At 60.9% G+C, this 55,059-nt stretch carries 61 protein-coding genes and 1 pseudogene (1 of these 62 only partly in view); 14 read left to right on the top strand and 48 right to left on the bottom strand.

The features are described from left to right. Positions 1-172 precede the first annotated feature (172 nt). A complete protein-coding gene (locus Q0949_RS18780; RefSeq protein ID WP_299376057.1) occupies positions 173-829 on the top strand; it encodes a L,D-transpeptidase in 657 nt (218 codons plus the stop codon). On the opposite strand, the gene Q0949_RS18785 is transcribed toward Q0949_RS18780, so the two are convergent. After that, positions 826-1,110, bottom strand: a complete 285-nt coding sequence (locus tag Q0949_RS18785; protein ID WP_299376062.1) for a hypothetical protein — start codon at positions 1,108-1,110, stop codon at positions 826-828. The two genes, Q0949_RS18780 and Q0949_RS18785, sit on opposite strands and share 4 nt — an antisense overlap. Before the next feature lie 164 nt (positions 1,111-1,274). Between Q0949_RS18785 and merF the strand changes: the two genes are divergently transcribed. The 5 genes from merF to arsJ are packed head-to-tail and all read left to right on the top strand — an operon-like array spanning position 1,275 to position 4,855. Further along, positions 1,275-1,484 (top strand): mercury resistance system transport protein MerF, encoded by a 210-nt coding sequence (gene merF, locus Q0949_RS18790; protein WP_299376065.1) that lies wholly within the window; start codon positions 1,275-1,277, stop codon positions 1,482-1,484. After that, a complete protein-coding gene (locus Q0949_RS18795; RefSeq protein WP_299376067.1) occupies positions 1,460-1,684 on the top strand; it encodes a GDCCVxC domain-containing (seleno)protein in 225 nt (74 codons plus the stop codon). Before merF ends, Q0949_RS18795 begins: the two co-directional genes overlap by 25 nt. 60 nt (positions 1,685-1,744) lie before the next feature. After that, positions 1,745-2,587: a helix-turn-helix domain-containing protein gene (locus tag Q0949_RS18800; RefSeq protein WP_299376070.1), complete on the top strand. Its 843-nt coding sequence runs from the start codon at positions 1,745-1,747 to the stop codon at positions 2,585-2,587. A 1-nt stretch (position 2,588) separates the two neighbouring features. Beyond that, on the top strand, positions 2,589-3,587 hold the full coding sequence (locus tag Q0949_RS18805; RefSeq protein WP_299376073.1) for an ArsJ-associated glyceraldehyde-3-phosphate dehydrogenase: 999 nt from the start codon (positions 2,589-2,591) through the stop codon (positions 3,585-3,587). Further along, on the top strand, positions 3,584-4,855 hold the full coding sequence (gene arsJ, locus Q0949_RS18810; RefSeq protein ID WP_299376076.1) for an organoarsenical effux MFS transporter ArsJ: 1,272 nt from the start codon (positions 3,584-3,586) through the stop codon (positions 4,853-4,855). The genes Q0949_RS18805 and arsJ overlap by 4 nt, the downstream gene beginning before the upstream one ends. Positions 4,856-4,865: 10 nt before the next feature. Here arsJ and Q0949_RS18815 read toward each other — a convergent pair whose 3' ends face one another. The 8 genes from Q0949_RS18815 to phnG all read right to left on the bottom strand — a co-directional run bounded on the left by Q0949_RS18815 (position 4,866) and on the right by phnG (position 11,061). Beyond that, positions 4,866-6,023 (bottom strand): alpha-D-ribose 1-methylphosphonate 5-triphosphate diphosphatase, encoded by a 1,158-nt coding sequence (locus Q0949_RS18815; protein ID WP_299376520.1) that lies wholly within the window; start codon positions 6,021-6,023, stop codon positions 4,866-4,868. 85 nt (positions 6,024-6,108) lie between these two features. Then, positions 6,109-6,654, bottom strand: coding sequence for a phosphonate metabolism protein/1,5-bisphosphokinase (PRPP-forming) PhnN (phnN, locus tag Q0949_RS18820; RefSeq protein WP_299376079.1), 546 nt, complete (start codon positions 6,652-6,654; stop codon positions 6,109-6,111). Next, positions 6,651-7,334, bottom strand: coding sequence for a phosphonate C-P lyase system protein PhnL (phnL, locus tag Q0949_RS18825; protein WP_299376082.1), 684 nt, complete (start codon positions 7,332-7,334; stop codon positions 6,651-6,653). Before phnL ends, phnN begins: the two co-directional genes overlap by 4 nt. A 4-nt stretch (positions 7,335-7,338) precedes the next feature. Continuing rightward, positions 7,339-8,109 carry a phosphonate C-P lyase system protein PhnK gene (phnK, locus tag Q0949_RS18830; RefSeq protein WP_299376085.1) on the bottom strand — a complete coding sequence of 257 codons (771 nt, stop codon included), beginning with the start codon at positions 8,107-8,109 and terminating at the stop codon, positions 7,339-7,341. Beyond that, on the bottom strand, positions 8,106-8,957 hold the full coding sequence (locus Q0949_RS18835; protein ID WP_299376087.1) for an alpha-D-ribose 1-methylphosphonate 5-phosphate C-P-lyase PhnJ: 852 nt from the start codon (positions 8,955-8,957) through the stop codon (positions 8,106-8,108). Before Q0949_RS18835 ends, phnK begins: the two co-directional genes overlap by 4 nt. After that, positions 8,954-10,042, bottom strand: a complete 1,089-nt coding sequence (locus tag Q0949_RS18840) for a carbon-phosphorus lyase complex subunit PhnI (protein ID WP_299376090.1) — start codon at positions 10,040-10,042, stop codon at positions 8,954-8,956. The genes Q0949_RS18835 and Q0949_RS18840 overlap by 4 nt, the downstream gene beginning before the upstream one ends. Beyond that, a complete protein-coding gene (phnH, locus tag Q0949_RS18845) occupies positions 10,043-10,606 on the bottom strand; it encodes a phosphonate C-P lyase system protein PhnH (protein WP_299376093.1) in 564 nt (187 codons plus the stop codon). It abuts the gene before it with no gap. Further along, positions 10,606-11,061, bottom strand: coding sequence for a phosphonate C-P lyase system protein PhnG (phnG, locus tag Q0949_RS18850; protein ID WP_299376096.1), 456 nt, complete (start codon positions 11,059-11,061; stop codon positions 10,606-10,608). Before phnG ends, phnH begins: the two co-directional genes overlap by 1 nt. An 81-nt stretch (positions 11,062-11,142) precedes the next feature. Between phnG and phnF the strand changes: the two genes are divergently transcribed. Then, the gene (phnF, locus tag Q0949_RS18855; protein WP_299376099.1) at positions 11,143-11,862 is read left to right on the top strand and encodes a phosphonate metabolism transcriptional regulator PhnF; all 720 of its coding nucleotides are present in this window, start codon (positions 11,143-11,145) and stop codon (positions 11,860-11,862) included. On the opposite strand, the gene Q0949_RS18860 is transcribed toward phnF, so the two are convergent. The 5 genes from Q0949_RS18860 to phnC form a co-directional block, all read right to left on the bottom strand. Further along, positions 11,859-12,476, bottom strand: coding sequence for a DapH/DapD/GlmU-related protein (locus tag Q0949_RS18860; RefSeq protein ID WP_299376102.1), 618 nt, complete (start codon positions 12,474-12,476; stop codon positions 11,859-11,861). The two genes, phnF and Q0949_RS18860, sit on opposite strands and share 4 nt — an antisense overlap. Next, positions 12,476-13,789: a phosphonate ABC transporter, permease protein PhnE gene (gene phnE, locus Q0949_RS18865; protein ID WP_299376105.1), complete on the bottom strand. Its 1,314-nt coding sequence runs from the start codon at positions 13,787-13,789 to the stop codon at positions 12,476-12,478. The genes Q0949_RS18860 and phnE (Q0949_RS18865) overlap by 1 nt, the downstream gene beginning before the upstream one ends. After that, complete coding sequence (gene phnE / locus Q0949_RS18870) at positions 13,786-14,661, bottom strand: phosphonate ABC transporter, permease protein PhnE (RefSeq protein WP_299376107.1); 876 nt, start codon at positions 14,659-14,661, stop codon at positions 13,786-13,788. Before phnE (Q0949_RS18870) ends, phnE (Q0949_RS18865) begins: the two co-directional genes overlap by 4 nt. Before the next feature lie 64 nt (positions 14,662-14,725). Further along, positions 14,726-15,637 (bottom strand): phosphonate ABC transporter substrate-binding protein, encoded by a 912-nt coding sequence (gene phnD / locus Q0949_RS18875; RefSeq protein WP_299376109.1) that lies wholly within the window; start codon positions 15,635-15,637, stop codon positions 14,726-14,728. Between the two features lie 57 nt (positions 15,638-15,694). Continuing rightward, positions 15,695-16,510, bottom strand: a complete 816-nt coding sequence (gene phnC / locus Q0949_RS18880; protein WP_299376111.1) for a phosphonate ABC transporter ATP-binding protein — start codon at positions 16,508-16,510, stop codon at positions 15,695-15,697. Between the two features lie 177 nt (positions 16,511-16,687). Here phnC and Q0949_RS18885 point away from each other — a divergent pair, with 177 nt between their 5' ends. Continuing rightward, complete coding sequence (locus Q0949_RS18885; RefSeq protein ID WP_299376114.1) at positions 16,688-16,975, top strand: hypothetical protein; 288 nt, start codon at positions 16,688-16,690, stop codon at positions 16,973-16,975. Positions 16,976-16,986: 11 nt separating this feature from the next. On the opposite strand, the gene Q0949_RS18890 is transcribed toward Q0949_RS18885, so the two are convergent. From Q0949_RS18890 to Q0949_RS18940, 11 genes are all read right to left on the bottom strand, one after another. Continuing rightward, a complete protein-coding gene (locus tag Q0949_RS18890) occupies positions 16,987-18,270 on the bottom strand; it encodes a TRAP transporter large permease (protein WP_299376116.1) in 1,284 nt (427 codons plus the stop codon). Next, entirely contained in the window at positions 18,267-18,824 is a 558-nt protein-coding gene (locus Q0949_RS18895; protein WP_366524061.1) for a TRAP transporter small permease, read from the bottom strand. Before Q0949_RS18895 ends, Q0949_RS18890 begins: the two co-directional genes overlap by 4 nt. Positions 18,825-18,841: 17 nt before the next feature. Continuing rightward, entirely contained in the window at positions 18,842-19,867 is a 1,026-nt protein-coding gene (locus tag Q0949_RS18900) for a TRAP transporter substrate-binding protein (protein WP_299376119.1), read from the bottom strand. After that, positions 19,864-20,685 carry a putative hydro-lyase gene (locus Q0949_RS18905; protein WP_299376121.1) on the bottom strand — a complete coding sequence of 274 codons (822 nt, stop codon included), beginning with the start codon at positions 20,683-20,685 and terminating at the stop codon, positions 19,864-19,866. Before Q0949_RS18905 ends, Q0949_RS18900 begins: the two co-directional genes overlap by 4 nt. A 93-nt stretch (positions 20,686-20,778) precedes the next feature. Beyond that, positions 20,779-21,657 carry a LysR family transcriptional regulator gene (locus Q0949_RS18910; protein ID WP_299376524.1) on the bottom strand — a complete coding sequence of 293 codons (879 nt, stop codon included), beginning with the start codon at positions 21,655-21,657 and terminating at the stop codon, positions 20,779-20,781. Between the two features lie 442 nt (positions 21,658-22,099). Then, positions 22,100-23,350, bottom strand: a complete 1,251-nt coding sequence (locus Q0949_RS18915; protein WP_299376124.1) for a Zn-dependent hydrolase — start codon at positions 23,348-23,350, stop codon at positions 22,100-22,102. Continuing rightward, positions 23,347-24,648 carry a TRAP transporter large permease gene (locus Q0949_RS18920; protein WP_299376127.1) on the bottom strand — a complete coding sequence of 434 codons (1,302 nt, stop codon included), beginning with the start codon at positions 24,646-24,648 and terminating at the stop codon, positions 23,347-23,349. The genes Q0949_RS18915 and Q0949_RS18920 overlap by 4 nt, the downstream gene beginning before the upstream one ends. After that, positions 24,645-25,169, bottom strand: a complete 525-nt coding sequence (locus Q0949_RS18925) for a TRAP transporter small permease (RefSeq protein WP_299376130.1) — start codon at positions 25,167-25,169, stop codon at positions 24,645-24,647. The genes Q0949_RS18920 and Q0949_RS18925 overlap by 4 nt, the downstream gene beginning before the upstream one ends. Positions 25,170-25,216: 47 nt before the next feature. Continuing rightward, positions 25,217-26,254: a TRAP transporter substrate-binding protein gene (locus tag Q0949_RS18930; protein ID WP_299376132.1), complete on the bottom strand. Its 1,038-nt coding sequence runs from the start codon at positions 26,252-26,254 to the stop codon at positions 25,217-25,219. Continuing rightward, complete coding sequence (locus Q0949_RS18935; protein WP_299376135.1) at positions 26,251-27,174, bottom strand: polysaccharide deacetylase family protein; 924 nt, start codon at positions 27,172-27,174, stop codon at positions 26,251-26,253. Before Q0949_RS18935 ends, Q0949_RS18930 begins: the two co-directional genes overlap by 4 nt. Next, positions 27,167-27,898: an aspartate/glutamate racemase family protein gene (locus Q0949_RS18940; RefSeq protein WP_299376137.1), complete on the bottom strand. Its 732-nt coding sequence runs from the start codon at positions 27,896-27,898 to the stop codon at positions 27,167-27,169. Before Q0949_RS18940 ends, Q0949_RS18935 begins: the two co-directional genes overlap by 8 nt. A gap of 17 nt (positions 27,899-27,915) precedes the next feature. Here Q0949_RS18940 and Q0949_RS18945 point away from each other — a divergent pair, with 17 nt between their 5' ends. Next, positions 27,916-28,548 (top strand): aspartate/glutamate racemase family protein, encoded by a 633-nt coding sequence (locus Q0949_RS18945; protein WP_299376140.1) that lies wholly within the window; start codon positions 27,916-27,918, stop codon positions 28,546-28,548. Between the two features lies 1 nt (position 28,549). On the opposite strand, the gene hydA is transcribed toward Q0949_RS18945, so the two are convergent. From hydA to Q0949_RS19035, 19 genes and pseudogenes are all read right to left on the bottom strand, one after another. Beyond that, the gene (hydA, locus tag Q0949_RS18950) at positions 28,550-29,947 is read right to left on the bottom strand and encodes a dihydropyrimidinase (protein ID WP_299376143.1); all 1,398 of its coding nucleotides are present in this window, start codon (positions 29,945-29,947) and stop codon (positions 28,550-28,552) included. Continuing rightward, on the bottom strand, positions 29,944-30,687 hold the full coding sequence (locus Q0949_RS18955; RefSeq protein ID WP_299376146.1) for an aspartate/glutamate racemase family protein: 744 nt from the start codon (positions 30,685-30,687) through the stop codon (positions 29,944-29,946). The genes hydA and Q0949_RS18955 overlap by 4 nt, the downstream gene beginning before the upstream one ends. A gap of 1 nt (position 30,688) precedes the next feature. Then, entirely contained in the window at positions 30,689-32,026 is a 1,338-nt protein-coding gene (locus tag Q0949_RS18960; RefSeq protein WP_299376149.1) for an amidase, read from the bottom strand. Beyond that, positions 32,023-32,904, bottom strand: coding sequence for a polysaccharide deacetylase family protein (locus Q0949_RS18965; RefSeq protein ID WP_299376151.1), 882 nt, complete (start codon positions 32,902-32,904; stop codon positions 32,023-32,025). Before Q0949_RS18965 ends, Q0949_RS18960 begins: the two co-directional genes overlap by 4 nt. After that, positions 32,901-33,701 carry an ABC transporter permease gene (locus Q0949_RS18970; RefSeq protein ID WP_299376153.1) on the bottom strand — a complete coding sequence of 267 codons (801 nt, stop codon included), beginning with the start codon at positions 33,699-33,701 and terminating at the stop codon, positions 32,901-32,903. Before Q0949_RS18970 ends, Q0949_RS18965 begins: the two co-directional genes overlap by 4 nt. Beyond that, a complete protein-coding gene (locus Q0949_RS18975) occupies positions 33,698-34,528 on the bottom strand; it encodes an ABC transporter permease (RefSeq protein WP_299376156.1) in 831 nt (276 codons plus the stop codon). The genes Q0949_RS18970 and Q0949_RS18975 overlap by 4 nt, the downstream gene beginning before the upstream one ends. Next, positions 34,525-35,610 carry an ABC transporter ATP-binding protein gene (locus tag Q0949_RS18980; RefSeq protein WP_299376159.1) on the bottom strand — a complete coding sequence of 362 codons (1,086 nt, stop codon included), beginning with the start codon at positions 35,608-35,610 and terminating at the stop codon, positions 34,525-34,527. The genes Q0949_RS18975 and Q0949_RS18980 overlap by 4 nt, the downstream gene beginning before the upstream one ends. A gap of 3 nt (positions 35,611-35,613) precedes the next feature. After that, positions 35,614-36,669 carry an extracellular solute-binding protein gene (locus tag Q0949_RS18985; protein ID WP_299376162.1) on the bottom strand — a complete coding sequence of 352 codons (1,056 nt, stop codon included), beginning with the start codon at positions 36,667-36,669 and terminating at the stop codon, positions 35,614-35,616. 148 nt (positions 36,670-36,817) lie between these two features. Beyond that, the gene (locus Q0949_RS18990) at positions 36,818-37,498 is read right to left on the bottom strand and encodes a GntR family transcriptional regulator (RefSeq protein WP_299376165.1); all 681 of its coding nucleotides are present in this window, start codon (positions 37,496-37,498) and stop codon (positions 36,818-36,820) included. Positions 37,499-37,561: 63 nt separating this feature from the next. Further along, a complete protein-coding gene (locus Q0949_RS18995; RefSeq protein WP_299376168.1) occupies positions 37,562-39,073 on the bottom strand; it encodes an amidohydrolase family protein in 1,512 nt (503 codons plus the stop codon). Then, complete coding sequence (locus Q0949_RS19000; protein ID WP_299376171.1) at positions 39,070-40,611, bottom strand: amidohydrolase family protein; 1,542 nt, start codon at positions 40,609-40,611, stop codon at positions 39,070-39,072. The genes Q0949_RS18995 and Q0949_RS19000 overlap by 4 nt, the downstream gene beginning before the upstream one ends. Continuing rightward, complete coding sequence (locus tag Q0949_RS19005) at positions 40,608-41,393, bottom strand: ABC transporter ATP-binding protein (RefSeq protein WP_299376174.1); 786 nt, start codon at positions 41,391-41,393, stop codon at positions 40,608-40,610. The genes Q0949_RS19000 and Q0949_RS19005 overlap by 4 nt, the downstream gene beginning before the upstream one ends. A gap of 1 nt (position 41,394) precedes the next feature. Then, positions 41,395-42,285, bottom strand: a complete 891-nt coding sequence (locus tag Q0949_RS19010; protein ID WP_299376176.1) for an ABC transporter permease — start codon at positions 42,283-42,285, stop codon at positions 41,395-41,397. A 10-nt stretch (positions 42,286-42,295) separates the two neighbouring features. Next, the gene (locus Q0949_RS19015) at positions 42,296-43,213 is read right to left on the bottom strand and encodes an ABC transporter substrate-binding protein (RefSeq protein WP_299376179.1); all 918 of its coding nucleotides are present in this window, start codon (positions 43,211-43,213) and stop codon (positions 42,296-42,298) included. Between the two features lie 39 nt (positions 43,214-43,252). Continuing rightward, positions 43,253-43,354: pseudogene (locus Q0949_RS20670) on the bottom strand (twin-arginine translocation signal domain-containing protein); the annotation flags it as partial. Between the two features lie 411 nt (positions 43,355-43,765). Beyond that, on the bottom strand, positions 43,766-45,256 hold the full coding sequence (locus tag Q0949_RS19020) for an ABC transporter permease subunit (protein ID WP_299376181.1): 1,491 nt from the start codon (positions 45,254-45,256) through the stop codon (positions 43,766-43,768). A 61-nt stretch (positions 45,257-45,317) separates the two neighbouring features. Further along, positions 45,318-46,085, bottom strand: a complete 768-nt coding sequence (locus tag Q0949_RS19025) for an ABC transporter ATP-binding protein (RefSeq protein WP_299376183.1) — start codon at positions 46,083-46,085, stop codon at positions 45,318-45,320. Continuing rightward, positions 46,085-47,056, bottom strand: a complete 972-nt coding sequence (locus Q0949_RS19030; RefSeq protein ID WP_299376186.1) for an ABC transporter substrate-binding protein — start codon at positions 47,054-47,056, stop codon at positions 46,085-46,087. The genes Q0949_RS19025 and Q0949_RS19030 overlap by 1 nt, the downstream gene beginning before the upstream one ends. A gap of 25 nt (positions 47,057-47,081) precedes the next feature. Beyond that, a complete protein-coding gene (locus Q0949_RS19035; protein WP_299376189.1) occupies positions 47,082-47,819 on the bottom strand; it encodes a 5-formyltetrahydrofolate cyclo-ligase in 738 nt (245 codons plus the stop codon). 95 nt (positions 47,820-47,914) lie between these two features. Between Q0949_RS19035 and Q0949_RS19040 the strand changes: the two genes are divergently transcribed. From Q0949_RS19040 to Q0949_RS19055, 4 genes are all read left to right on the top strand, one after another. Then, a complete protein-coding gene (locus Q0949_RS19040) occupies positions 47,915-48,763 on the top strand; it encodes a MurR/RpiR family transcriptional regulator (RefSeq protein WP_299376192.1) in 849 nt (282 codons plus the stop codon). A gap of 171 nt (positions 48,764-48,934) precedes the next feature. Next, positions 48,935-49,945, top strand: coding sequence for a tRNA dihydrouridine(20/20a) synthase DusA (gene dusA / locus Q0949_RS19045; RefSeq protein WP_299376195.1), 1,011 nt, complete (start codon positions 48,935-48,937; stop codon positions 49,943-49,945). A 30-nt stretch (positions 49,946-49,975) separates the two neighbouring features. Then, positions 49,976-50,797, top strand: coding sequence for a sulfite exporter TauE/SafE family protein (locus tag Q0949_RS19050; protein ID WP_299376198.1), 822 nt, complete (start codon positions 49,976-49,978; stop codon positions 50,795-50,797). Next, positions 50,794-51,534 carry a hypothetical protein gene (locus Q0949_RS19055; protein ID WP_299376201.1) on the top strand — a complete coding sequence of 247 codons (741 nt, stop codon included), beginning with the start codon at positions 50,794-50,796 and terminating at the stop codon, positions 51,532-51,534. The genes Q0949_RS19050 and Q0949_RS19055 overlap by 4 nt, the downstream gene beginning before the upstream one ends. Here the strand turns inward: Q0949_RS19055 and Q0949_RS19060 are convergent. The 3 genes from Q0949_RS19060 to ccmI are packed head-to-tail and all read right to left on the bottom strand — an operon-like array spanning position 51,524 to position 53,459. Then, positions 51,524-51,769, bottom strand: coding sequence for a DUF1289 domain-containing protein (locus Q0949_RS19060; RefSeq protein WP_299376203.1), 246 nt, complete (start codon positions 51,767-51,769; stop codon positions 51,524-51,526). The two genes, Q0949_RS19055 and Q0949_RS19060, sit on opposite strands and share 11 nt — an antisense overlap. Next, positions 51,766-52,242: a Holliday junction resolvase RuvX gene (gene ruvX / locus Q0949_RS19065; protein WP_299376205.1), complete on the bottom strand. Its 477-nt coding sequence runs from the start codon at positions 52,240-52,242 to the stop codon at positions 51,766-51,768. Before ruvX ends, Q0949_RS19060 begins: the two co-directional genes overlap by 4 nt. Next, on the bottom strand, positions 52,239-53,459 hold the full coding sequence (ccmI, locus tag Q0949_RS19070) for a c-type cytochrome biogenesis protein CcmI (protein WP_299376207.1): 1,221 nt from the start codon (positions 53,457-53,459) through the stop codon (positions 52,239-52,241). Before ccmI ends, ruvX begins: the two co-directional genes overlap by 4 nt. 217 nt (positions 53,460-53,676) lie before the next feature. Here ccmI and Q0949_RS19075 point away from each other — a divergent pair, with 217 nt between their 5' ends. Next, the gene (locus Q0949_RS19075) at positions 53,677-54,921 is read left to right on the top strand and encodes a sarcosine oxidase subunit beta family protein (protein WP_299376209.1); all 1,245 of its coding nucleotides are present in this window, start codon (positions 53,677-53,679) and stop codon (positions 54,919-54,921) included. Between the two features lie 17 nt (positions 54,922-54,938). Here Q0949_RS19075 and Q0949_RS19080 read toward each other — a convergent pair whose 3' ends face one another. Continuing rightward, a protein-coding gene (locus Q0949_RS19080; RefSeq protein ID WP_299376212.1) for a hypothetical protein crosses the window boundary here: on the bottom strand, positions 54,939-55,059 show its 3' portion. Its footprint extends 53 nt past the window's final position; the window shows 121 of its 174 coding nt (coding positions 54-174); its start codon lies beyond the right edge, outside the window; it ends in the stop codon at positions 54,939-54,941.

Raw genomic sequence — 55,059 nt, forward strand, 5'->3', positions numbered from 1 at the left:
CGCCGACGCCGCCACAATCGCAGCCCTCGTCGCATTCCCGGGCATCGTCCTGTGGCTACCATCACTCGCAGGGTGAACCGCTAGAGCATCAACCCCACGCAGATGTGTGTGGAACCCGAGGCGCATTTGCGGTTTAATCCAACGTTAAAGACAAAATAGGGACAAGTGACCGATGTTGACACGACGCCATTTCATCACAACCAGCGCCGCATTGTTTTCAAGCGCGCCCTTGGCGGGGCCGGTCTGGGCCGAGGCAAGTGCGTCGCAGTGGGCCAAATGGGATGCCCGCGTGACGCCTGCAAATTATGATCCGGCCACGTCCAATCCGTGGGGCTTTCACCCGCGTTACCTGCCTCAGCGTGTGCAGGCCAATGACGGCCTGACCCCGGGCGACATCCACGTGGACGCCATCGCCCGCTATCTGTACCACATTCAGGCCGACGGCACCGCGATGCGCTATGGTGTGTCCATCGCGCGCGGGAACCTCTACGAACACGGAACATACACGATCCGTCGAAAGGCCAAGTGGCCCAAATGGACGCCGACCAAGGACATGATCGAACGCGACCCGGCACAGTTTGAACAATATGCAGATGGGGTGCCGGGCGGGCCAACCAACCCGCTGGGATCACGCGCGCTCTATCTTTTTGTGGGCAATCGCGACACCTACCTGCGCATCCATGGCACCCCGCACCCCAAATCGATTGGCGGGCGGGCAAGCTCGGGCTGCGTGCGCATGGTGATGGCACATATCATTGGGCTCTATGATCAGGTGGAACCGGGGGCACAGGCGATCCTGTACCCCGCCGAGGTCACCGCCAGCAGTTAAGAGCTGGCGGGTGCCGTCGCCGTCTCGGTTTGCGCCTTGGTGCAGATCGGGGAGCCGGAGGCCGTGCGTAGTGGCAGCAGTGTGGATTCAACGGGGCCGTTGTGCAGATACCAAAAACAGCCGTCTTCGGGCAGAACCTTGACTTGGCGCAGGTTCTGATTGGGACCGGCAAGGTCCACGACACTTTGTGGCAGTTCGGCGATATAGCCGACCCCGGTGGTTTCGTCGCAGGCGGCGACAAAGACAAGCGTTGCGATCAAGGCGCTGGAACGGATCATCATGGGGCATCCCCTCTTTTTGTGGTCTGCGCTCTGCTGGCGCGTGTTGGCCCATGTGTCGCATTCCTTGGCGAGCGGTGCAATGCGGGTACGTATTTTGTGAGCAGGCGTGCCGCGAAGGCATCTCATCCCCCGGTCGGAGACGGAGACGTCCAGGAAGGTTCAAGATGAAGAGCAAGCTGTCGGTTTTGGGGCTGGGGGGAACGATCTTTGCAGCCCTATGCTGTTTCACACCGATTTTACCCGTGGTTCTGACAGCGCTCGGCCTGACGGGCGTGCTGGGCGTGGTGTATACGGATGCTGTTCTTCTCCCGCTTCTTGCGGGTTTTCTCATTCTCACGGGGTATGCGCTATGGCCGATGAAGTCGCAAAAGTGACGCTGGACTCAACGCTGACCTGTCCAGACTGTGGTCATGTCGAAACGGAAACGATGCCGACGGACGCGTGCCAATGGTTTTACGAATGCAAATCCTGCCACAGCGTTCTGAAGCCGCTTGAGGGCGACTGCTGTGTGTATTGCTCCTATGCGACGGTACCATGCCCACCCATTCAGCAGGGGTCATCCTGCTGCATCTGACGCCGGGTTGTCATAAAATCTTCACTTCAGCCAGCATGATAATTCACATATCCATGAAATATGGAAATTGTGATTCCCAACCAACTGTCCACGCTGGGCCATCCGCAACGGCTTGCGCTGTTTCGGCTGCTGATGCGGCGATATCCCGACCGCGTGCCAGCAACGGAGTTGGCAGATGCGCTCGGGCTAAAGCCCAGCACATTGTCGGCCTATATCAACACACTCATGCAGGCCGGGCTGGTCACACAGGAACGCAGTGGCACGTCTCTGCGCTATGCGGTCGACATGGACGCGGCGCGGGACATGATCGGCTATCTGCTGCACGATTGTTGCCGGGGGCGTCCCGAAATTTGCCTGCCCGACCTTGCGCCAGGCGAGCCCGGGCTTGGCACATTGCCGGACCGAAACTACAGTGTCCTGTTTCTGTGTACAGGCAATTCCGCCCGTTCGATCTTTGCTGAAACCATCCTGCGTGACATGGCCCCGGACCGGTTCGATGTCCATTCCGCAGGCACCCAGGCCCGGTCGGATCTGAACCCGTTTGCGGTTGAAGTGCTGACACAGAAGGGCCACGACACATCCGCGCTGCGCGCCAAGGCGGTTGCAGAATTTCAGGGTGCAGACGCGCCGCAATTCGACTTTGTCTTTACCGTCTGCAATGCCGCCGCGAACGAGGAATGCCCCCCGTGGTCGGGCCAGCCGATCAGCGCCCATTGGGGACTGCCCGACCCTGTGAAGGTCACCAGAACGGACGCGGAAAAGAGCCTCGCCTTTCATCAAACATATGGCGCGCTGCGCAACCGGTTGGCCGGTTTCGCGGCACTGCCCATTGCCTCACTGGACCGGTTGTCGCTGCAAAAGGCGGTCGATGACCTGGGCCAAGTCGATCACAAAGGATCCTGACATGACTGTCTACGCCTTGAACGGCCTTGGCCGTATTGGCAAACTTGCCTTGAAACCGCTTTTGGAACGTGGCGCCCAGATCGCGTGGATCAACGACGCCGTGGGCGATCCGGAGATGCACGCACATCTGATGGAATTCGACACGGTGCACGGACGCTGGCATGCCGACTTTGCCCATGACGCAGAGAGCGTCACCATCGACGGCACGCGCCTGCCATTTGTCGGGACGCGCGAGATTGCGGATCTGCCGCTGGATGGGGTGGATGTGGTCATTGACTGCACGGGCGTTTTCAAGTCCGAGGACGCGCTCGCCCCCTATTTCGACGCAGGCGTCAAAAAGGTCGTGGTGTCGGCCCCGGTCAAGGACGGGAACGCGGCCAATATCGTCTACGGGATCAATCACGACATCTACGACGCGGCCCGCCACCGGATCGTCACCGCGGCCAGTTGCACCACCAATTGCCTGGCACCCGTGGTCAAGGTGATCCACGAGAATCTCGGCATCAAGCACGGGTCGATCACCACGATCCACGACGTTACCAACACGCAGACCATTGTAGACCGGCCCGCCAAGGATCTGCGCCGCGCGCGGTCGGCCCTCAATTCCCTGATCCCGACCACCACGGGCAGCGCCACGGCGATCACGCTGATCTACCCCGAGCTCAAGGGGCGCCTGAACGGGCACGCGGTGCGGGTGCCCTTGCTCAATGCCTCACTCACCGATTGCGTGTTCGAAGTTGCACGCGAAACCACCGCCCAAGAGGTCAACGCGCTGTTTCAGGCTGCCTCTGAAGACGCGCTTGCCGGCATTCTGGGGTACGAGGAACGTCCGCTGGTCTCCACCGATTACACCAACGACACACGGTCGAGCATCGTGGATGCCCCATCGACCATGGTCATCAATGGCACGCAAGTCAAAATCTATGCGTGGTACGACAATGAAATGGGCTATGCGCACCGCCTTGTCGATGTGGCCTGCATGGTCGGGGACAGCCTGTGACCGGCCCGGCCGCGCGGCCCGAGGGTCTTGCGGCCTATGTCGCGGTGACGGCCGCCTACTGGGCTTTCATGCTGACCGACGGGGCGCTGCGGATGCTGGTGCTCTTGCACTTTCACACGCTCGGGTTCTCGCCAGTGCAGTTGGCATATCTCTTTGTTCTTTATGAAATCGCGGGCGTGGTGACCAACCTGTCGGCGGGCTGGATCGCGGCACGGTTCGGGCTGACCTCCACGCTCTATGCGGGGCTGGGCCTTCAGGTGCTGGCCCTTCTGGCACTTGCGCAACTGGACCCCGAATGGGCCGTGGGGGTGTCCGTCGCCTTTGTCATGATGGTGCAGGGGGCCAGTGGTGTGGCCAAGGATCTGGCCAAGATGTCCTCAAAATCTGCCGTCAAGTTGCTGGCCCCGTCGGGCAACGCGGGCCTCTTCCGCTGGGTTGCGGTCCTGACGGGGTCGAAGAACATGGTCAAAGGCTTGGGCTTCCTGCTTGGGGCCGCCTTGCTCGCGATTTTCGGCTTTATATGGTCGGTACTGGTCATGGCGACACTGTTGGCGGCCATCCTGATTGCAGTGGTGATTGCCATGCCGCCCGGCCTGCCGCCGGGCCGCAAGGGCGCGCGGTTGTCCGAAGTGTTCTCCAAATCCGCCAATGTGAATTGGCTGTCTCTGGCGCGTGTGTTCCTGTTCGGTGCGCGCGATGTCTGGTTCGTGGTGGGCATCCCGATCTATTTCTACGCCGTGCTGTCCGATGGGACAGTCGCGGGCAACCGTGCCGCGTTTTTCCTGATTGGGACATTCATGGCAGGGTGGATCATCCTTTATGGACTGGTGCAGGCGAACGCTCCCCGCATCCTGCGGGCGCAGTCCCGGACAGAGTCGGACTTGATCACCTCGGCGCGCCTCTGGGCCTGGGCGCTGGCTTGCGTGCCCGCGTTCCTGACCTGTGCAGCGCTGCTGGCTGGAGGGCCGCAGCCGTGGCTGACGGCGGTGATCGTGGGTGGATTGCTGGCCTTTGGCGCTGTGTTTGCCGTGAACTCCGCGCTGCACTCCTATCTGATCCTCGCGTTCACGCGGGCTGAACGGGTCACGATGGATGTAGGGTTCTACTATATGGCAAATGCCGCCGGGCGGTTGGCGGGCACGGTCCTGTCCGGGCTGACCTATCAGATCGGGGGGCTGCCCGTGATGCTGGCGACGGCCACGGCGATGGTCGCAGGTTCGGCTATCGTTGTTGCGTTTCTCAGACCTGATGCGCCCGAAACCGCGTGACCGCGTTGCCTCAGCCGATCTTCTGACCCTGGCTCCAGGTGCCACGCAAGAGGGCGTTACCCAGCATCCGGCGCACCCGCAGCACGTCGCCCCGCATCCCCACCGCCAGCGTGCCGCGATCGGTCAGACGTGCAGCGCGGGCGGGATTGGACGTCACCGTCGCAATGGCGCGGGGCAGGTCGTCCCAGATCTCGGCCAGACGCACCGCCGACAGCAACAGCGCCGAAGGCACATAGTCCGACGACACGATGTCCAGCAGATCGGCGCGGGCGAGGTCCTCGGCGGCGACATTGCCGGAATGTGATCCGCCCCGGATCAGGTTGGGCGCCCCCATCATCACGGCGATACCGTGGTCGCAGCAGGCCTCCGCCGCCTCGACCGTGGTTGGGAATTCGGCAAAGCCCACGCCGTTCTGCGCGGATGTCGCCACGTGGGCGCGCGTGGTGTCATCATGGCTGGCCAGCACCGCACCAAGGCGCGCGGCTTCGGCAACCGCGCCTGCCTCGTGCTTTTGCCCAAAGCGCGCTTGCAGCCCCAGCAGGTTATCCACATGTGCGGCGAATTCCGCATCGTTCATGCCGCGCTTCTTGGCCACATAGGTCTTGAGCACATCCAGATCGCGAAACTGGCGCTGACCGGGGGTGTGGTCCATCAGGCTGACGATGCCCACGCGGTCATCCGCCCCGAAGGTCGCCAGTTCCTCCAACAGGGTCTCGGAACAGATCTCGGCCCGCAAGTGCAGGAAATGGCTGATCTTGAACACGCCGGCGGCGCGGGCCGCCAGCAACTCGTCCGCCAGTTGCCGGGCATAGTCGATATACCGCCCCTTGCCGCTGTGGATGGAGCCGACGCGCATCGCGTCGAACACCGTCGTGATCCCGGTGGACGCCAATTCCGCGTCATGGGCAATCAGCGCGGGCAGGTGCGGCCAGTCGACCGAGGGGCGCGGTTCGATATGACGCTCCACGTTGTCGGTGTGCAGTTCGATCAGGCCGGGGATCACCAGATCCTGTCGGCAATCCACCGCGCCTGTGGGCACGTGATCGCCTTCGGTGATTGCGGTGATCGTGCCAGCCTCGATCGTGACGGATCCCGTCAGGACACGGTCGGGCAGCACCAGTTGCGCATTGGCCAGGCACAGATCGCGAGGCGTATCGGCGTCCGCCATCGCGGTGTCGGTGGGCAGGGGGAAATGCGAATTCATCTGATGCTCTCGATCTGGCCTTGGGGCGGGCGGAGTGTGTCGGGCATGGTCACACCCCCACGGGTTGAAGCAGGGCGATGGCGCGCGCCACCGTATCATGAAGCGGGCCGTCATTGGACAGGTTGATCACATCTAGCCCGGCAGGCAGCGGTTTCTCGGCCTGCGCAAGGCGGCGGGCGATGTCCGCCTCGCTTTCCCTGCCGCGCAGCGCGAGGCGTCGGGCCAACGTCTCGGGTGCTGCGGTGATGTTGAGCACGGTCACCTTTGGAAACAGGCGACCGACCTCAGCCAACGCCGCGCGCGATAGATTGGCCAGGCAATCCGTGCCCTTGTTCAACTGGTATTTGACCGTAACCGGAATGCCATAGTGCAACCCGTGCGCCTGCCAGTACAGCGCAAAGGCGCCATTGGCGGCCATGACCTCGAATTCCGGCACCGTGACCGGGTCAAAGACCTCTCCGCCCAGACCGAGCGACCGGGTGATGACACGGCGCACCAGATGCGTGCATGGCAGCGCATCATGCAGGCCCGCCATCACGCTGTCCTTGCCAACGCCCGAAGGTCCGACAACTGCGATGAAGGTGCCCTTGGTCATGCGGCCAACCCAGGGGTAAAGCGCGTCACGTCGATCTCCCGGTCACAGACCCGCGCCCGAGCGGCCTCGTCGTGGAAAATGCCGATGATGGCGGCACCGCGCGCCTTGGCCGTTTCGATCAGGCCCAGCACAACCTCGCGGTTGGCGGCATCCAGACTGGCTGTCGGCTCATCCAGCAACAACGCGGGATAGGTGTGGGCAAAGCCGCGGGCGATGTTCACCCGCTGCTGTTCGCCGCCCGAAAAGGTGGTGGGCGACAGCGACCAAAGCCGGTGCGGGATGTTGAGCTGTTGCAACAGCGTTCTGGCGCGCGCCTCGGCCGCCTCTGCGGGCGTGCCCACGGCGCGCAGCGGTTCGGCCACCACGTCAAGCGTCGGCACACGCGGCACCACGCGCAGGAACTGACTGACATAGCCAAGAACCTCGCGGCGCAACCGGATGATCTCGCGTGGCTCTGCCTGCACGATGTCCAGATCGCCGATGCGGATCTGGCCGGCCTGCGCCAGATAGTTGCCGTAGATCATGCGCATCAGCGTGGATTTCCCCGCCCCCGACGCGCCCGTGAGGGCCACACATTCGCCGGGTGCCACGGTCAGGTCCACATCCCGCAGCACTTCGATCACCGCACTGCCCTGGTTGTGCAGGGTAAAGGTCTTGGACACGTCTGTAAGTTGGATCATCGGCTCATACCTGCAAAACGGAGCTGACAAGCAGCTGACTATAGGCGTGCTGGGGGTCATCCAGCACCTGATCGGTCAGGCCGGATTCCACAACATGCCCGGACTTCATCACCATCAAACGATCCGCCAGCAGGCGCACCACGGCGAGGTCATGGGTGACGATGATCGCCGACAGCCCCATGTCGCGCACGAGGCCGCGCAACAGGTCAAGCAGGCGCGCCTGCACCGACACGTCAAGCCCCCCGGTCGGCTCGTCCATGAACACCAAACGCGGGCCGGTCACGAGATTGCGGGCGATTTGCAGCCGCTGTTGCATACCGCCCGAAAAGGTCGTGGGGCGGTCATCGATGCGGGATTCGTCAATCTCGACACGCGCCAGCCAATCGGTCGCCTTGTGGCGGATGTCACCATAGTAGCGCGCGCCAACGGCCATCAGCCGTTCGCCCACATTACCGCCAGCGCTCACGCCCATCCGCAATCCGTCGCGTGCGTGCTGGTGGACAAAGGCCCAGTCCGTGCGGCCCAGCATCCGGCGCTCCGGCTCGGACATGCGCACGGTATCGCGTGGCCCGTCCGCGCGCGTATCGAACACGACCTGTCCGCCATCAGGCGGCTGATGCCCGGCCAGACAGTTGAGCAGGGTGGATTTGCCTGACCCGCTTTCCCCCACGATCCCCATGACTTCACCCGGATAGAGGTCAAAGCTGACATCGGCGCAGCCGATATGCGCGCCGTATCGTTTGGTCACGCCCTGAACGGACAACAAAGGTGTCATGCCGCATCCTTTCCACGGTGGCCTTGGGCCTGCCGCGCTTCGCAATGGTCGGTGTCGGAACAGACAAACATGCGCCCGCCTGCGTCGTCGATGATCACCTCGTCGAGGTAGCTGTCATTCGCGCCGCACATCCCGCAGGGATGATCGGCCTTGGATGCTTCGAACGGGTGATCCTCGAAATCGAGGCTGACGACCTGCGTGTAAGGCGGTAGCGCATAGATCCGCTGTTCCCGGCCCGCGCCGAACAGTTGGATGGCGGCCATGTGGCCCAGTTTCGGATTGTCGAATTTGGGGATTGGCGACGGATCCATCACATAGCGCGCCTCGACCTTGACCGGATAGGCATAGGACGTGGCGATGTGCCCGTGGCGCGCGATATCCTCATAGAGCTTGACGTGCATAAGGCCGTATTCCTCCAGCTCGTGCATCTTGCGTGTCTCGCTTTCGCGCGGCTCAAGAAACCGCAGCGGCTCCGGGATCGGCACCTGATAGACAAGGATCTGGCCTTCGGTCAGAGCGGCCTCGGGGATGCGGTGGCGCGTCTGGATCACGGTCGCCTCTGCCGTTGCCGTGGTCGTGGCGACCTGAGCCGTCCGCTCGAAGAAGCTGCGGATCGACACGGCATTTGTCGTGTCGTCTGCGCCCTGATCGATCACCTTGAACGTGTCTTCGGGCGTCAGGACCGCGGCCGACACCTGCACCCCGCCCGTGCCCCAGCCGTAGGGCATCGGCATCTCGCGGCTGGCGAACGGCACCTGATAGCCGGGGATCGCCAAACCCTTGAGGATCGCGCGGCGGATCATCCGCTTGGTCTGTTCGTCCAGATAGGCAAAGTTGTAGTCGGTCATTCCGCAGCCTCCTGCACCTGATCCGCACCGGCCTCGCGACGCAGCTTGCGCACCAATTCCAGCTCGGACTGGAAATCGACATAGTGGGGCAGCTTGATATGTTCGAGAAACCCCGTCGCCTGAATATTGTCCGCGTGGTAGAGAACAAATTCCGCGTCCTGCGCCGGCGCGCCGACGAAATCCTCACCCAGCTCTTCCCAGCGCAGCGCCCGGTCCACCAGCGCCATCGAAATTGCTTTGCGCTCGGTCTGGCCAAAGACCAGGCCGTAGCCACGGGTGAACTGCGGCGGTTCGGTCTTGGACCCTTTGAACTGGTTCACCGTCTCGCATTCGGTCAGCGTCACCTCGCCGATGTCGATGGCAAAGCCCAGTTCGGGGATCTCCATCTCGACGGGGACCGTGCCAATGCGCAGCTCGCCCACAAAGGCGTGGTTACGGGCGTACCCGCGCTGGGTAGAATAGGCGAGCCCGAGGGCAAACCCTTCGTCCGAGCGGGTCAGCGCTTGCAAACGCAGCGCGCGGTCGGCGGGCATCTCAAGCGGTTCGCGGGTCAGATCAGGGGGTGGTGTGTCGTCGTGCACCGCCTCTTCGATCAGGCCCTCGCGGTTCAGGAACTCGGTCACATGCGGCACATCGCCGGGTTCGGCAACGCGGGATGGTGCGGCGGGCGTCTCCCCCTCGGCGGCGAGTTTGAAATCCAGCAGGCGGTGCGTGTAGTCGAAAGTCGGGCCCAGTACTTGCCCACCGGGCAGATCCTTGAACGTCGCTGAGATGCGCCGGTCGCAGGCCATTGCCCCGGTATCCACCGGTTCCGAAGCGCCAAAGCGGGGCAGGGTGGTGCGATAGGCGCGGATCAGGAAAATCGCCTCGATCAGGTCGCCGCGCGCCTGCTTGATGGCGAGGGCGGCAAGGTCGGGATCATATAGCGAACCTTCGGCCATCACCCGGTTCACGGCAAGGCTCAGTTGCTCGCGGATTTGCGCAATGCTCAGTTCGGCGACATCCCGGTCACCGCGTCGTTCCTCGGCCAGCCACGCGTGGGCATTCTCGATCGCCCGCTCGCCGCCTTTGACTGCAACATACATTCAGGTCACCTGTGTGGTTCGGGGCAGGGCGGCCAGACGGCTGCCACTGGCAAAGATGAAATCGAGGCCCAGCGGGAACAGCGCCGAATTAGCCTGAAACGCCGCAACCTCGGGGAGTGACAGGGCGGCGGTATCCTTGATCCCCGGCCCGGTCAGTGTGGCCCCCTCGGCCTGAAGTTCGGTACATTCGACGATCAGGGTCGCGGACCGGTCAGGGTAATCGGACCGCCCCACAGGGTAAGCCGCGAGCGGCCCCAATGCCTCCCAGGTACCCACCGCGAACATGCACTGCGCCGGGCCAGTGATCGGCGCACCGGTGTGAAAGGCCAGCCAGGACCGCACCGCATCACAATCGGCATCCCCCGCCAGATGCACCGGCGTGTCGGTGTCGCACAGCGTCAACAATACCGCACCTGCGGCAGGGGACAGCGGCGCGGGCGGTGTTGCGCCATGGATGTCGTGCACCGTGCCGGGACGGGCCATCGCCTCCATTACGCTGCGAAAGGCGTGCGCGGATTGAATCGCGGGGTCGGCAAAGCCTCCGGACAAAATATCTGCCTGCATCAGTCTTCTCCCCGGACCATGGTGAAAAAGTCGACCTTGGTGGCCGCGGCCTTGCCCGCACGTGTGGCCTTGGCGGCGGTCATCTCCGCGTCCAGCGGATCCAGCACAGAAGCACGGAGCACAGGTCCCGCATCGGTCTGCATCATTGCATCAACGAGCGCCGCTGCCTCGGCACAACCCTTGCGCCGCCCCTGCACATAGGCGTGCCCGACCTCGCCGGTGGACAGGGTCAGCGCACAGCGCGTGACTGTCATTTCGCCCAGGTTGAAGGGCGCGCCCGTGCCGCCCGCGCGGCCCCGCACCATGGTTGTGCCGATCTCGGGCGCGCGCAGCCACGTAAACGCCGGGCGCGCCTGCGCGGCATCCAGCAGCGCCGCGGCACGGCCTTCGGGCGCGCGGGCCAGCAGGCTCATCCACGTCTTTCGGGCCAAATCATCGTGGGTCGTGTCTTTCATCTCGACAACTGTTCCAGTTCCTATACAACTATACATATCTTACCACATCCGCCCCGACAGAACAGAAGAGATTTGTGAAACTTGCGTGACAGCACCGCCAAAACCCCGATCTGGAAGGCCATCGCCCACGCCCTGCGCGGCGATCTGGCCGAGGGGCGCTATGTGCCCGGCGACAAGCTGCCGACCGAGGCGGCACTGGCCGAACGGTTCGGTGTGAACCGCCATACGGTGCGGCATGGCATCGCCGCGCTGGTGGAGGAGGGGTTGATCCGCACCCGGCGCGGGGCCGGGGCCTTTGTCGCGGGTACGCCGACGGATTATCCAATTGGCGCGCGGGTGCGGTTCCACGAAAACCTTGTCGCTGCAGGGCGCAGACCCGAGAAACGCGCGCTGCACATCGCCGAACGCGCCGCCACCGAAGGCGAGGCGGCGGCCTTGCAGCTGCCACCCGGCGGGCAGGTCTGTGCCTATCACGGCCTGTCGCTCGCCGATGGCCAGCCTATCGCGATCTTCGAAAGCCTGTTTCCTCTGTCGCGCCTGCCGGGCATCACGCGCGCACTGAAAGACACCAGCAGCGTCACGCAGGCCCTGACAGACGCGGGCGTGTCCGACTATACCCGCGCCTCGACCCGGCTGACCGCGACCCGAGCGACGGCGACGCAGGCGCTGCACCTGCACGTGGCCGAGGGTGATCCGCTGTTGCGTTCCACGGGGGTGAACGTGGATCCGGATCGCGCACCGGTTGAATACGGCCGCACATGGTTCGCAGGCGACCGGGTAACCCTGACGCTGGACAGCTAGGTTTCGTATTTTTCGAGGAATGCCCCAGCACTCAGCTTGCGGAAATCCTGGAGCCGGTCGCGCAGCGTCGCGTGGGGCCAGTCCCACCAGGCCAGCGCGATCAACCGGTCCGCGATCTCGGGCGGCTGGCGCAGATGCAGGGGCCGGGCGGGCGTACCTGCAACGATGGTGTAAGGTGCCACGTCCTTGGTCACCACGGCCCCGGCAGCGACGACCGCACCATGGCCCAGCGTGACGTCAGGCTTGATCATCGCGCCCGCGCCGATCCACGTGTCATGGCCAATATGCGCCAGCCGCGACATCCGATGCGCAAAGAAATCCGCGTCGCGAGTCGCATCATCCCAATAGTCATCTGACCGATAGAGGAAATGGTGACAGGCGGCCGTGTCCAGCGGATGATCCGTCGCCCCGATGCGCGAAAAGGCGGCGATGTTCGAAAACTTGCCGATCCGCGCATTGGCGATGTCCGCATAGCGGTCGCAATAACTGTAGTCGCCAAAGGCCGTGTTGGCGACCCGGCTGCCCTTGCCGATCTCGACATAGGCACCAAACGTGCTGTTGCTGATCTCGCAATCCGGGTGGATGACGGGCGCATCTGCTGACAGGCGCGGCATCAGTCCTTGCGCCCGATCAGTTTCCCGCGCAGCCACCCTGAGAACCAGTCCATGAACATCACCATCGCGATGATCAGCACGATGTAATAGGCGACCTCCTCCCAGTCCTTTTGGGTCTGGATGGCCTGCGTCAGCATCAGCCCGATGCCGCCACCGGTAATCGCCCCGATGATCGTCGCGGACCGGGTGTTCGATTCGAGAAAATAGAGGATCTGTGCCAGCAGGACCGGCACCACCTGCGGGATCACGCCAAAGCGGTAGCGTTGCAGCGGCTTGGCCCCGGTTGAGGCGACGCCTTCGATCTGTTTCTGGTCCACGTTCTCCAGTGCTTCGGAAAAGATCTTGCCAAAGGTGCCGGTGTCCGTGATCAGGATGGCCAGCGTGCCGGTCAACGGACCGGGGCCAAAAGCACGGGCCAGAACCACCGTCCAGATCAGCGCATCCACCCCGCGGACAAAGTCAAAGAGCCGCCGGGTCGCGGCGCGCAGCAGCATGATGGGCGAAAACCGTCGGGCCGCCAGAAAGGCCAGCGGCAGCGCCAGCATCGCGGCACCCATTGTGCCCAGAAACGCCATCAGGATGGTCTCGCCGATGGCCCAGGCCACGTCCTTGTGCCGCCACATGGCATTGTTCCACCAATCCGACAGCGCGCCGGTGATGTTGGCGCGCGCAGGGTCGATGCGCGCGCCGAACAGGATCTGTCCGACGCCTTGCCCGTGATAGGGGCTGTCCAGCGTGAACCAGAACAGCTCCCAACCGGGGAAATAGTTGAATACTTCGGTGCGCGCCCCGGTCAGCGTGACGCGCCCCTCGGGCGTGGTGATGCCCACCCGGCGGTCCGATGCCGAGATCCAGTCCGGCAGATCCTCGGGCAGGTTGGTGACAACGCGGCGGCCCTCGGCGCGCGCCTCGATGGGCGGAAAGCCGGGGATGTCGATTTCGGTCCGGTTGTCGGGCAGATAGCGGACGAGGTGACCAGAACCGAGGTCGATGGTCAGGACATCATCGCCGCTGACCCAGTCGGGGCGGGTGCCGTCCGGATACCGTCCCTTGCGCTCGCCCTCGACGGCATAGGTGATCTCGCCCGACCGGTTGTCGCGCGTGACATGGACCTTGTGCGACCAGCTGTCCGAGGCGAGGGTGACGGCATTTTCCAGATTGGCCCGCTGTGCGAGCCCCGGCAGGTCAAAGGCAAAGAAGATATAGGCGAGGTAGACGGCGATGACCGCCGGGATAGCAAAGCCCACCAGCCGCTTGCGCGCGAATTGCCGGTCGGCCGTATGCTTGGCCATGCTCAGATCGGTGGCGGTCATTGGCCCTGTCCTTCGGTCAAACGGTTGCGGTAGCGGCTGGACACCTGGTCAAAGAACACGATCGTGCCGAACAGCAGGATGAAGATCGCGCCCGCCTCGTCAAAGCGGCCGGGGCCCCATGCCATCGCATTGCGCAGCTCGTATCCCAGCCCCCCCGCACCGACAAAGCCCAGGATGGCCGAGGCGCGGATGTTGATCTCGAACCGCAAGAGCGCATAGCTGATGTAGTTGGGCGCCACTTGCGGCAGCACGCCCAGCAACATGCGCTGCGACCACGTGGCCCCGGTAGAGGCCAACCCCTCGACGGGCTTTAGGTCGGCGTTTTCGGCCACTTCCGAGAACATCTTGCCCAAGGCACCGGCCGTGTGGATTGCGATAGCGATCATCGCAGGCACCGGGCCACCGCCCAGTACAAAGATAAGGACAAGCGCGATCACGATCTCCGGCACCGCGCGCATGATGTCCGATATCCGCCGAAAAAGCGGGATCAGCCGCGGCCATCTGGCCAGCCCCCGCGTGCCCAGCAGTGACAGCGCCAGCCCCCCGATCGCCCCGATCAGGGTGGACACGGCAGCAATGTTGACCGTCTCGATCAGGGCCGGGAAATATTTGGCCATCAGCGCGGGCAGATCGGCGCGCTTTTCCCATGCCTCGGACAGCACATCTGCGGGATAGTCCCCGATCTGGTGCAGCCCGTCCCAGAACCCGCCCGCGTTGCGGTCGTCCGCGACGTTGAACCCGGACACCATCAGCACGACAAAGATCAACAGGGTCAGCCCGCCATAGAGCCTGCGCCGCTGCACCTGCGCGACATAGCTCGACTGGATGCTGTCCACGCCCTGCGGTGACTGGGTGAGTGTTATGTCTGCCATCGTGCCCCCGGACAAAAAATACCGGCAGCCCCGAAGGGGCTACCGGACGCTTCATTGAAATGGCTTAGCCACCGATCTTGGCTTTGCGGGCCTCGACGATGGAAATGTATGTGTCATGCGTCACAGGCTGGAAGCCCAGCGTGTCACCCGCCGCCACACCATAGGCGCAGTCGGCATCACGTTCGTGCAGCCCATCGACCAGTGCGGTCATCGTGGCGCGCACATCCGCAGGCAGCGCCTTGCGCAGCACAACCGGGCCTTCGGGGATGACGTTGGATTTCCAGATCTGGACCATGTCGTTCATGTCCACCAGACCCGCATCCACGGCCTTGCGCAGCGCGCCGGAGTTATAGCCGTCTTCCCAGTTGCCCTGACCGTCAGCCCATGTCACGCCGGCGTCGATGTCGCCGTTGTTCACTGCTACGATGGTCTGTTCGTGGCCGCCGGTGAACTTGACCTCACCGAAGTATTCGCCGCTCTCCATGGTGATGCCGTCCTTGTATTGCGGGATCTCGATGGAGGGGATCAGATAGCCGGAGGTAGAGTTCGGATCACCAAAGCCGAACACCTTGCCTTCCATGTCGTCCAGCGATGTCACGCCGCTGTCCTTGCGGGCAAACCCGATGGAGTGATAGCCGATGGAGCCGTCCACGTTGACCTTGATCAGCACAGGCTCGACCGCTTCGGGGTCTTGCAGGTAGGTCGCGGCATAGGACGAGGCACCCAGCCACGCCATGTCGATATTACCACCCAGCAGGCCCTGGATCACGCCGTTATAATCGGCAGGGGCGAACAGCTTGGTTTCGACGCCCAGGGCTTCGGTGGTGTAGTCGGCAAGGCACTGGTAGGAATTCATCCGGTCCTGCGCGTTTTCGCCGCCCAGGATGCCGATGCGGAATTCGGTGATCTCTTCTGCGAATGCGGCACCGCTCAGGGCTGTTGTGGCGGCAAGCGCCAGTGCGAGGGTCTTTTTCATCTGTATCTCCGTTGGGTTGATGAAGGTGGCCCGCGAAAGGCGCGGGTGGTCGCTGAGTCAGACGTAGGCTTCCGCTTCGCGGACCCCTGGTCTGTTCAGTGTTTCGATCTCGGTCGAGGTGGCAGCCTCGGAAAAATCGGCGCCAGCCCCGTAGATGTCGCGCGCCACACCGGTGGTCAGCTGCGCCGGCGTGCCGTCAAAAACGATGCGCCCGTCGCGCATCCCGATCACCCGGTCGCAATAGCGCCGCGCGGTGTCGAGCGTATGAAGGTTGGCGATGACCATGCGCCCGTCTTCTTCGTGGATGGTGCGCAGCGACCGCATCACCACCTGCGCGTTCATCGGGTCAAGGCTCGCGATGGGCTCATCGGCGAGAATGATCTTGGGGTCCTGCATCAGGGCACGCGCAATAGCCACGCGCTGCTGCTGCCCGCCAGACAGGGCTTCGGCCCGTTTGGGCGCCTGTTCGGCAATGCCCAGCCGGTCGAGGATCTCGATGGCGCGGTGGATGTCGGCCTGCGGATATAGGTTGAACAGGGTGGCCATCGTCGACCGCTTGTTCAACGTGCCATGCAGCACGTTCGAGACAACATCCATGCGCGGCACCAGGTTGAATTGCTGAAAGATCATCGCGCATTGCGATTGCCAGTCCCGCTTGGCCGCACCGCGCAGGGCGGTGACGTCCTGCCCGTCAAAGATGATGGACCCGTCGCTGGCATCGCTGAGACGGTTGAGCATGCGCAACAACGTCGATTTGCCCGCGCCGGACCGGCCGATGATCCCGATCATGGTCGGTTGCGCGACAGAAATATTGGCGGCATCAACCGCGATCTTGTCTCCGAACCGTTTGGTCAGCTTGGTGATGTTCAGCATGTCGCCCCCGTGTTTGGAACGGCGAATACGCAGGCCACGCGACAGCTCCGTGACGGTTTTGATTCAGATTTCTAACAGCTTCGCAAAGGAATTGTGACGCCCGCGGCGGGAGCTGTTTTGTCCACAGGACGTCATAAAACTGTTACACTTTGCCAGCGCAGCCGTTAGCCTTGGCGCATGACCCGTTTCATCATATTTGCCCTGTGCCTTGTCCTGCCTGCTCCGTTGCTGGCACAGACCGCGGACGTCACCTGCGACGACCAACATCGGATGACCCGGACCCTGACGCAGGTTCTCGGTGCCGAACGGCAGGGCATGGGGTTGCGCGACCCCGAAACCATGCTTGAGATCTGGGTGACCCAAAGCACCGGCGACTGGGTGATCGTGCAAAGCTATGCCAATGGCACTGCGTGTATCATCGCGATGGGTGAACACTGGGACGCAGTCGCGTCGGGTCCGGCCTGATTCACGGCGTACTACCTTAATGCGTTTGGCAGCCAGAGCGCGATGTCGGGCAGCGCGATCAGGGCAAAGGCCATGGCCAGCATCACCAGAACATAAGGCAGTGCGCCCAGCATCACTTCGTTCAACGAACCTGATTTGCGCGCCCCTTGCACGACATACAGGTTCAGACCGACTGGCGGCGTGATCAGCGCCATCTCGATCAGGACGATCATCAGGATCCCGAACCAGATCACGTCATATCCCTGCGCCAGAACCATCGGCACGATGATCGGGATGGTGACCACCATCAGCGACAGGGTTTCAATGAAAAAGCCGAGGATGATGTACAGCACCACCACAACCATGATGAACCCGACCGGTCCAAGGCCCAGGCCCTGCATGAACGCGGTCAACTCGCGGCCCAGACCAGCCGAGGAGAGGGTAAAGTTGAGAAATGACGCGCCGATGATGATCAGCATGATCATGGATGTGACCTTGATCGTGCCCAACAGGCTGTCGCGCATCATCGTCCAACTGACGCCTCCGAACACCAGCGCGATGACAAGGGCACCGGCGACACCGACGGCGGCGGCTTCGGTCGGGGTGGCCCACCCGCGATAGATCGATCCCACGATCAGACCAAAGAGGATCAGGATTGGCACCAGATCCACCAGCGCCCGCGCCATCTGGACAAAGGGAAACACTCGGCGGGTCCCCCCGAGGTCCGGGCGAATGGTGCAAATGATCGCCGTCACGATCAGAAACGCGAGCGCCAGCCCCAGCCCCGGTACCAGCCCGGCCAGAAACAGCTGCGGGATAGAGGACTGCGTGAGAAAGCCGTAGACGATCAGGTTAATGGATGGCGGGATCATGATGCCCAACGTGCCGCCCGCGGCGATGGCACCCGAAAACAGCTTGGGATCATAGCCCAGTTTTTCGGCCTGCGGCATGGCGACCGTCGCAACCGTGGCCGCCGTTGCCACTGACGATCCGGAGGTGGCCGAGAACATTGTGGCCGTTGCAACATTGGCGTGCACCAGTCCACCGGGCATCCAGCTGACCCACCGGTCAAGTGCTGCATAGGTGCGCGTCGCCACGCCAGAGCGCACGAGGATTTCGCCCAGCAACACGAAAAACGGGATCGCGATCAGCGTAGCCGAAGAGGACGAGGACCAGACCATATTCCCCAGCGCCCGGCTGAGCGGGAAGTTGGAAAAGAACTGGTCGACCCCGAACCCCAGCAGGAACAGGACAACCCCGACCGGGATGGAAAGGGCAAGGAGCGCCAGAAGGCCCGCGGAAACAAAAGTGATCATGTCAGGCTGTCCTGCTCTGCAAATGCGCCGACAAACGGCTCTGTTTCGGCCGCGCGGCCGCGCACCAGCAGGCCAAGCGCCGCAAGCGTGACAAGGCAGCTCACTACCGCGAACCACACCCACCCAGCAAACCACGGCACCTGTACCCACGCCAGCGGGGTCGCCAGCGGCGTGTTGGCGCGGCTGCCGTTTTCGACCGCACGCGCGACCACCGGCCAACACTTGATGGCGATTGTCACGACAACCCCGGACATGACGATCATCGAGAACACGTCAAAAAGGGCCCGCGCCATGGACCCGGTGCGGGACCGGATCAGGTCGATCCGGATATGGCCCAGCTCAAGCAGCGCATAGGACATGCCCCAGGAACTGGCGAGCGCCATCGCATAGCCCGCCAGCTCTTCGGAGCCGCCAAATGACGCATGGACCTGACGCAGTGCAATATCCGCGACCACAAAGGCCGCCATGCCCAGCAACCCCAGACCGACCGCCAGCGCGATGACCCGGTTCAGCCTGCGAAGCGTATTGATCAACGCCAGTTCCATGATGTTCATGTCCCCTGTTTGTCTCGTTACTCGATAGTCACGCCGACGACCTGGCCGACCGACGCGTTCCAGCGCTGGGCCCAGTCTCCGCCGGCGCGCGCCGCCCAGTCGGGCAACACTTCACCGATGAGGATATCGCGCGCCTTGTCGAAATCAGCGTCCGCAATCTCGACCAGCGTCATATCGCGCGCCTCCCCGGCGGGGCAGGCGCCATTGCCGGTCAGGCAGGCGATGTCGTTGACCAACGCATCCTGCGCACTGGCCCATGCAGGTTCCTCGAACCCCTGCGAAATCTGGGTCCTGATCACAGCCTGCGTGTCGGCGCTCAACCCGTCCCACTTGTCTGCATTCATGGCCGTGACCACGTGGTCCCAACCGCCCAGAGGGATCGGCAGCAGATGTGTGGACACTTCCCACCATCCGGCGGAATACCCCGACCCGGCACCGGTCACGGCACAGTCGACAACTCCGTTCTGCAACGCGCCGGGCACTTCGGAGAACGACACGTTCACACCTTCGGCCCCGAGCGCCTCGAGAAACAGTGCCGTCATCCGGCCAGAGGCGCGCACCTTGAGGCCCGCAAGATCGGAAAAGCTGCCGATCTCGGCGTTACAGAACACGACCTGCGGGGGATAGGGCGCAATGGCCAGCACCTCGGCATTGAACCGCGCGCGGTAGATGTCAGACACCATCGGGCGTGCGGCATCGACCATGGCGCGTGCCTCGTCCGCGGTCAGTGCCAGCAGCGGCACGTCCAGCCCTTCCAGTTCGGGCGCGTCGCCCACGGCATAGTCGGCAACGGTCATTGCCACGTCATAGACGCCCTGACCCAGCAGCGGGTAGATCTCGGACAGGCCCAGACCCATCTGGTTGTGCGTCGTCAATTCGACATTGAAATCCCCGGCAGCGGGCAGTGTTTCGGTCCAGAACGGCGCTTCATAGCTCTTGTGCAGCGGCAGGCTGGACCAGCTGCCGACAACCGACAGGTCCTCGGCCAATGCAGGTGCAGCAAGCGCCGTGGTTGCGGCCAGCAGGGTAAATGTGCGTTTCATGTTTTCACTCCTAGTTGGTTTGCGTTCTTGTAAATCGTGGTCTCCGCGTCCTCGGGGATGTCCGTGATCAGCATGTGACCGGGCGCATGGGTGATGCAGAGCGGCAGCCGTGCCGCGCGCAAGACGTTCTGGGGTGTCACCCCGCAGGCCCAGAACACTGGTACCTCACCGGGCCGTATATCGACCGGATCACCGTAATCCGGCTGGCCCAGGTCCGCGATCCCGATGGCGGCCGGATCCCCCACCGCGATCGGCGCGCCATGGGCCTGCGGATACCGCGCACTGATGGTGCGGGCCGCGTCGATCTGATCTGCATGCAACGGGCGCATGGTCACGACCATCTGGCCCGAAAACGGCCCTGCCGGCGTCAGATCAATATTGGTGCGGAACATGGGCACGTTGCGCTGCATCTCGATATGGCGCACCGATATACCCGCCCGCATCAGCGCGTTTTCAAAGGTGAACGAACAACCCAGCGCCACGGTCACCAGATCCTGTGTCCACAACGCGGAGATATCCGTGACCTCCTCGGCAAAGGCACCATCCCGAAACACCCGGTAGCGGGGCACATCGGTGCGGATATCGATATCCTGTCCCAAAGTGGGCAACATCGGGTCGCCTGTATCTCCCACACCCACGAGCGGGCAGGGCTTGGGATTTCGCTGGCAGAACCGCAGGAAATCCAGCGCATCAGCTTGGGGCAGAATGGCGAGATTGCACTGCAACATGCCGGGTGCCTGCCCGGCCGTGTGCCCCTGATGCGCCCCCGACCTGATGCGCGCGCGGATCTGGCCTGCGGTGCTGTGATGCGATGACATGGCTGCCTCTTGTTCGTGTCACGTTACTGTCACACGAGACGCAGCATTCACTCAAATTATCATTTTTTATCTTAACTGAGAGATTTCTTGAAACTAGTTCGGATGGGCGTCATGCCATTGGTGCGCCACGTCCCGAGCAATTTCCGCACTGTTTTCAACAAGAAGGCTGCGCGGCTCTGCCAGGTAAGAGGCCGTGAATTCCAGCGGTGGTGGGACAAAGCCGGGATCGAACTCTTCCACCTCGCCCGCCTCGAGGTGCGGCACGGCCAGAACGCGCGGGTAGGGACCAACCGCGATTCCCGATGCGATCATCTTCAGGCTGGCAGACAGGGACGCGGACGAAAACACGCGCGATTTGGGCCCCACCCGCTGGGCCAGTTCCGATGTCAGTTCGCGATAGGGGCGGGTCTGGCTGGAATAGGAAATGATCGGGATATCCGACAGATCCACCGCGCCCAGCTGTCTCGATTTGTACCAGTGCAGGTCGAACCGCGGCAGATCCACATTACTGACGGAATAGTCCGACACCGGCCCCATCAGAAAGGCAAGGTCGAGCCGCCGTTCCAGAATGGCCGTCCGCAAATTCAGCGATATGTCCACGGTCAGGTCCACATTGACCTGCGGAAACCGCGCGCTGAAGGCCTGAATGAAGGACGGCAGCCACGCCTGCGCAATCGTCTCCGACGCACCGACACGGAACAGCCCCTCAGTCTCCGCCGGGTTGGCCACACGGTATTTGATCTCTTCTTCAACGAACAGCATCTGCTCTGCATAGCCCAGCAGCTGCTGTCCCTTCTTGGTCAGGACCAGCGCGCCGGGGCCACGTTCAAAAAGCCGCGCCTGCAAGGTGTCCTCAAGGTTGGAAATCCGCGTCGACACCGCCGGTTGCGACAGGTGCAGCCGATCCGACGCCTTGCGAAATCCGCCCAGCCGGGCGACCCAAAGGAATGTGCGAAGTTGTTCAAAGGTCATGGACATCCAAAACATCTATCGGACTAGGCTGCATATGATCAATGGGGCCACGGCCAGAGGGGCTGGACCCTGACCGGCCGGGTGCAGTATGTGTCCCCACATCCGCAAATCCCATGGATCTCGCAATGCACCACGCCCTCTCCACCAAGGCCGCGACCCTGTCCGTCGCACCTATGATGGATTGGACGAGTTTTATCTTTAATTCAATCAGTTGATGTGCGTCGTGTGCGCTGTATGTGCAACATGATTTCACCTTATGGCGTGCTCTGTCCGACGTTTGCCGATTATGTGGTTTTGTTCATATCAAGCGACGGGTGGCCTGAAACGATCTGGGAACTTTCAGGGCTTTGAGATGTGAGGTGATCACTCATCTTGCGATGTGATTTTTAGCCATTCGGGAAGTGACGGTTGACATACCGCACTTCGGGCATTTCGCGAAATATCAATTGCTGACCATCAAAACCCATTTCGTCAGCACATCTGTGGCCCGCGAAAAGTCATCAAACTCCATGGCCTCGTCGGGGTTGTGGCTGCCATTTCGGTTACGGATGAAAATCATTCCGGAGGGAACCCCAAGGCTTGCGAAGGTTGCGCAGTCGTGGCCTCCGCCTGAAGGTATTTCCATATGCGCAATGCCACACGCGTGCGCCGCAGCGATCAGCCCCTGTTGTATGTCGCGCGACATCGGGGACGCCGCAGCTTGCGTGCTGGTGCCCAGATCGATATCGACCCGGCGCCGCGCGGCGATATCCGACGCCTGGCTGTGCAGGAACGCTGCAAAACGGCTAAGGAGGGCCTCGTCCTGGCTGCGCACATCAAGTGTGAACGTCACAAGGCCGGGAACCTTTGTGATGCCGTGCTGAAGAGGGTCAGTGGAGAATTCGCCGATGGTCAGAACCATGTCCTCTCCGGCAACTTCGGCGGCCTGCCACCATTCCTCAAGCGACGCCACCAGTTCAACACCGGCAAGCACGGCATCGCGGCGTCTGCAACGGGGCACACCGCCTGCATGGGTGGTTTCGCCTGTGATCCGGGCAAAGCGATGGCGGATGTTGCCACGGATACCTGTAACGATACCGATCGGAATATCTGCGTCGACCAGGACCGGTCCCTGCTCTATGTGCACCTCAACAAAAGCCTTGATCTTTTGTGGACCAAGCTGTGGTTTGCCGTCTCGGATGGCCTGAGGCTCAAATCCCGCCTCTTCCATATGATCTGCAAGAGTGCGCCCCGTATCTGATCGACGTAGTTGATCAGGCGCTTCCGGTGGTAGCAGACCAAAGGCCGCACGGCTGCCGAGATAGTGGGTGGGGAACCAGATCATCTCTTCCGCGCGGATCACCATCAGTATGACATCGCAGCGCAACGGTGGCCCCTCAGCAAGTCGTTCCAGCATAACAAGTCCTGCCAACACGCCTGCTGCGCCGTCGAAATTACCCCCATGCGGCACACTATCCAGATGCGAGCCGGTCATCAAAACCGGTGCATTTTGGTCTTTGCCCGGCAGCGTGACGTAGAGATTGCCGACCGCATCGGTGTGATGGATCAGGCCGATCGCCTCTGCCTCTCGCCGGATCATCGCGTGTGCTGCGGTTTCGATAGTGCCAAAACTGGCGCGGGTCACGCCGGGCGCATCCGCGCTGATTTCGGCCAGTTCTGCGAACAGGCGTTCGGCACGGGCGAGGGCGCTCAAAACAGCGCCTCCGGGATCACCAGGACGATCTGAGGCCAGAGGATAATCAATCCGACCATCATCAGCATAGCGGCGACAAAGGGCAGGATGCCCCGGTAAACATCGGCGAGTTCTCCACGTCCACGGACCCCCTGTACCACATAAAGGTTCATGCCTACAGGCGGTGTGATCAGGGCCAGTTCCATCATGATGACCAGAAAAATGCCGAACCACACCGGATCGATGCCCAGATGCAGGATCACCGGCATGACGATTGGAATAGTCCCCACCATCATCGACAGGGTTTCCAGAAAGCAGCCCATGACCAGATAGAACAGAACCAGGATCAGGATCATCTCGGTCGCATTCAGGCCAAGGGCCGTGACAGCGCGGCTCATCGCCTGGGGGACGCCCAAAAGACCCACGATGAAGTTCAGGAAAAAGGCGGCCGTGATGATGAAAAGCAATATGGCCGAGGTTTTGATCGTGGCAATAAAGGCCGCATGCAGCATGGAAAAGCTAAGCGCGCGATTGGCGGCGGCGAGGAAGAACGCCAGCACCACACCCAGTGCTGCAGCCTCGGTGGGGGTCGCCCAGCCGCCATAGATTGCCCCCATGACGACGACGAATATGCCAAGAGGTGGCAGCAGAAAACGCAAACGGCTCAGGCGTTCGCTCAGGGGCGGTGTTTCGCTCACACGTTCTGCAAGCGACGGGTTCCACAGGGCCGCGGCGGCAATGATGACCATGAACAGCACCGTCAGCAGAACGCCAGGCAGGATGCCGGCTGCAAACAATTGTCCGATCGACGTATTGGTCAGCGCGCCATAGATGATCAGGTTCACTGAGGGCGGGATCAGAATGCCAAGGGTCGCTCCGGCTGCGATGGTCCCCAGCACCAGCGGTTCATGGTAGTCTCGGCGTTTGAACTCATCCAGCGCGACGGTGCCGATGGTGGCGGCTGTCGCGACCGAAGACCCTGAAACAGCCGAAAACATTGCGCAGGCACCGATATTTGTGTGCAGCAGTCCGCCGGGCAGGCGGCTCAGCCAATCGTTGAGGCTGGCATACATGTTTCGCGTGATACCAGCGCGCAGCAGTAGTTCTCCAAGCAGTATAAAAAGCGGAATGGTGGTCAGCAGAAAATCATTCATAACCGCCCAAAGGTTGGTGCCGAAGGATAGCAAGACGGGTGGGCCGAAATAGACCAATGCGCCCAGGACGCCGGTCGCCAACATAGCGATTCCTACATGCAGGCCGATGAACATCAGACCTAACATGATTACAAATCCGATGGTGGCCCCTGTCAGGTCAATCATCGCCGTGCCTCTTCGATTTCTTCTGCCACCGATGGCGGCGCCAGAAGCCGATCAGCTGCCTCCAGCCCGTGGCGCAGGGCCAAGACGCCGCGTACAGCCGTCCAGAGTGCAGACAGTCCAAAAAGACAAAGGCCCGCCATCCAGAGCGATTGCGGGATCCATAAAGGAACCTGAAGCGGGCTGGACGAGACGGACCCGAAGGTCAGACTGTCATTCAGTGTTCGCCACCCCATATAGCCCATAAAGGCCGCCCCCAGCCCCAGGGCCACGTAAGACAGCAGGTTGAGCCCCGCCTGGACAGGCCGGGGCAAGCGCAACAAAAGCACATCGATCCGTGTATGGGCGCGTTCGACCGCAGCGAGGGCCATGCCGAAGGTCCCCGTGACCGCAACGACATAGCCGCCGATTTCATCCACGCCCTGTAGCGAGTGATTGAACAGCTTGCGCGCAAAAATCTCGAACACAATGAGAAAGGACAACCCGAGACAGGCATATCCCCCCAATATTCCAATGAGCCGCATGTCAGGTCCTTTATGTGGGTGCGCCCGGGAAGGCGCACCCTGTTTCGTTATTCCAGTTCAATACCGCGCGCGGCACCCACGGTCGCGTTCCAGATTTTCGAGCAATCCGCAAAGCCCGAATTGCAGCTCTCGGCCCAGCCCGGCAGGACCTTTTCCATCGTGGCAGCCGTCACCCTGGCCTGATCGTCGGGCGAGGGTGTGACCAGTTTCATGTCGAAGGCGGTATAGTTCTCACAGCCCTCTCCGCCGGTGTTGCAGGCGATGGCCCAGCCGTTGTTTTCCTTGGCCAGTGCCCAGAATGCGTCTTCAAACGCAGCGAATTCGGCTTCCAGCTTGGCTTTTTCCTCTTCGGAAAAGCTGTTCCACTTGTCCAGATTGATGAAATGCGCGTTTACTGACCACGAGATGCCCAAGGGCAGAAAGTGGGTTGTGACCTCGGGCCAGTTTCCGGTGTTGCCGGACGTTGGTGACGTGATTGCGCAATCGACGACGCCGCGTTGCAGGGCCGGATAGACCTCTTTGAAACTCATGGTGACGGGTGTCGCGCCCAGGGCCTCTATCAATGTAGACATGGAGGAGGTGTAAGAGCGCACCTTGAGCCCTTCGAAGTCGTCAAGGCTGGCGATTTCGGCGTTGCAATAGAACACCTGTGGACCGTAAGGCCAGACGGCCAGCGGCTTGGCATTGAACTTCTCGGCGACGCGCTTTTCGAGTTCGGGCATGAAAGCCTCGATAGCGTCTTCGAGCTGTTCCATTGAGGTGGAGACGCCAATCAGGTCAATACCTTCCAGAAACGCGTCATCGCGCGCGGCGGCACCCACTGTGCTTTGCACGATGTCAAAGGCACCTGTGCGGACCATGCGCAGCGTATCCTGCATATCCACGCCCACGACGTCGAGCGGGTTGAAGTTGATGGCAAGATCGATGCCAGTCTTTTCTGCGAGGCCCGCATAGAATTCCTGTTCCAGCGCCGTGTGGAATTTGTGGGTTGAGACCAGTCCGGTCGCCCGGATCGAGGTTTCTGCAAACGTTGGGGCTGCCGCCAACGTGAGTGCGGCGGCCATCATAGTGGTCTTCAAATTCATATCTCTTCTCCATGTTGTGTTGCGTGTTGGCCGCGGGGATGAACCGCAGCAAAGTGGCGGGCGATATCGATGCGTCTTGCCCGCCAAATCTGCCCTTCAAGCGAGGCCAGATATTCGAGGATTTCGGTGACCGCGCGGAATCGTGCTGGCCGCCCGCTGATGCGCAGGTGAAAGCCGATCGACAGGGTCGCGGACCTGCCTTGCTGCGCCTCTTGCAGCAATTGCTGGACCGCGTCGCGGACGTACTCAATCATCTCAACCGCGCGCGTGAAGCCATTGGGATGAAAGAATTTCATATCGTTGGTGTCGAGGTTGTAGGGCAGAACTATCAGGCCCGATCCATCATGATAGGGAAGATCATCGTCGAAGGCATTGGAGGTGTAGGTGTAGCCCTGTTCGCTCAAAAGTTGCCGCGTCCATGCGCTTTCCGAGCCCCGGCAGAAGAAGCCGGTCGGTCGCTGGCCGGTGGCCGTCTCGATCGTGTCGGTTGCACGCATGAGGTCGGCGCGTTCGGCGTCAATGTCCGGGTAGTCGGCATGTGGCCGCCAGATCCAGCCATGGCAGGCTGCCTCGTGCCCGGCGTCTGCTATCTCACGGGCAAGCTGCGGGCTGCGTGCCACCGCGCGGCCGCACATATAAAATGTGGTCGGAGTTTGCGTGCTCTCAAGCGCGTCAAGAAATCGCCAAAGCCCGACCCGGCTTCCATAGGCAAAGATCTGTTCCTGGCCCTGATCACGGTGTCCGTCAGGCACGACGCTCAGAACCTCGCCGACGCGTTCAGACGTGCTATCGCCATCTCCAGCCTGATGTTCCGCACCCTCTTCGAAGTTCACGACGACCGACACCGCGACACGCGCGCCGTTAGGCCAGATGATCTGAGGCGGGGACCCGGCATAGCCGATGAGATCGCGGTCAGACATCAAAAAGGCGCCCCCATCCCTGGATGCGCCTGGGGTCGTCGCCTGCAACTTGCATCGATTTCCAAAGCGCGGTCGAAACACTGTCGAGCACGGGGATGCCCGTTTCTGCCTCGATGATGGGGGCAAGCCGCGCCCCGCGGAAGTTGGTGCAATAGATCGTGATGGCGTCGGGTTTGTCGGCGGCCACGGCGCGGCACAGATCGAGAATTTCGGCCTCTGAATAGGTCGCAAACGAGAAGTTTCCCTGATCGCCAAGGTGTCGTTCTGCGGCCACTTCAAACCCTGCAGAGCGGTAATTGGCCAGAATGCGGTCTTGAATTTCGGGCAGGTAGGGTGTCACAAATGCGATCCGCTTTGCGGCGAATTTCGCGAGCAATTCGTTCATCGCAAGGATTGATGAGCAGGCTTTTACGCCGGTGCGCGTTTCGATCTCGGTAATCAGCTTGTGATCGGTGTCAAACCCAAGCCAGCCCGAAGATGTGCCATTCCAGCAGATCGATTGCACCCTGGCATCCGCCAGAAGTTCAGCGGCGGCCAGCATCGGCTCGTTCCTGAATTGCCCAAGCGCGTCATCCTCCATGGAAATTTTCAGCACCTGAAACCGCGCAAAGTGGGCTGATGCGTCAGGCAGGCCTGACAGCATCGCGGCGGTCAGCGGTTCAAGGACAGTGTTAGAGGAGGGCGTCAGCATGCCCAATCGCGTGCTGGCTAATTCGGCGGTCATGGATGATACCTTTGCTTATGAAACCTGTTCTCGTGATCAATCCAAACAGTTCGGAGAAAACGACTGAAGAAATGGCTGCCATCACGCGGCGGCATTTGCCTTCTGTGCGGGGATGGACCAACGCGGATGCGCCCGCGATGATCACCGAGCCTTCGGCACTGGCCGCTGCAGCCGATCAGGTTTGCCGGGCTGTCTTGCCCGAAGCGCGCGCCGTGATTGTCGCGGCCTTCGGCGATCCGGGCGCGCAGCGTCTGGCGGCGCGTCTGCCATGTCCCGTCATAGGAATCGGAGCCGCTGCTGCACGTGCTGCCGCCAAGGACGGCACGCCATTTGCAGTGGCCACAACAACCGCGCAACTTGGCCCGCCTATTGACGCGCTGATGCAGGCCCATGGGGCGGCGGGCACATATCTGGGGAGTTTTATGACCCCTGGTGCGCCAGAGGCGTTGCTGGCAGATCCGGCCGCTCTGGACGCGGCTTTGTTGCAGGCGTGTTTGAATGCCCGTGATGCCGGGGCAGAGCGGATCATCATCGGGGGCGGACCGCTGGCCGAGGCCGCAATCCGGCTGGAGCCGCAGGTTGATGTGCCGCTTGTCCAGCCTCTGGTCGCCGCAAGCAAAGAGGTCGCCACCTTGCTTGATCCCGCTTGATTTACAGCAAAACATCAGGGGCCTCCCGTTCCAGATGCGTGCCGCTGGGACTGCCGATAGGTGCCCCGTCCAACATGACGGTGTTGCCGCGCAGGATCGTGCGCACGGGCCAGCCCGTCACCTCGAACCCTTCCCAGGGCGTGTAGTCGGAGCCGTGATGGAGGTCGGCCTGCCGGATAGGTTTGCGCAATGCAGGATCCCACAGGGCGATATCGGCATCCGCGCCGACCATAATCGCGCCTTTGCGGGGATAAAGCCCGTAAAGCCGCGCGTGGTTCGTGGCCGTGATCGCGGCGAACCGTTCCAACGATATGCGTCCTTTGACGACGCCTTCTGAAAACAGGATCGGCAGGCGCGTTTCCACACCGGGAATGCCATTGGGAATGTTGCGGAACGTCTTGCGTGCGCCTGGCGCGTCTTTGCCGGCAGGATCATTGAAGCGGAACGGGCAGTGATCGGATGAAAACAGGTCAAACGTGCCCTGTTCAATCCCGGCCCAGATTTTGGGCCATTCTTCGACTGTGCGGGGCGGCGGGGAGCAGACGTATTTCGCCCCATCAAACCCGTCGCGATCAAGATCGGATGCGGTCAGAGTGATGTATTGTGGGCAGGTCTCGGCAAAGACGGTCAGGCCGCGTTGACGGGCGCGCATGATCTCTTCTGTTGCCTCGCCGTTGGAGACGTGAACGATGGTCAGGGGCACGCCCGCAATTTCGGCCAGCGAGATCGCGCGATGGGTCGCTTCGCGCTCGACCGGAACAGGACGCGTGGTCGCGTGGTGAAAAGGGCCGGTCTCTCCTGCGCGCTCGGCCCTGTCACGCAGGAATTCTATTGCGTCTTCGTTTTCGGCATGAACCATGACCATCGCGCCCTGTTCTTTGGCCACGGCCATGACTTCAAGGATTTGCCGGTCGGACAAGGCCAGGCCTGCATAGGTCATGAACACCTTGAAACTGGTGTATCCCGCTTGAATGAGCGCTGGCAGGTCCTGCCCGAGTGTCACCGGATCGGTTTCCCTGACGATAAGGTGAAAGGACACGTCCGTCATGCAGTTGCCATCCGCCCTGGCGCGATAAGCGGCCACAGCCTCGCGCAGAGTTTGGCCTTCTTCGGGCAGACAGAAAGGCAGGATGGTCGTATTGCCGCCGCAGGCAGCACTGCGGGTGCCGGATGTGAAATCATCGGCCATTTCGATTCCGGGGCCTGAGGGTTGGGAGATATGCACGTGGCTGTCAATCCCGCCAGGCAGGGCGATGAGACCTCCGGCCTCGATGGTTTCTGTGCCTTTCAAGCTGCTGCCAAGTGTCGCGATCTTGCCATCGGTGATCCCGATGTCGCAGTGTGTCGTGCCGCTTGCGCTGACGACACGCGCGCCGGTGATAACAGTGTCATGGCTCATGCGATTTCTCCTGCGATAACGGCACTCAAATCAGCCCCAAGCCCGGTAGAGGTCTTAGCAGCGGGGCGAGCTGTGCGATTTCGATAACTGGGTGAGAGGCGCGACAATGCCATTGCCTGAACTGTCGCTGCGGCAATCGGATCGACCAGAATTCCGGGTGTCTCATCTGCGATCTGCGGGGCAAGCCCTGCCAAAGGTGCGCCCCCAAGGATCACCACAGCAGCGCCGTCCGTTGCTGTCGCTTCCCTGGCGAGCCCAATCAGGTCGCTCCGCAGCACCTCGGCCACATTATTCACCGTTTCCGGCGGTGCCTTGGGGCATCGCACACCGGTAAACCGTGCGCCCAACCCCGTCTGCCGGATACTGGCGTCGTACCAACCCGCCATATGTGGCGAGAAGGTTACGACCGAAAACCGCTCCCCCAGCATAGCCGCGGACATCACCGCGGCCTCGGCCATGCCGACAATCGGCAGATCAAACAGCTCGCGCGCGGCGGCAAGACCAGGATCACCAAAAGCTGCGATGATTACGGCGTCCACATCGTTGCGGTGTGCGGCAATCGTCTCGAGCACATTGGCACCCGCAATCTGCGCCTCGGCAAGAGACGCAATGTAGGGAAAGCCGGACGTGGCGGTCAGGGGCACGATCTCGACCTCTGGCCCAGCAGTCTGGCGTGCTACATCCATCATGATCTGCGTCATGCTTTCGGTCATGTTTGGATTTATCAGCAGAAGGCGCACGTCACGTGATCTCCTTTAGGATCGGTTCCAACTGCTGCGCCAGGGCAATGAGCGCTGCGTCTCGGCCTGCTTGTGAGATCAGTTGCAGCCCCAGCGGCCGGCCTTGAGAGTCCGACCCGCAGGGAAGGGATAAAGCAGGCACGCCAGCGTGGTTGATTTGCGGCGTAAAAGCAGCGTGGTCGCGAGTTTGGGCGGGTCGACCGCCAATCTCGGTCGGCGCGTCCATTTCTGCAGGCCATGCCGCACAGGGCGTTGTCGGCGTTGCGATCACTCCGTATCGATCCAGATCAGCGCGCAGGGTCTGGCGCATCTGGTGCGAGGCCTGATGCGCCGCCGCGACCTCAACTCCACTCAGCGAAAGACCTGTTTCGATTTGCCCGGCAACAGCTGGATCAAACAAGTCGGGCGTTTTGCGCCAGACATCGCCATACATCTGCGCCAGACCCGCATATTGCAGAGGTTGGATATCGTGCCCCTTGATGTCATTGGGCCAGATGATCTGAGCTTGCGCGACCTGAACGCCAGCAGATTTCATCGCTGTGATCACAGCTTCGAAGTTCGCTTTGACATCGGGGTCCATTGGCTGACCGGTGCCAAAATCCTCCGAGACGGCGATTTCAAGCGGCGTGGGCGACACGGGTTCCAGCCTGCCAAGCACGCGCATTGCGAGCGATACATCCTCTATCCGGCGGGCGATCGGGCAGATGACCGAGATACCCCATACCGGTTCGTCAAAACCGGGGCCATAGGGGATCAGGTCTTGCGTGGGCTTCAATCCGCACAGGCCCGTATGGGCAGGGGGCCGGCGCGATGATCCGCCCGCATCGGTGCCAAGCGCCAAGGGCACAATCCCGGCAGCCACCGCAGCGACGGACCCGCCCGAAGACCCACCCGCCGTCAGGCTCGGGTTCACAGGATTGCGCGTGATCCCATAAAGGGGCGAAACGGTTGCCCCTTTGCAGGCGAATTCGGAGCATGTCGCAATCCCGATAATCACAGCACCCGCCATGCGCAGACGCTTGACTGCTTCGGCATCTTCAGGGGCGATATGATCGGTGAAGAGCTTTGAGCCTTGAGTACTATGCAGCCCTTTCACCCAGATGTTGTCCTTTATCAGGACCGGCACACCCGCCAGCGGCAGGGTCTCTCCAGCCTGTAACCGCGCGGCGACGCGCGATGCCTCCGCCTGAGCTTGCGGGTTCATCTGACAGATGGCGTTAATTGCCGGGTTTCGTGCCTCGGCTCGGGCCAGTGCTTCGTCCGTCAGTTCGGACGGGGTCGCTTTGACCTCCTGAACGGCACTGACGAGAGCAGAGATAGGGCCATCCAGCAGGCTCATTCCGCATCTCCATGATGCTTCGCCCAACAGGCGGCGATGTCGCGGCGGGGGGCGATCCAGACGTCCTTGTGAGCGGTGATGTGGGTCAGAACAGCCTCCAGCGCGCCAATGCGGGCAGGGCGTCCGATGATACGGGTGTGCAATCCGATGGACATCATGCGCGCGGCTTTTCCGCCTTCGGCATAAAGCCGGTCGAACCCTGCGATCACGTAGTCGGAAAAGTCCCGCGCCTGCACGAAGCCACCGCCGGGAGAGAAGCGCATGTCATTGGTGTCAAAGGCATAGGGCAGTACGACGTGAGTGCCATCCATGTAAGGAATGTCATCGTCATAGGCGTTACTGTCATAGCTAAACCCGCCATGTTCCTTCAGCAGGTCGCGGGTTTGTGGCGAGGTGGCCGACCGGGTGTGCCAGCCAACGGGCGCGACCCTGGCGATCCGTGCGATAGATGCATGGGTGCGGGCAATAATCTCGCGCTCATGCGCCTCAGCCATGCCTGCATGGGTCTCCCAACGCCAACCGTGGCAAGACACCTCGTGGCCACGCGCCACAGCGTCCCGGATTAACCACGGGGTTGCCTCTGCGGCGCGTCCGCAGGTGGAAAAGGATGCCTTTGCGTTATGCGCGGCCAGGGCGTCCACGATCCGCTGATACCCTTGTCGGGGGCCATAGCCAAAGTGGCTTTCCATACAGGGGTCCGGCGCGCCTTTGACCTCTTCGACGGCCTCATAGCGGCTTTCGTTGCGCTCATCCCCCGCTGCAATCGACAGCTCTGCGCCTTCCTCGATATTGACGACGAAGGAGACGGCCAGCCGCGCTCCGTTTGGCCAGCAAGGGACGGGCTCAGCGCCCCAGTATCCGCGCAGGTCCCGGCTCATCCCCGGATCATCCTGTTCAGCCCGACGGTGCGTGACCCGATCACCAGAACGATACAGGCGAGCAGGATCAGCCCCGAAGAGATGGCGGCCAGTGAGGGGTCGGGCTGTTCCTCGAGGTACTGCAACATCTTGATAGGCAGGGTTTTGTTGCGTGCATCTGTGAGGAAAATCGAAATCGGATAATTGTCCATCGACGCCAGAAAGGCGAATAAACCTCCCGTCAGATAGGCCGGAGCAAGGTTGGGCACGAGTACTTGAAAAATGGCCCGCGGGTAGCTCAGGCCAAGGGTCCGCGCTGCATCGACAAGGCTGAAATCAAACGCGGCCATCGAGGCCAGCAGCGTGCGCATCACAAAAGGCAATGTGATCACGATATGACCCAGAAGGAGCGAGACGTAAGCGTCGCGCAGCCCTATTTCGCGGAAGAACTGAAGTAAGGCGACACCCACCACCAGCCCTGGCATCATGAGCGGTGACACCGTAAAGGTCGCAATGGCCTCGCGTCCGCGGAAAGAGCCTCGGGTAACAGCGATGGCCGCCAGCGTACCAAGGATCAGTGAAATGGCCGTCGAGACCACCGCAAGGTTCAGAGACAGGGTGACGGCCTCCCACAGGCCGGATCGGCGCTCAAGTGATTGATACCAGCGCAGCGACCATTCGGGTGGGGGCAGGGTGTAGACTGCCGAGGATGTAAAGGACGCGGCCAATGTGATGACGATAGGCAGCATCAGGAAGATCACACAGCCAAGCGCGACGACCCAACTGAGGGCCAGTGCAAGGCGGTCCGTTCCGGTCATTGCCGCGCCCCCAAACGGTTTGCCGCCCAGCTTGAGGTCAGAACCACTGAGATCGCGATCAACAGCAGGATGGAGGAAATCGTAGCCCCCAATGCTTCGTTGCGCAGATACAGGAACGACCGCGCCGTCAGCATGGACAGTGTTTGCTGACGTTCACCCACGATAAGCGACGGGATCACGTACATCGAAATCGCGAGGCTGAAGGTAAAGGCGCAGCCAGCGACCACGCCCGGCAGGCTAAGCGGAAGAGTGACGTTCATAAAGCGGAACACAGGTGTTGCCCCAAGCGAGGCTGCGGCCTCGGGGAGGCGGCTGTCCATCTGACGGAGCACGGCGTAGATTGGGAGCACCATAAAGGGCAGAAAGACATTTGCCGCGCCAATGATCAGCGCGGTTTCCGTGAACAGCATCCGAATAGGCGCGTCGGTAATGCCCAGCGACATCAGCGTGTCGTTCAGCACGCCGCGCGTGCGAAACAGGATCGTCCAGGCAAAGGCCTTTACAACCACGCCCACGGACATCGGCAGAACCATAGCGACCAGAAAGACGGACAGCCAAAAGCCCTTTGCGCGGGCCATGACGATGGCGGTAGGGTAGGCGATGATCAGCGCCAGCCCCGTGGTCAGCAGCGCCACGCGCACCGTCCGCCACAGGACCGACAGATTGTAGCTGTCGCTGAAAAAAGCAACGTATTCCGCGAACGAGAACTGGCCGTCGATCTGGACTGATTTCAGCAGCAGCATGAACAGCGGCAGCGCGTAGATAACGGCCAGAAAGCTCAGACCGGGTAAAGCCAGAAGGCCGATACGTTCTGCGCGTCCGGTCATGTGCCCGTCTCGTAGACAAGCGAATCTGCAACGTCCCAGCCAAATGTCACCGTATCGCCGGGTGCATAATCCGAGTTCATTCCGGGCACTTCGCAAAGCAGGCGGTCGCCGGCTTCGGCGCGTCCATGCAGTTGCGTTTTGGAGCCCAGCACCATGGCGTCCGCCAAAGTGACACGGAGTGTGTTTTCAGCGGCGCGGGTTTTAACCAACTCTGGCCGCACACCGATTGTGACTTTGGTGCCGGGGACGAATGTGCCGGGGGCGTGGACGGTCCCGTATGCGCTGCGAATGGTTGACCGGTTTTCGGTACTTTCGATCACCTCTCCGTTCAGGCGCGTCGACAGGCCAACGAAATCCATGACAAAGGCGCTGGCCGGGCGCGCATAAAGCTCTGATGGTGTTGCAAATTGTTCAATCTGGCCCGCGTTCATGACCGCAATACGGTCGGAGACGCCCATCGCCTCATCTTGATCATGGGTCACAAAAATCGCTGTCATGTTGCGGTCGCGCAGCAAGGTTTTCAATTCGACCTGCATGGTCTCACGCAGTTTGCGGTCCAGCGCGGAAAAGGGTTCGTCCAATAGCAAAAGAACAGGATCGACGATCAGAGCCCTTGCGACGGCAACGCGTTGTTGTTGCCCCCCCGACAACGCTGCAACCTTGCGTTCGGCAAAGTCGCTCATACGCACCAAGGCAAGGGCCTCGGCCACCTTGGGGCCGCAATCGGTCTTTGCGTGCCCACGTGCCCGCAGACCAAAGGCGACGTTTTCGGCGACCGTCAGATGCGGGAACAACGCGTAGCTTTGAAAGACAACTGAGATATTGCGTTTATGGGCTGGTGCGGATGTGATCGCGCGCCCGTCGAGCAGAACCTCACCGCTGTCGGCTGTGGTCAGCCCCGCAATGATGCGCAGCAGGGTTGTCTTGCCACAACCGGACGGCCCGAGAAGAGACACCAGCTCTCCTCGCCCCACGCGAAAATCCATACCAGACATGACAGACGTGCCCTTGAACGCCTTGCCAACGGCATTGACGTCCAGGTATTTGCTGTCGCCCATGTCCCGCGGTGCGGGGGGTGCCATTGGTCAGATCGCCATCAACTTGTCGAAACGTTCGATCCATGCACGACGGTTGGCGGCGACGAATGCCCAGTCGGGGGCGTAAATGGGCACGCCATCTGGAATAATGGCACCCGCGCTCACGGTGGTGTTCGCAGGAACAGAGGTGGCGAAGTCGGCAATGGCGGCTTGCATATCTGGTCCAAGCATTTCGTTAACGTAGGCTTCGGCCAGTTCCGCGTTTGGGCCGCCTTTTACAAGGCAGATGCCGGATGGCATGGCAAAGATGCCCTCGGACGGAGCGGCCAGATCCACAGGAACGCCCGTCGCTTTGCGTGGCAGCGTGTAGGACGAGAAATTGCCCGCGAGCATGGTGATTTCGCCTTGTTCAAGCAGGTTGAACGCCTGGCTCATCGTTGTGTAGACGGACAGCAGGTTGGGTTTCAGTTCCTCCAGCTTCTCAAAAGCCGCGTCGATTTCATATTGCGCTTCCGAGAATGGCTTTCCAGAGCCGAGCATCGCTGACATGAACAAGGTCCACATACCTTCGGTGTTTTGCAAAGAGGGTATAATCAACTGGCCCTTGGCCTCTGGTGCCCAGAGGTCTTCCCATGATGCGACACCTCCGGATTTGAAGTCGGTGTTATAGGCAACGCCCGCCCAGGGTTGGACGTAGTTGCACCACATGCCATCCATATGCACCGCATCAGGGCGCAGATCCGACATGTTTGGCACAGGGCCTGATGTGATCGGCGTCAACAGATCGGCCTCGACCGCCTGGATCATGACCGGATCGTCCATCTGGACAACCGACAGATAAGGCGCGTCCTTGTTCGAGGACATTTTCTCGAGGTTGACCGAAGACTTGGTCCCCTCAAAAAGGATATCCGCACCGATGGCGTCTTTCATGTGTGGCACGACGATCTGCTCCATCCATGCGGTGTGCGATCCTGCGCAACCGATCACCAGTTCTGTGGTTTGAGCGTGCAGAATACCTGGTGCGGCGAGTGTTCCAAGTGCCGTATATGCCGATCCTTTCAACATGGATCGACGTGTCATTCCTGCTTGTGTCAACCGTCGCATTTTCAGCCCCCTGTGCTTTTTTCTGTCGTCACAAAAAAATGGCATGCCATTTTCCGGGTGTCTCAAATTTTACGTTAGGGAGGCGGTAGTTTTACTACAGTGATAGAATTTTGGGCTAAATTTCACAAAAGTGCTGGCGAGAAGACTCTCAGGAAACTGACTGAGACGTCAGAACCTCTGTAATCGTTTCTCCGGTGTGACGCAGGTGCGTTTCCCACACCTCAGAGGCTTGCTGCGCATTGCCATTCCGGAAGGCCTGCATCAGGTCTTCATGCTCGGTAACCGCCTGCTCAAGCCGTTCCGGTTTCATGATCGCCAGGAACCGACCCCGTCGTGCCCGGATCATGAGTCTTTGGTGGGTCGCGATCAGAACAGGATTTGCACAGCTCTTTATGATGAAGTCGTGAATGACGGTGTTCATATCGAAATAGTCGTTCGTTCGTCCGGCCCTGTGGTGGTCCAGCATTGTTCCGTGCAAATCTTCCAGTTGGCGCAGCACATCAGCCGTCATTGTCTCGGTGACCCGGCGGGCCGCGAGGGCCTCCAGACTGGCGATGACATCAAAAAGCAAGAGAGCTTCTTCGGGCCTGTATTCAGAGACGAGTGCGCCCCGGTGCAGATTGATCTCGATCAGGCCGTCGGCCTCAAGCAGCTTGAGTGCTTCGCGGATAGGGGTGCGCGATACCATGAGTTCCGCAGACAGACGCCGTTCCACAATGCGATCCAGGGGCGCCAATTCGCCCTTGACGATACGGTCGCGCAAAATCGCTGCAACGTGTTCGGCACCCGTTGTCGCATGCTCGGATTTCGTATCGGGTCCTTTGGACATGAGCTCGCACCAACAGCATAAAGCCCGCCACATGCAGGCAAGCCAAGTCTGCGTCAATCCCCTTCATCGGGCTAAATGATCTATCCTGCGTTCCACGGGCAGGTCATATTGTCCGGCTCGCAGGTACATTTCACGGTAATAGGGCAGGAATTTTTCGACCCGTTTGTCCGCCAGATTCATCGCGTTTTGCTTGCCGGCGAAAACGGCCGAGGCTTCGGCCAGGATCGCGTCTTCGTCCACGGTTTGCAATCGTCCGTTCCGGGTGACCACACGTCCGGCCACCATTGTGAGCCTTACAGATTGCCCCAACTCGCAATGCACCAATTGCCTTGGCAAGTTATTGAGCGGCACGAACGGGAGTGCTTTCAGGTCGATCAGGATCAGATCCGCTGGCGCGCCAATCGCCATAGTGCCAAGTCCCGGCTCACGCATAGCTGTTCCACCGCCCTGGGTTGCGGCATTCAAAACTTCGACTGCCTGGGGCCAGCGCTCGTAATCCCAATCGCTAAGCGTGTGAAGCGATGCAGCTGTCTTCATCACGGACCACATATTGATCGCGTCATCCGCAATGGCTTCGTCGACACCAAGGCAGACAGGAATCTTGCGATCCTGTATGGCGCGCCAGCGCATCACGCCACTGCCAAGGCGCAGATTAGAATTTGGGTTATGCGCAACTGAAGCACCGGATGCGGCCAGCAGGTCAAGATCCGGATCATCTACCCAAATCGCATGTATGACATTCATCCGGTCGCTCAAAAGCCCCAGATCGTGGGTGTAGCGTACCAGCGAGCGACCGCTCAGGCAGACTTCTCCGAACACCCGCTGAAGCCGCGTTTCTAGCATATGGGCATAGAACGGCAGGTCATTGCGGATACTCAGATCGTCCAACTGCGCGAAATAGTCAGGCGAAACGCGCTGTGGCGCAGAGCATGAGACCGCGGCCTTGATGCGTCCGTCTGAGGTGTCATGCCAGGTGTCGATCAGATGCGCGTAGCTTTCAAGAAGTGCGCTGGCGGGCGCGCCGGTCGGGACAGAGAGTTCGTGCCGCAAATCATCGGGCAGGATGTCGCGCAGAAAAGGGAGCTTCTCCAATTCGCTCAGCTCTGGTTGGTCCAAGGCAAGCCGTGCGCGCATTCCGCTATCGGTGTATGCCTGTGCAACAGCGTCGATGATCTCGGGTTCTGGGGCTGGCACAAAAAAGCAATCGTCCTGCACACTGGTGGTGCCAGAACGGAGCATTTCGATACATCCCAGCATCGTGCGCAAGTAAGCCTCACGCGGGGTCGGGCGCAGCACTTCCAGTTCGGGGCACTCATACAACATGAACACTTCCAGCGGCAGCGACGGCAACCGCCCTTTCATATGGTTCACCGCCGAATGAAAATGGCCGTTGATCAGGCCGGGCATCAAAAGATTCACATGGCCTTCGATGATCTCTTCGTCCGGTTCCGGGGTGAGGTCAGGGCCGATCTGCGCGACCTTTCCCCCTTTGACGCGCAGGTCGCAGGCTGGCGACATGCCTTCCGATCTCTCAAGATCAAAAAGCCGAACGTTCCGGAACATCATGCCCGTCATGTGGAGGAAGAGCTCTTGTAGAATGGCGTCCGTGTTGCAGTGTTCTGCAGATACCCCTGGTAGAAATCCTCGACGACAGGCATGACCTGCTCGCGCAACCAATGGCGTTCCTGTTCGTCATTGTCGCGTGGCGAAGACAGGGCTTCTGCAATTTGTGCCATGACGGCCTCGCGGTCGATCATGGTGAACCGGCCATCCTCGTAAACGACGCGTCCTTCGATCATGACGGCTTTCACGTCCTTGGTCTTGGCCCGGTGAATCAATGCATCCAGCGGGGCGATGTCCGGGTCCTGGAACGGGAAGGTAGCGGTGCCGTAATCCAGAATGACCGCGTCCATCCTGCGACCCGGATCCAATCGCCCGATCGTCGCGCCAAAGGCGGTGGTCATGGCGCCATGCTCACTGGCCATGCGCAACACCTGGGCGGGCGATGGCACATCCGCACGGTCCATGCCAGGCACGCGGTGCACGGTCAAAGCCATGCGCATTTCCTGTAACATGTCGCGATCATCGTTGATGCCAGCCTCGTCCATGCCCATGCCCACTGTCATGCCGCGTTTTTGCAACTCCATCAAAGGCAGTACGCCTGAGCGGAGGCGGAAATTGGACGAACAGTTGTGACAGATACAGGTGCCTGTGCCTGAACAAATTTCGATGTCTTCCTCGGTCATCCAGACCCCGTGGCCAAGCGTCATGTGTGGGCCTAAAAGCCCCAGCTTTTCCAGATGCCTGACGGCCGTTGTTCCGGTGCGCTGGAAGGCATATTCTTTTTGATAAGCGGTTTCGAGCAAGTGCATATGCATTGGCACGCCAGCCGATTTGGATTTATCCTGCAAGGCAAGCAAACCATCGTCTGTCATCCAGTGCAGATTGGCAGGGGCCAGCTGTATACGCGCCCGCTGGGTAGTCTGCTGCGCGGTCAGCGCGTCAAACAGCTGCAAATACTCGTCAAATGGCATGGTCAGCTTTTTGAAATGCGCTGCCATGACCTTGGCGACATCAGAGAGCAGACGTTTGCAGAACTCCTCGTCCGCCTCATAGACAAACCGGTTTTGCTCGCGCACGGCATAACAGTAGGACACCCGCATGCCGATATCGTCATAGGCCCTGAGCACACCAATCGCCGACGCCGTGACCTGTTCCAGATTGCCCACGGCCCAGCCCTGAATATGCTGCACGGTGGTTACACCCGAGGCGATCATCTCGAAGGCCGAGAACAGCGTATCCAGATAGGGGTCGATCTTGCGCATCGCCAGCCGTGCGGCGAACCAGATTTCCAGCGGCTCATCCGGCGCGCCCAGTTGCAGTGGGGTCAGCCCGATATGGTGATGGCTGTTGACCAGCCCGGGCATGATCAGGTGATTTGGGTGGTCAGTCACAGGCGCATCGGGGTAGGCGGCCTTGATCTTGGTGGATGGACCCACGGCAAGCACCTCGCCATCCTCGTGGGCAAGACCGGCACCCTCAATCATCTCAGCCGTGTCATCCTTGGATACGCCCGTGACAATCCAGCGCGCGGTGATGATTTCGACGCTCATGTCAGTTCCTGCTCTTTAAAGGATTTTTCGACTTCTTCGCCCAAAAGTGCTTCGCATTGGCGGGCGAGTTCGATCATTTCGGGGCTGCGCATGTCGCGTGGACGCGGCGCGGTGATGGGGATCTCGGCTTTGATCTGGCCGGGGCGGGCGGTGAAGACAACGACTCGGTCCGCAAGTGCGAGCGCCTCGTCGATAGAGTGCGTCACGAGCAGGACCGAGGCTTTTGAACTCTCCCAGATGTTGAGCAGATGGCCTTGCATGCGTGCGCGCGTCTGGACGTCGAGCGCGGCGAAGGGTTCATCCATCAACAGAACTTTGGGCTCCATCGCCAGCGCGCGCGCCAAAGCGGCACGCTGGCGCATCCCGCCAGACAGTTCATGGGGGCGACGCTCGCCTGCGCCCACAAGACCAACAAGGCGCAGCAGACGCTCTGCCGCCTCTTCCTGTTTTTTCGGGCTTTGACCAGCGATTTTCAGACCGAACGTGATGTTGTCCTGCACGGTCGACCATGGGTACAGCGAGGCCTCCTGAAAGATCAGGCTACGTTCAGGCGAGGGTTCGGTCACCTCAAGCCCGTCGAAGGTTACGCTGCCTTCTGTTGCGTCTTCCAACCCTGCCACGATGTAAAGAAGCGAGCTTTTCCCGCAGCCCGAAGGGCCGAGCAGGACAACGAATTCGCCCAATGCCACGTCCAGCGTCAGATTGCGCACGGCCGGGACAGGGTCTGCCCCATCCGGGTTCCATGTTTTTGATACATTGGTGATTTTCAGGCCCAGGGTCATCTTAAAGCCCTCCTACATTTGAGGGTCCAACCCACCACAGCACCTTGCGCTGGACGTAGCGCAGCGTCTGGTCAAAGGCAAAGCCAGTCAGCCCGATGAGCGTCATGGTAAAGAACACGAGGCTGGCATTGAACGTGTTGCGTGCCATCATGGTGACTTGCCCGAGGCCAGAGCCAACACCCACTGCTTCTGCAATCAGCACAACCATCCACGCGGCAAAAAGGTTCATGCGCAGCGTCACGAACAATTCAGGCAGAATGGCGGGCAGGATCACATGGCGGTAAATCTGGCGTTTGTTGCAGCCCATGATCCGCGCAAGCTGAATGTAGTGAACAGGAACATTGTCGATCTGCGACAGTGTTGCCAGTGTCATGATGAAGAAGATGGCAATGAAGACAAGAAAGATTGCAGGTGGATTTCCGATGCCAAATATGAACACGGCAACCGGCAACCACGCGACAGGAGAAATCGGGGCGAGCATCGTGACCAGTGGAAGCACCAGGTTGCCAAAAATCCGGAAATACCGAATGCCGATCCCAATGGCGAGCGACAGCAGGAAACCCAGCGCCAGCCCCACCGTCACCCTGAGGGATGACCATGCGATCACACCAAGGACAGAGAAAATTGAGCCGCCCGTAGCCAGGGCTCCGGCCCGTGTACCGCCCGGATCAAAGAACCGAAACTGATCCGGCAGGTTTGCCAGGAAAATATGCGGGGGCGGAAGCAGAAGCGGATTGGCCCACCCCCGCCACCAGGCAAACTCCCAAAACCCGACGAAAATCGACAGAGATGCCATGACCCAGAGCACAGGTTCCATGCGCCGCAGCAGACGCATGCCAAAACTTTCCTGCCTGTTTGCCACCAGTGGCGTTTCAAGAGTTTCGTCGGTCATTGGTGCCGCCTTACGCTGTTTTCAGCTTCAGGCTGTCATAGAGGTCTGCATTTTCGGCGATCACCTCTTCCAGTAACGTCCAGTTCACCGCCGTATCGGGCAGCGTGTCCTTGACGTAGCCCATTTTCTGCATCGACACGGAACGCTCGACAAAGAAGTCCGAGTTGTTGCGTTGGTCGATCATGACGGGCTGCCGCGACTGGGCCAGTGTCAGGGCTTCCAGCGATGTCTTGTAGTAAGTGCCCTGCGTTTCAGCCAGTGCTGCGGCAGTGTTTTGCTCGGATTGCAACTGCGCGGTCATCATTGCCTTGATCACGGCTTTGACAGCTTCTGGGTTTTCTTCCAGAAGCGGCGTGCGAGCTGCAAGCACACAATCGGAATAGCCCGCACCGTAAAGGTCGAGGCCATCGGTCAGGATGCTTGCTCCGGCACGTTCTTGCAGACACTGCGTTGCGTAGGGTTCGATATGGCTGACCGCATCAATTGCGCCGTTGATGAAGGCCGCAGCCAGTTCCGGCGATGTGTTGAAATATTTAATTTCAGCGTCGGCAAATGCCATGCCCGCAGAGGTCATGTAGTCATAGGGCAGCACCTCCAGCGTATCCGCCTGGAATGTCCCGATGGTTTTGCCTTTCAGATCCGCAGGCGATGATATGCCCTCGGATCCGATCAGAATGCACCCTTCGACACCTGCACCGGCGACAATCTGCACAGGCGCGCCTGCATCGACCAGAGTGATAAAGTTGGAATAGGGAATGACCGAAACATCGACCATACCAGCGCCAAACAACGTCACCACATCCGTGGTTGTCGGCGTCACGACGAAATCAAGCTCGACGCCATCCGCTTCGGCCAGTTTGCGTTCCTTAGCCAGAAAAATACCAAGGTTACAAAGGCCGCCACCATGGGTTGCCTTGATCGTTGTCATCCCTTGCGCAGCGGCAAGCCGAGGGGCCATCAGCCCCGCAGGCAATGCAAGGCTTGCAGCCGCAGCCGCACCGCCTTTCAAAAAACCACGACGGCTGGCTTCCTGGATTTTATGATAGGTATTTCCGCATCTTTCACACATTTTATGTCCTCTCTGTCAGGACACAAGCGTAGGAGTTCGGGTCATTTGATAATGTGCACGACCCAGTCACTTCGCTTGTGACAGTTTCGGCACGCCAACCGTTAAAGCAGTCAGGCGGATATTGGGGAGGAGGTTCGCCCCACCGCTTTGCGCTGACTTGACGCTGACTCATCAAAACCTGGTACACCAAGCCTCAACAGGTCAAACAGAAGAGTTTGACGGTGGGGCGTCTAATAATTGGGCGGAATACGATCAGCCCGATTGCGTTTTAGGCGATGCTAAACTCAAGCATTGCTGTTTGGTTCGATCTTGCCCGTTGGCCGTGTGATTTTGTTTTGTTTCTGTTTCTCCAGATGAAACGCAACGTATGAATGGCAATTTAGCTCATTTGGCAGGCCATCATCGTTTACGCTATTCTGCGGTTTGCATGCCCAACCGGTGCAGGGTTTTCCGTTCGATCACAACAACGAGTTGATACAGAATGACCGACAAGAGAACTGAAACAGAGGCAACGGTCCAGATCATGCCAAAGTCCAGGTAGCCGCGGGATTGGTTCAGCAAGTTGCCGAGCCCTCGCCCCGTGGCCAGCCATTCTGCGATCATGACCCCAAGCAAGGCGCGCGGGACAGTCAGGCGCGTCGCTGCGAACAGATAGGGCAGGGAGGCCGGGATCGTCACCAGCCGCATTTCCTGCCAAACAGATGCACCATAGGCGCGCGGCAAATCTTGTGCGCTGCGCGGAACCAATGCGATCCCTTGCGCCAATGTGACGAAGGCAGGAAAGAACGTCACCGAGATTGTCACCCAAAGCGTCAAAGAGGTGCCGCGCCCGAATATCAGCACCAAAAGCGGGGTCAGAGCCACCAAAGGCATGGTTTGCGTCACAAGGGCCACAGGCATGAATGCGCGAATGGCGTTTGGGAACAGCCGTGTCGAGATTGCCAACAGAAACGCAAAGCCAATGCCAGCCGCCATGCCCGCGAAAGTGATGGGAAGTGTTTCTGACAATGCCCGCAAGAGCTTTTCTTGTGCGACAGGGGCAGTCTTTGCGAAAAACAGGTAGTCCATCACCCCAAAAGGTGTTTTCGCGATCATCGCAGGTACGCCGGTCAGCACTATGAAGGCCCACCACAAAAGGAATGGCAGTGACACAATGCCGAAGAGCATCAGCGCACGCTTGAACGGTGATGCAGGGACTGCCGCGCTAATGGGAGTGGCGGTGTTCAACGTCACAGCGCGCGTCGCCCCCAGCAAGCGCCTGGAAACCAATGCAAAGAACAAATAGCCCAATCCCGCAATAGCGGTTGCGATCAGGCCAATGCCCCAAAGCCTGTCTGGCTCTCCTCGGCCAAGCGATCCAAGCAGGTAGGTTCCAAGCCCCCAGCGCCCTCCACCGCCAAACTCGGCCAGAATTGCGCCCAATACGGCGTTGGGAGCCGCAATCTGGAAGCCTGTAATGATAGTGGGCAGGGCACTGCGAAGTTGGACCAGCCAAAGAACACGCCAACGGCCACCTCCATAGGCTTTCACAACGTCACTGGCCCGACTGTCGGACTGGCTTATTCCGATGACAGTTGCTGTCATGGTTACGAAATAGACGGCCAGCGCGGCAAGAACGATGCGAGGTGCCATGCCGGATAAAGTCAGCACAAGGATCGGGGCAATCGCGATGGGCGGCAGTGCAAAAACTGCGATATTCACACCGCGAAAAAGGCGCAGCAATGTTGGCGACATCGCAAATGCCACACCAGCTATCAGCGCAATTGCATTGCCAATCAGAAAACCAACACCGGACGCATAGAGCGTTGCCCAGATATGGCGCGGATAATCGGCGTGGTCTTCCCATAACCTGATCAGGATTTCTGAAAACCCTGGCAGGGCACCACTGGCAACCAGATCCATGCGGCCCGCGATTTCCCAGATCAGAAGCAAGATCGCAACATTCCGCAAGCCCGTTGGCACCTTAGCCATGCAGCACCGATGCGATACGATCTGTCAAAGCATGGAAGGCCGGATCTGAGAAGAGGTCTGGATGACGGGGGCGTGTAAAAGGCACATCGATGATTTCGACAATGCGGCCGGGGTTTGCGTGCATCACGGCAACGCGGTCGGCCAGAAAAACGGCCTCATCAATCCCGTGTGTGACCAGTAGCGCAGTCGAGCCTGTTTCCTGCCAGACACGCTGCAATTCGACGTTCATCTGACGCCTCAATATTTGGTCTAGTGCTCCAAACGGTTCATCCATAAAGAGCACGTTTGGTTTGGTGACAAGCGCGCGGGCAATCGCCACACGCTGACGCATACCACCCGATAACTCGCCGGGGAGGGAGTTTTCAAACCCCTTCAGACCAACAAGCTCAATCATTGCCTGCACCTGGGCGGCATGCGATTTCCGGCTCAGGCCAATGACCTCAAGTGGCACTTCAATGTTGCGACGCACATTGCGCCAGGGCAGCAAAGCCGAGTCCTGAAAGGCAACGCCCGTCTTGCCGGACTTCGCGGCGATGGCAGGCGCTTCGCCGTTGATCAGCACATCGCCCGCATCAGCAGAGTCCAGCCCCAAGGCGATGCGCAAAGCTGTGGATTTTCCGCATCCAGAGGGGCCAATCACAGCAGTAAAGGACGCAGGTGGACACAGCAGCGTCACATCGTGCAACGCTTCAACCGTTTTTCCGCGTCCTTCAAAGGTCTTATAGACCCCGGAAAGGGAAATCCCATCCGGGGCAGGCATCAGATTTCTTCTAAAAGCGTTGTGTCAAACATGTCGCGCGACCCGTTGATGCCAACTTCGGCCAATGCACTGAGGTTTGCGGCGATCCCTTCTTCTGTCATCGCGAAAATGCCAGCTGAGTTTTCCATCAACGGTTTCTGCGCTTCGTTAAAGAAGATTTCGTTGTCGATTGTGCGGCCAGTGCCCGCAAAATGGGTGTCTGCCCATTTTGGTGGCCAAAGCGCCGTGTCGACATTGTTTTCTATCCACCCTTTGCGACTGGCGCGCAGCCACGCCACCAATTCGGCACGTTTGCTGTTCAGGACCTCTTCGGTCACAACAACTGTGTCATTGTATGTGGTAAAGCCAAAGTCATAAAGCAGGAAGGACGTCGCCTCGACCCCTTGCAGGCTGATCGTGTAGGGGACGTTGGTGGTGAAATCGAGGCTGGCGTCGATCTCGCCCTTGATGAGAGGCGTTGGGTCGTAAGCATAGGGCACGATGTTGACGTCACCCGGATCGATGTCGTTCAGCTTGAGCATGGCTTCGACGGAAATCACATTCACAGGCGGCACGGCAAGTGTTTTGCCAACCAGATCAGCCGGGGAATTAATGCCGCTGCCAACCAGTGACACAATCCCGATGGGGTTCTTCTGGTATTGCGCACCGATGATCTTGAACGGAGCACCCTGATCCACAATCGCCTTGATTGTGGTATCTGGCGTGGTGAGCGCCAGATCAGCCCGGCCCGCGATGATGGTGCTCTCGGGGATCACGTCGGGGCCGCCGGACAGATACGTAAGATCCAGCCCTTCGTCTGCGTAATAGCCCTTATCCATCGCCAGAAAATAGCCTGCAAATTCGGCGTCATTGATCCATGCGGCTTGCATGGTCAAAGGTGTCGCGGCCATCGCCCGCACCGGCAGAGATGATGCGGCAGCGGCGGCACCTGCAGTACCCAAGAAGTGGCGGCGGTTTAATCTTAAGGTCATGTCATTTATCTCCTGTTGGATGGATTCAGGCTAAGCCCTGGATGCGTTGCAATTCCTGCAGCGGCGGGGTTTCAGCGATTTGTTTGGGATCTAGCAGCGGCCATTTCACGCCGCTGGGGCGTTTGGCACGGCGTTCGACGGTGTACATCTGTGAAGGGGTTGCGATCTTGTCGACCAGAATGTCCGTCTCGGATGGCTGAAGCTGATCTTCGACCAGCTGCACATCATGGACAACCGCCAGCACCGGTGTCGTCTCATCCACCAGGCCAAGATCTGTAAACATGCCCCATTCCAGATCAAAAAAACCATGACCTTTGCCGAACCGAACGCCATTCTTTGATACAGCAGACGCACCGGTCACCATCAGATCAAAACGCCCGCGTTTTGCGATGTCTTCCAACGTGATCGGCGTGCCGAAATGCTCCATCCCATCCAGCCAGGACGCGTAGAGCGCTGCACCTTCCGGAACCTTTTCTGGTTCAAGCAAAACAAAACCGCGGTAGATGCCATAGGTCGACATCACGAAAGGCTTTCCATCTTCGATCATGCGGCGGCGCAGGTCCGTAAGGCAATTATCTGGTGTAATAAACGCAAACGCAGAGTCAGCGTAGGCGTCTTCTGCAACCAGGAGGTCGGTCGCTTTTTCAGACCCTTCGAAGTCAGGGATCACCTCGGCAAAATTCAAGTGAAATCGCGTATCCGGCTTTGCTACATCGTGCAGTTTTGTCCAGATCCGTTCTCGGACAACCTTTGAAGTAGACATCGCGATTCCTTTGCGTTTCACTGTTTCACAGTAGTGAAATTTTCGTTTCATAGGTCAAGTTGAATCTGAAAGCAGTACAGGATATTCCCTTTTTCATGGCTTCACGACTCATCCTTCGCATTCATGAAAAGCACGCGCGCCTGACAAGCAGTGAGCAGAAAATTGCCAATGTACTGGTGGAAAATCAGGGGCTTATAGAAACTCATACCGCGACTGAACTTGCAAATATGGCAGGCGTGTCCAAAGCGACAACTGCCCGTTTTTTTCGCAGTTTGGGATACGTCGATTTTGAAGAAGTTCGCCTGCAGGCGCGGGAGGAACGGGACCGAACCCAGCCCTATTCCCAAAAAGAACAGGCACCGGACCAGGTCATACTTGGTCGGTCAATCGTCGACCATCTGGATTTGGAATTGCGCAATTTGACCCGAACTTTCGAAGAGCTGCGCTCGGACCGGTTGCCAGAGGTTGCTGAAATCCTTTCAACCGCGCCACGTGTCTGGTTTTTGGGATTTGGTGCTGAAGATGGTGTCGCACGCATTGGGAAAACGCTGTTCTCGCGATTGCGCCATGATGTTCATTATCTTGATGGTGCAGGGCAGGACTGGGCAAGCGATTTGGCGATGATGGGCCCGCGTGATGCACTTGTCCTTGTTACGTTAGAGACACGTCCAAAGCTGTTGCGCTCGCTCTTGGCCTATGCGCGAACATCACGGCTTCGGATCATCACGATTACGGACCATCGCTATCAGGCGCAAGCAGAGCGCTTTTCTGAAACTGTCCTGGCTTGTCACGTTGCGAGCTATGGGATGCTGAATACGCATGCGACTGTTGTGTCTATGTTACGGCTGGTTGCGATAGCATATGTGGGAAAGAACCCTGTCGCCGTAAAACAGCGGGCCGAAACGCTTGACGCAATTGTTGAGGAACTTGATCTTCTGGAGTGAGCTGCTCACTCGACCCGATGAAAAACAGAACGCCAAACGAACACGCCCAGTTGCCCCCAATCCCCGCCCATAGCCTGTCGTCGTACCAGGGGGCTAGACTGCCTTAACCGGTATAAGTAAGCGTGCAGCATGGTCCCGAAAACCCGATCGCGGACCACAGGAGAGCCCAGAATGCCCAACAACGCAGCCGCTGCGGCAGCGAAACTATCCGTCGCGCCGATGATGGACTGGACCGACCGGCACTGCCGCTATCTGCATCGGCTGCTCAGCGGGCAGGCGCTGCTGTATACCGAGATGGTGACCGCGCCCGCACTCGTGCGGGGCGGGGCGCTGCATCTGCTGGATCATGACCCGGCTGAACATCCCGTCGCGCTGCAACTGGGCGGGTCGGACCCGCAGGAACTGGCGCAAGCCGCACGTTTGGGCGCGCAGGCAGGCTATGACGAGATCAACCTCAATTGCGGCTGCCCTTCCGACCGGGTTCAATCGGGGACCTTTGGCGCGGTTCTGATGCGCGATCCGGCGCGCGTGGCCGCCTGCGTGGCCGAGATGCGCCACGCGGTCGACGTGCCCGTCACGGTCAAATGCCGCATCGGCGTGGACGAACAGGACCCCGAAGAGGTGCTGCCCGAATTTCTGTCGCGCGTCGTCGCTGCGGGCTGCGAGCGGGTCACGATCCACGCCCGCAAGGCCTGGCTCAAGGGCCTCAGCCCCAAGGAAAACCGCGACATACCCCCGCTCGACTATGATCTGGTGATGCGGATGAAAGGGCTCTTTCCCAACCTGCACATCTCGATCAACGGCGGTGTCGACAGCATCGATCAGGCGGTCGATCTGCTGGATGCGGGCCTTGATGGCGTGATGATCGGACGCGCGGCCTATCACCAGCCCGCCGATATCCTCTGCACCGCCGACAGGCGCATCTTTGGCACCGGCAGGGATGCGACCGCTGAAGACGCGGTGGCCGCCATGCTGCCCTATATCGAAGCGCATCTGACAGAGGGCGGGCGCTTGCATCAGGTCACGCGCCATATGCTGGGCCTTTTTGCCGGGCGTCCCGGTGCGCGCGGCTGGCGTCGTGTGCTCAGCGAAGGGGCCACGCGCCCCGGTGCCGGGCCCGAGCTGGTCGAGGCCGCATTGGCGCAGGTGACGGCGCTGGCCTCGACCGCCAAAGCGGTGTAGTCACCCGCGACCCGCCCAAGGAGCCGCCCCATGCCCGAGACCGTTCTGTTGTTCCAGATGCTGGCCGTGCTGGCCGTGATCGGCGCCTTTGCGGGCGTGCTGGCCGGGCTGCTGGGGGTCGGGGGCGGCATCGTGCTGGTACCTGCGTTTTTCTATGCATTCCAGACCCTTGGCTATGACGGGCCCGAGTTGATGCAGATGTGTCTCGCGACCTCGCTGGCCACGATCATCGTGACCTCGGTGCGTTCGGTGCTGAGCCATAACAAGAAAGGCGCCGTCGACTGGGATATCCTGCGCACATGGGCGCCGGGGATCGTGCTGGGCGCAGTGCTGGGCATGCTGGTGGTGGCCGGGCTGCGGTCGGTTACGCTTCAGGTGATCTTTGGCGTTCTGGCCCTGATTGTCGGGGTCTACATGAGCTTTGGCAAGGCCGACTGGCGGGTCGCGGATGCGATGCCGCGCGGGCCTTTGCGCCTCGTGCTGTCGCCGCTCTTGGGGTTCATGTCGGTGCTCATGGGCATCGGCGGAGGCAGCTTTGGCGTGCCGGTGATGACGCTCTTCAACACGCCCATCCACCGCGCGGTGGCCACGGCCGCCGGGTTCGGCGTGCTGATCGCGGTGCCTGCGGTGATCGGGTTCCTGATGGTGGACCTGACAATGACCGTGCCGCCGCTGACCATCGGCGCGGTCAACCTCGTGGCCTTTGCCGTGGTGATCGCGATGACGCTGATCACGACCCCCTACGGCGTGCGGCTGGCCCATGCGATGGATGCCAAACCGCTCAAGCGCGCCTTCGGCGTGTTCCTCGTGCTGGTCGCGCTGAACATGCTGCGCAAGGCGCTCTGGGGATGATAGGTGCGGACGGCTTTGTCGTCTTTGACGCCGATCCCCGCGTGACCGCCTGGGCCGACGCCGCCGCCCGCGCTGCAGGGCGCATCACCACTGACCCAGAGATCGCCGCCCGCAATCTGCGCCATGGCGACACGTGGTTCGTGGGGGTCGATGCCCTGCCCAACACGCCCGACGGGTCCGTCCTCGGCGTGCCCCTTGCAGGCCCGTGGGACGGGGGGGTGCCGGTCCTGCCGCTGCACCCGGCACAGCTGTCGGTGATCTATCCCGGCTATCCGCGCCGCGATGCGGACCAGTCCGAGGCCAACCACCGCTACCGGCTCGACCGCTGCGCCGCCCATGTGGATGGCCTTTTGCCCGAAGGGCCGCAGCGCCGACGCTTTGCACGCGAGTGCCACGCCTATATTCTCGGAATTCCGCTGGATGATGCAGGCGACGCGCCAACGGTCATATGGCCCGGCAGCCACCACATCATGAAGGCGGCCTTTGCTCGCGCCATAGGGGACCGCGCACCCGGCGACGTGGACCTCACCGACGCCTACCACGCGGCGCGCCGCACCGTGTTTGACACCTGCGATCCGGTCGCCATCACCGCGGCCAAGGGGCAGTCCTTCCTGATCCACCGCCACGCTCTGCACGGCACGGCACCGTGGTCCGGCACGGGCACCAAGCCGCGCGCCATCGCGTTTTTCCGACCCGAATACCCTGATCCGATGGACTGGCTTGCCTCTAGCGCTTGAGCCGCGCGCTGCGCCCACCGCGCCGTCCCTTGGGGGCAGGGCTGCGGTTGGGCAGGTCGTCCATGATGGCGCGCCGCGCCTCCGGGCTCATCCGGCTCCAGCCGCCGATCTCGTCGATGGACCGTGCACAGCCCGTGCACAGTCGCGTTTCGGGATGGATCACGCAGATCTGCACGCAGGGGCTTTCGATCTCGTTGCGCTTCCACACCAGACTGTCGGGGACGGGGTTGCTCATGACTGCCTCTTTATCACTGCCAGCCTGTCCAGCAGTCCCTGCAAGATATAGCCCGCCGCCACATGATCAATGACCTCGGCGCGACGTTTGCGTGTCGTATCCGCCTCAAGCAGCGCTTTTTCCGCCGCCACCGTGGACAGGCGTTCGTCCCAGAAGGTGATCGGCCCATCCCACAGCTTGGCAAAGTTGCGGGCAAAGGCGCGGGTCGACTGGCATCGCGGCCCTTCGGAGCCGTCCATGTTGCGCGGCAGGCCGAGAACCAGCCCGCCAACGCGGCGTTCGGCCAGTAGCGTCTGAAGCCGCGCGGCATCCACGCCGAATTTCTTGCGCCGCACCGTTTCCAGCGGCGTGGCCACGGACCAGAACGTGTCGGACACGGCCACGCCGATGGTCTTATCGCCCAGGTCAAGACCCATCAGCGCCTGCATTGGGGGCAGGGCGGCTGCGAATTCCGCGGTGTCATCGGTGATCATTGCAGGCCCACACGGTCGGCGGCGCGGTTCAGCATGTCCATGGCGCGCGGATCGGTGCCGAACACCTCCCGCGCGTTGGCAAAGATGGCGGCGGCCTGATCCATCTGGCCCAGCACACCCAGCGCGCTGATCAGCTGCGCCCAGTCCTCGGCCGGACCGCCCTCGGTCGCCAAACGGTCGCTGAGGCCGGCAACCATGCCCTGGATCATCTCCAGCCGTTCTGCCGGGGACATCGCTTCTGCTGCCTCGATATCGGCGGCCGATGGCCCGCGCCCGGTGCCGATCACGGGCCGCGCCCAGTTGACGCCCGCGCGCATCGCCATGTCCTCGATCTGCGCGTCAATTGCGCCAATCCACGGCGCATCTGCAGGTCCCTCGCGCAACAGCTGATCCCAAACCCGCAGGGCCGTATCGGGCCGCCCGGTCTGGGCCATCATCAGCCCGAAATAATAACGCGCAGGCCCGTCCGCAGGGTCCAGCGCCAGCGTCCGCTCCAGCATCCGTTCGGCCTCGGGCGACACATACCCGCCCGCCGCAAGGATCAGCAGATCGGCATATTCCGAAAAATCCTCCGCATCGGCGTCATCGCCGATCAGGGCAATCTCGCGCGATTTGGCGTCGTGGGCGGCGGCGAAATTGCCCAGCCGCGCCTCGGCTTGGCTGAGCAGCGCAAACCCCTGAACGTCTTCGGGGCGGGTCTGGACCGCGTTGCGCAACTGCTCCACCAGGGCGACATAGTCCGGCGGCACATCAGCGGGGGCCGGCGTATCGGGCACAGTCGCCTCGGCTGTGGCCTGATCGGGCCGGTCCGTGCGCAGGATCTGCGCGGCCTCGATCCGGTCGGCCAGCGCCAGATCGCCATAGCCGGGCGCGCCCAGCTGTAAATAGATTGCATAGGTCCCGCCGATCAGCGCCAGCGCGGTCACGCCCGCCACTACCGCACCGGCCTTGCCGGACCGGTCCGTGGCCTCTTCGCGCTGCAACGCCGCGTCGGCGGCCAGAATGCGGCGCGACACCTCGGTACGTGCGCGCTCCGCGTCCGCCTCCGACACGACACCGCGCGCCAAATCCCGGTCCACTTCCTTGAGTTGATCGCGATACACATCCAGATCATAGGCCGCAGGCGGACGATCCGAAACCTGACCCGCCACCAGCGCCCGCGCCAGCGTGGCCACCACCACGAGGGTCAAAACACCGGTGACAATCCAAAACAGCATGTGCCGCGTATCCTCTACGTTCCCCGCCCATGTAACGGCTGTGACGCATCAGCAAAAGGGCAAAGCCTGCCCACTGCGGCGCAGTCACGCAGACGTGCGGCGGGGCGGTGTCGCAAAACCGTCAAAAAGTGCCGCCAGCGCGGGCATTTTTCTTTGCGCCAAAGGTCATTAAACAGAAGTCTGCTGCCCGTCGATTCCAGTGCCCGGAGGCGCCGCCATGAAACGTTACTCTGCCTTTGCCATCGCGCGCGAAGCTGCCCGTTACCACACCGGTTGGGAACGGGCCTGGCGCGCGCCGGAACCACGGGCGAAATACGATGTGATCATCATCGGGGCAGGGGGGCATGGCCTCGCCACCGCCTACCATCTGGGCAAGAATTTCGGCATCACCAACGTTGCCATCCTCGAAAAGGGCTGGCTGGGCGGCGGCAACACGGGCCGCAACACGACGATCATCCGCTCGAACTACCTTCAGGACCCGTCGGCGGCGATTTACGAAAAATCCCGCAGCCTTTACGAGACGATGAGCCAGGACCTGAACTACAACGTCATGTTCTCGCCCCGCGGCGTCATCATGCTGGCCCAGACCCACCACGAGGTGCGCGGCTATCAGCGCACAGCCCACGCCAACGCGTTGCAGGGGGTCAAAACCGAATTCATCGGCCCCGACAAGGTCAAGGAACTGGTTCCGATCATCAATATCGACGGCCCCCGCTATCCGGTGCTGGGCGGCCTCTGGCAGGCACGCGGCGGCACGGCGCGCCACGATGCGGTGGCCTGGGGCTATGCGCGGGCCTGTTCGGACATGGGCATGGACGTCATCCAGAAATGCGAAGTCACCGGCATCCGCCGTGAGGGTGGTCGCGTCGTGGGCGTCGACACGTCCAAGGGCGCCATCGACTGTGACAAGCTGGGCATCGTCGTGGCCGGGCATTCAGGCGACGTGGCGGGTATGGCAGGCTTCCGCCTGCCCATCGAATCCGTGGCGCTTCAGGCGCTGGTGTCCGAGCCGATCAAACCCTGCATGGATGTCGTGGTCATGGCCAACACGGTCCACGGCTACATGTCCCAGTCCGACAAGGGCGAGATGGTGATCGGCGGCGGCACCGACGGCTACAATAACTATACCCAGCGCGGGTCCTTCCACCATATCGAGGAAACCGTGCGCGCGCTCAACGAAACCTTTCCCATGATCAGCCGGCTCAAGATGCTGCGCCAATGGGGCGGCATCGTGGATGTAACAGGGGACCGCTCGCCCATCCTGTCCAAAACACCCGTGGACGGCGTGTTCATCAACTGCGGCTGGGGCACCGGCGGGTTCAAGGCGATCCCCGGATCAGGCTGGGCCATGGCCGAACTGATGGCCAAGGGGCATTCGCCGCTTACCGACGAATTCTCGCTCGACCGGTTCCGCGCGGGCAAGTTCATCGACGAAAGCGTTGCCGCAGGGGTGGCGCATTGATGCGCGCCCTGCTGCACTCACCTGTGAATGGAGTGGTCCTCGACGCGGATCCGCTCGCGGTCCGCCTCGGTCTGACGTGCGTCACGCGCCGTTTCTTCCACAAGCGCACCGCGCCCGGTGCGGCGTTCCCGAATGGCC

The sequence above is a fragment of the uncultured Tateyamaria sp. genome (genome assembly GCF_947487805.1).
In the GTDB taxonomy this organism is placed as follows: Bacteria; Pseudomonadota; Alphaproteobacteria; order Rhodobacterales; family Rhodobacteraceae; genus Tateyamaria.

Coding starts and splice junctions, on each gene's coding strand:
- Q0949_RS18895 (WP_366524061.1), bottom strand. CDS start 18,824: ATGAACATCATGGAACTGGCGTTGATCAATACGCTTCGCAGGCTGAAC.
- Q0949_RS19030 (WP_299376186.1), bottom strand. CDS start 47,056: ATGACCTTAAGATTAAACCGCCGCCACTTCTTGGGTACTGCAGGTGCC.
- Q0949_RS18935 (WP_299376135.1), bottom strand. CDS start 27,174: ATGTCTGACCGCGATCTCATCGGCTATGCCGGGTCCCCGCCTCAGATC.
- Q0949_RS19075 (WP_299376209.1), top strand. CDS start 53,677: ATGAAACGTTACTCTGCCTTTGCCATCGCGCGCGAAGCTGCCCGTTAC.
- Q0949_RS18940 (WP_299376137.1), bottom strand. CDS start 27,898: ATGACCGCCGAATTAGCCAGCACGCGATTGGGCATGCTGACGCCCTCC.
- Q0949_RS18930 (WP_299376132.1), bottom strand. CDS start 26,254: ATGAATTTGAAGACCACTATGATGGCCGCCGCACTCACGTTGGCGGCA.
- phnG (WP_299376096.1), bottom strand. CDS start 11,061: ATGAAAGACACGACCCACGATGATTTGGCCCGAAAGACGTGGATGAGC.
- ruvX (WP_299376205.1), bottom strand. CDS start 52,242: ATGATCACCGATGACACCGCGGAATTCGCAGCCGCCCTGCCCCCAATG.
- Q0949_RS19025 (WP_299376183.1), bottom strand. CDS start 46,085: ATGCCTGCCCCGGATGGGATTTCCCTTTCCGGGGTCTATAAGACCTTT.
- Q0949_RS18920 (WP_299376127.1), bottom strand. CDS start 24,648: ATGATTGACCTGACAGGGGCCACCATCGGATTTGTAATCATGTTAGGT.
- Q0949_RS18890 (WP_299376116.1), bottom strand. CDS start 18,270: ATGATCACTTTTGTTTCCGCGGGCCTTCTGGCGCTCCTTGCCCTTTCC.
- Q0949_RS19010 (WP_299376176.1), bottom strand. CDS start 42,285: ATGACCGACGAAACTCTTGAAACGCCACTGGTGGCAAACAGGCAGGAA.
- Q0949_RS18805 (WP_299376073.1), top strand. CDS start 2,589: ATGACTGTCTACGCCTTGAACGGCCTTGGCCGTATTGGCAAACTTGCC.
- Q0949_RS18860 (WP_299376102.1), bottom strand. CDS start 12,476: ATGCCGCGCCTGTCAGCAGATGCGCCCGTCATCCACCCGGATTGCGAG.
- Q0949_RS18980 (WP_299376159.1), bottom strand. CDS start 35,610: ATGGCACCCCCCGCACCGCGGGACATGGGCGACAGCAAATACCTGGAC.
- Q0949_RS18800 (WP_299376070.1), top strand. CDS start 1,745: ATGGAAATTGTGATTCCCAACCAACTGTCCACGCTGGGCCATCCGCAA.
- phnE (WP_299376107.1), bottom strand. CDS start 14,661: ATGGCAGACATAACACTCACCCAGTCACCGCAGGGCGTGGACAGCATC.
- Q0949_RS19060 (WP_299376203.1), bottom strand. CDS start 51,769: ATGAGCAACCCCGTCCCCGACAGTCTGGTGTGGAAGCGCAACGAGATC.
- Q0949_RS18965 (WP_299376151.1), bottom strand. CDS start 32,904: ATGAGCCGGGACCTGCGCGGATACTGGGGCGCTGAGCCCGTCCCTTGC.
- Q0949_RS18995 (WP_299376168.1), bottom strand. CDS start 39,073: ATGACGGGCATGATGTTCCGGAACGTTCGGCTTTTTGATCTTGAGAGA.
- Q0949_RS18905 (WP_299376121.1), bottom strand. CDS start 20,685: ATGTCATCGCATCACAGCACCGCAGGCCAGATCCGCGCGCGCATCAGG.
- Q0949_RS18970 (WP_299376153.1), bottom strand. CDS start 33,701: ATGACCGGAACGGACCGCCTTGCACTGGCCCTCAGTTGGGTCGTCGCG.
- Q0949_RS19015 (WP_299376179.1), bottom strand. CDS start 43,213: ATGACAACGATCAAGGCAACCCATGGTGGCGGCCTTTGTAACCTTGGT.
- merF (WP_299376065.1), top strand. CDS start 1,275: ATGAAGAGCAAGCTGTCGGTTTTGGGGCTGGGGGGAACGATCTTTGCA.
- dusA (WP_299376195.1), top strand. CDS start 48,935: ATGCCCAACAACGCAGCCGCTGCGGCAGCGAAACTATCCGTCGCGCCG.
- Q0949_RS18990 (WP_299376165.1), bottom strand. CDS start 37,498: ATGTCCAAAGGACCCGATACGAAATCCGAGCATGCGACAACGGGTGCC.
- phnE (WP_299376105.1), bottom strand. CDS start 13,789: ATGACCGCCACCGATCTGAGCATGGCCAAGCATACGGCCGACCGGCAA.
- Q0949_RS18840 (WP_299376090.1), bottom strand. CDS start 10,042: ATGTATGTTGCAGTCAAAGGCGGCGAGCGGGCGATCGAGAATGCCCAC.
- Q0949_RS18785 (WP_299376062.1), bottom strand. CDS start 1,110: ATGATGATCCGTTCCAGCGCCTTGATCGCAACGCTTGTCTTTGTCGCC.
- Q0949_RS18945 (WP_299376140.1), top strand. CDS start 27,916: ATGAAACCTGTTCTCGTGATCAATCCAAACAGTTCGGAGAAAACGACT.
- phnH (WP_299376093.1), bottom strand. CDS start 10,606: ATGCAGGCAGATATTTTGTCCGGAGGCTTTGCCGACCCCGCGATTCAA.
- Q0949_RS18835 (WP_299376087.1), bottom strand. CDS start 8,957: ATGACCGACTACAACTTTGCCTATCTGGACGAACAGACCAAGCGGATG.
- Q0949_RS18985 (WP_299376162.1), bottom strand. CDS start 36,669: ATGCGACGGTTGACACAAGCAGGAATGACACGTCGATCCATGTTGAAA.
- Q0949_RS19055 (WP_299376201.1), top strand. CDS start 50,794: ATGATAGGTGCGGACGGCTTTGTCGTCTTTGACGCCGATCCCCGCGTG.
- Q0949_RS19050 (WP_299376198.1), top strand. CDS start 49,976: ATGCCCGAGACCGTTCTGTTGTTCCAGATGCTGGCCGTGCTGGCCGTG.
- Q0949_RS19020 (WP_299376181.1), bottom strand. CDS start 45,256: ATGGATCTGGTTGCCAGTGGTGCCCTGCCAGGGTTTTCAGAAATCCTG.
- Q0949_RS18910 (WP_299376524.1), bottom strand. CDS start 21,657: ATGACCTTTGAACAACTTCGCACATTCCTTTGGGTCGCCCGGCTGGGC.
- Q0949_RS18975 (WP_299376156.1), bottom strand. CDS start 34,528: ATGACCGGACGCGCAGAACGTATCGGCCTTCTGGCTTTACCCGGTCTG.
- Q0949_RS19035 (WP_299376189.1), bottom strand. CDS start 47,819: ATGTCTACTTCAAAGGTTGTCCGAGAACGGATCTGGACAAAACTGCAC.
- Q0949_RS19000 (WP_299376171.1), bottom strand. CDS start 40,611: ATGAGCGTCGAAATCATCACCGCGCGCTGGATTGTCACGGGCGTATCC.
- Q0949_RS19005 (WP_299376174.1), bottom strand. CDS start 41,393: ATGACCCTGGGCCTGAAAATCACCAATGTATCAAAAACATGGAACCCG.
- Q0949_RS18795 (WP_299376067.1), top strand. CDS start 1,460: ATGGCCGATGAAGTCGCAAAAGTGACGCTGGACTCAACGCTGACCTGT.
- Q0949_RS18960 (WP_299376149.1), bottom strand. CDS start 32,026: ATGAGCCTGCTGGATGGCCCTATCTCTGCTCTCGTCAGTGCCGTTCAG.
- Q0949_RS18815 (WP_299376520.1), bottom strand. CDS start 6,023: ATGGCGGACGCCGATACGCCTCGCGATCTGTGCCTGGCCAATGCGCAA.
- phnC (WP_299376111.1), bottom strand. CDS start 16,510: ATGCTGAACATCACCAAGCTGACCAAACGGTTCGGAGACAAGATCGCG.
- ccmI (WP_299376207.1), bottom strand. CDS start 53,459: ATGCTGTTTTGGATTGTCACCGGTGTTTTGACCCTCGTGGTGGTGGCC.
- hydA (WP_299376143.1), bottom strand. CDS start 29,947: ATGAGCCATGACACTGTTATCACCGGCGCGCGTGTCGTCAGCGCAAGC.
- Q0949_RS18885 (WP_299376114.1), top strand. CDS start 16,688: ATGACCCGTTTCATCATATTTGCCCTGTGCCTTGTCCTGCCTGCTCCG.
- phnD (WP_299376109.1), bottom strand. CDS start 15,637: ATGAAAAAGACCCTCGCACTGGCGCTTGCCGCCACAACAGCCCTGAGC.
- phnL (WP_299376082.1), bottom strand. CDS start 7,334: ATGATCCAACTTACAGACGTGTCCAAGACCTTTACCCTGCACAACCAG.
- phnK (WP_299376085.1), bottom strand. CDS start 8,109: ATGACACCTTTGTTGTCCGTTCAGGGCGTGACCAAACGATACGGCGCG.
- Q0949_RS18925 (WP_299376130.1), bottom strand. CDS start 25,169: ATGCGGCTCATTGGAATATTGGGGGGATATGCCTGTCTCGGGTTGTCC.
- phnN (WP_299376079.1), bottom strand. CDS start 6,654: ATGACCAAGGGCACCTTCATCGCAGTTGTCGGACCTTCGGGCGTTGGC.
- Q0949_RS18780 (WP_299376057.1), top strand. CDS start 173: ATGTTGACACGACGCCATTTCATCACAACCAGCGCCGCATTGTTTTCA.
- Q0949_RS19040 (WP_299376192.1), top strand. CDS start 47,915: ATGGCTTCACGACTCATCCTTCGCATTCATGAAAAGCACGCGCGCCTG.
- Q0949_RS18900 (WP_299376119.1), bottom strand. CDS start 19,867: ATGAAACGCACATTTACCCTGCTGGCCGCAACCACGGCGCTTGCTGCA.